Consider the following 56018-nt stretch of genomic DNA (forward strand, 5'->3'; position numbering starts at 1 on the left):
CATCAGATGCCGATGCCGGACGTCCCGATGCCCGAGGACTTGCCGGATCGCGAGGAGATGGCGAAGACCGTGCTGCCGCATATGCCGGATGCGGTGCAGGCCTATTACCAGCGCAAGCGGCCGATCGAGATCCGCCCCGTCGAGCTCGAGCGCTACCGCACCGGCGGCAAGATGGAGCCGAAGTTCAACGTTTGGATCCGGGCGATGGAGACCCTGCCCGACGAGCCAGCCCTGCATCGCAGCGTTCTCGCCTACGCCTCGGACCTCATGCTGCTCGATTCCAGCCTCATCGCGCATGGCACGACCGTTTTCGACCAGAAGATCCAGGGCGCGAGCCTCGACCACGCTCTCTGGTTCCACCGCCCCTTCCGCGCCGATGAGTGGCTGCTCTATGCACAGGACAGCCCCTCGACCTCGGGCGCGCGCGGCTTCTCGCGCGGCCTCGTCTTCGACCGCGAGGGGCGGCTGGTGGCCTCCGTGGCGCAGGAAGGCCTGATCCGCCCACGGCCGGATCGCGCCTGACGCCTTTTCAGGCAATTGCATAACAAGAAAGCAAACGCCTATCGAATAGGCATACCGGATTCGATTTTCGGCTGATCTGCGCCCGATTCCCCCGCCCGGAGGCTGACGCCGGCCCGCGGAGCGCTTTGGCACGTCCCTTGAATTATGCGCTGCGTCGCACTGCGCATCGCAGGGCGGGCGAGGCGCAACGAGTTCGCCGGGGCTGACGACCAGGCGGCGTAAAGGGGAAACCCAGCAGATGAAAATCGTGATGGCGATCATCAAGCCGTTCAAGCTGGAGGAGGTGCGCGACGGGCTCACCGCCATCGGCGTGCACGGCCTGACAGTGACTGAAGTGAAGGGCTATGGCCGGCAGAAGGGTCATACCGAGATCTACCGCGGCGCCGAATACGCCGTGAGCTTCCTGCCCAAGATCAAGATCGAGGTGGCTGTCGCCGACGAGCTCGTCGGCAAGGTGATCGAGGCGATCACCGCCGCCGCCCGTACCGGCCAGATCGGTGACGGCAAGATCTTCGTCTCCTCGATCGAGAAGGCGGTGCGCATCCGCACCGGCGAGACCGACGGCGACGCCCTCTGAGCCCCCGACCCTTCAGGAGTTTCAAGCAATGAATTTCAGGACTTCCCTGCGGGCCGGGCTGACCGGCCTCACGCTCGCCGCGCTCTGCGCCGGCGCGGCCCTGGCCCAGACGGCGGCTCCCGAGGCGCCGGCGGCCGCCGCCGCGGCCGTGCCCAACAAGGGCGACACCGCCTGGATGCTGGTGTCCTCGCTCCTCGTCCTCTTCATGACGCTGCCGGGGCTGGCGCTGTTCTATGGCGGCCTCTCTCGGACCAAGAACATGCTCTCGGTGATGACGCAGATCACGGCGATCGCCGCGATCATGTGCATCGTCTGGGTGATCTACGGCTACAGCCTCGCCTTCACCTCGGGCGGCTCGCTGACGAGCTTCATCGGCTCCTTCTCCAAGGCCTTCCTCGCCGGCGTGACGCCGGATTCCACCTCCGACACCTTCACCAAGGGCGTCGTGATCCCTGAATACGTCTTCATCTGCTTCCAGATGACCTTCGCGATGATCACGCCCGCCCTGATCGTCGGCGGGTTGGTCGAGCGCATGAAGTTCTCCGCGATGATCCTCTTCGTCATCCTCTGGGGCACCTTCGTCTACTTCCCGATGGCCCATATGGTCTGGTTCTCGGAGGGTTACCTCTTCACCCTCGGCGCACTCGACTTCGCCGGCGGCACGGTCGTCCACATCAATGCCGGTATCGCGGCGCTGGTGGGCGCGCTCCTGGTCGGCAAGCGCATCGGCTACGGCAAGGAGCTGATGTCGCCGCACTCGCTGACGATGACCTTCATCGGCACCGCAGTCCTGTGGGTCGGCTGGTTCGGCTTCAATGCCGGCTCCAATCTCGAGGCCACCGGCGGCGCCGCGCTCGCCATGATCAACACCTTCACGGCCACGGCCGGAGCGGGCCTCGGCTGGCTCTTCATCGAGTGGATCGTCAAGGGCAAGCCCTCGCTGCTCGGCATGCTCTCGGGCATCGTCGCCGGCCTCGTCGCCGTCACCCCGGCCGCCGGCCTCATCGGGCCGATGGGCGCGATCGTGCTCGGCGCCGTCGCGGGCATCGTCTGCTTCTTCTTCTGCACCACGGTGAAGAACGCGCTCGGCTATGACGACTCGCTCGATGTCTTCGGCGTCCACGGCGTCGGCGGCATCATCGGCTCGATCGGCACCGGCATCTTCGTCGCCCCGGCACTCGGCGGCGTCGGCGTCGCCGACTACGCCATGGGCGCGCAGGTCTGGAAGCAGTTCGTCGCGGTCGCCGTCGCCGTCGTCTGGTGCGGCGTCGGCTCCTTCATCCTCTACAAGATCGTCGATGTCGTCGTCGGCCTGCGCGTCACGCCCGATCAGGAGCGCGAGGGCCTCGACATCGCCGAGCACGGCGAGCGCGCCTACAACATGTGATCATCGCTCAGCGATTCACGTGAAACCGACCCCGGCGGGAAACCGCCGGGGTTTTTTCATGTCTGTGCACTGCCGCAAGATCGACGTGCTTCAAGGTTAAGCGGGCCTTAACCACAGCTTCCTAACGTGGAGCATATGGCCGGCATGATGCGGCCCAAAGCCCGGAATACGACTCGAAGCCGCATGCGCACCATCCGCCGCTCCCGATCGCTTATGGACCGCCTGCCCGATCCGGTGCGGGAGTTCCTGTCGCGCCGCGCCGCCGAGCTGACCGGGCTGGGGCTGCTCGCGCTGATGGCGGTCGTCGCCTTGGCCCTCGCGAGCTGGTCGGCCAACGATCCGAGCCTCAACAACGCCACCAATGGCGCGGTCCGCAACTGGCTCGGCCGTCCGGGCGCCATGATCGCCGACCTGCTGATGCAGCTCGTCGGGCTCGGCGTCATCGCCCTGCTCTTCCCGCCAATGATCTGGGCATTGCGGCTGGTCCGCTTCCACCTCTTCGACCGCGGCGCGCTCAAGCTCGGCCTCTGGGTCGTTGGCGTCGCCGCCGCTGCCGCCGTCGCCAGCGCCCTGCCGGCGACGCCGCGCTGGCCGCTGCCGACCGGCATGGGCGGCGTCATCGGCGACGGGCTGCTCTTCGGCACCCGCAACATCGCCGGCATCGCCGGGGGCGCCGTCGCGAGCCTCGTCGGCTTCCTTTATGCCGGCATCGCCATTCTCGCTGTCACCGCCGCCGCCGGCTTCGGCTTCGTCCATGACGAGGATCCGGCCCTTGACGACGAGGCCGATGACGGCCTCTCCGATGGCGAGGAGCGCGGCGACGAGGAGCCCGGCATCGCCGTCATCCTGATCGGCTGGCTCGCCCATGGCGCGATGGCGCTGCGCGCGGCGATTCTGCGCCGCCTGCCCCACCCGCCCGAGCCCGCCGTCGACACCGGCCCCGCGCCGCAGGCCGGTGCAGGCCGCGTCCGCCGCGAGCCGCAATTCGGCGCCGGTCCCGCGCCGCGTCAGCCCCTGCCGAATTTCGATCCGGCCCCGCTGCCGGGCACGCGCGCGGCGGCCTCCCATGACATCGACGACGATCCGCCCTTCGACATCGACGATGCACAGGACCTGCGCGACCTCAACGCTCCGCGCGTCGCCGCCCCCGCTCCCGCGCCCAAGCCGGGCAAGCGCATGCAGCGCGAGGCGCAGCCCTCCTTCCTCGAGCGCGATTCCTTCGAGTTGCCGCCGCTGACCTATCTGGCCGAGCCGAAGAAATCCCTCGCCAACACTGTCTCGACGGACGCGCTGGAACAGAACGCGACCCTGCTCGAAGGCGTGCTGGAGGATTTCGGCGTGCGCGGCGAGATCACGCAGGTCCGCCCCGGCCCTGTGGTGACGCTTTACGAGCTTGAGCCTGCGCCTGGCACGAAGTCGTCGCGGGTGATTTCGCTGGCGGACGACATCGCGCGTTCGATGAGCGCGGTCTCGGCGCGCGTGGCGGTGGTGCAGGGCAAGAACGCCATCGGCATCGAACTGCCCAACGCCAAGCGCGAGACCGTCTTCCTGCGCGAGCTTCTGGCCAGCCAGGATTTCGAAGCGACCAAGCACAAGCTCGCGCTCTGCCTCGGCAAGACCATCGGCGGCGAGCCGGTGATCGCCGATCTCGCCCGCATGCCCCACCTGCTCGTCGCCGGCACCACCGGCTCGGGCAAGTCGGTCGCGATCAACACCATGATCCTGTCGATCCTCTACCGGCTGAAGCCGGAGGAATGCCGCCTGATCATGGTCGATCCCAAGATGCTCGAGCTCTCCGTCTATGACGGCATCCCGCATCTGCTCACCCCGGTCGTCACCGACCCCAAGAAGGCGGTCGTCGCCCTCAAATGGGCGGTGCGCGAGATGGAGGAGCGCTACAAGAAGATGTCGAAGCTCTCGGTGCGCAACATCGACGGCTTCAATGCCAGGGTCGGCGAGGCCAAGGCGGCCGGCGAGGTCATCACCCGCACCGTCCAGACCGGCTTCGACAAGCATTCCGGCGAGGCGATCTACGAGGAGGAGGTCATGGACCTCGAGCCTCTGCCCTATATCGTCGTCATCGTCGACGAGATGGCCGATCTGATGATGGTCGCCGGCAAGGAGATCGAGGGCACGATCCAGCGCCTCGCCCAGATGGCCCGCGCCGCCGGCATCCATGTCGTGCTCGCGACACAGCGCCCCTCGGTCGACGTCATCACCGGCACGATCAAGGCGAATTTCCCGACCCGGATCTCCTTCCAGGTCACCAGCAAGATCGACTCGCGCACGATCCTGGGCGAGATGGGCGCCGAGCAGCTTCTGGGCCAGGGCGACATGCTCTACATGGCCGGCGGCGGGCGCATCACCCGCGTCCACGGCCCCTTCGTCTCGGACAACGAGGTCGAGAAGGTCGTCGCCCATCTCAAGACCCAAGGCCGGCCGCAATATCTCGACGCCGTCACCTCCGAGGAGGAGGAAGCGGCCGAGGACGAGGACGGCGCCGTCTTCGACAAGACCGGCATGGGTTCGCTCGACTCCGACGACCCCTACGAGCAGGCGGTGGCGGTCGTGCTGCGCGACAAGAAGGCCTCGACCTCCTACATCCAGCGCCGCCTCCAGATCGGCTACAACCGCGCCGCATCCATCATGGAGCGCATGGAGAACGAGGGCATCGTCGGACCCGCCAATCACGCCGGGAAACGCGAGATCCTCGTCGAGACGCAGGGCCACGGCGAGGACGAATAGCCGCATCATTCGGTCGGAGGACTTGCACGGGCAGGCGCCGGTCCTCAAATAGCCATCACGATGCTGCAACCTCGGCGGCATGGAGAGCGTTGAGGCCCCGAAGACACGAGCGCTCCGCAACAACCGGAGCCACGACGTATCTCGTCCGGCATGAGGATCGCCGTGGCACAGGGAATGGAGCAGACTTGCTCATGAGAGTGATCCCGATTCTTCGGGTTTCGGTTCTGACGGCGGCGTTTGGCTACGGCCTGGCGGCAGCGCCGCTCGGGGCACAACCCCTGCAGTTGCAGCCGCCTGCCGCGGCCAAGCCCGCGCTCGCCAGACCGGCCGCGCCGCGCGCGATCCCGCTCCCGCCGGTCCGCCCGGCCAATCTCGGCCTGCCGCGCACGGCGATGAACGATGCGCCGGCTGCGCAGGCGGCGGGTTCCCCACAGGCTGCACCTGTCGCGCAGACGGCGAAGCCCGAAGCGTCCAAGACGACGCCGGCCAAGACCAAGCTCGCCGCGCCCGCGACGCGCGAGGAAGCGATCGAGCGGCTCAATACCTATCTCAACAGCTTCACGACGCTGCAGGGCAACTTCATCCAGTTCAATCCCAACGGGAAGCGGCTCGAGGGTCGGATCTACATCCAGCGCCCGGGCAAGATGCGTTTCGAATACGAGCCGCCCGCGACCACCGAGGTTATCGCCGACGGCACCTCCGTGGCCGTACGCGACAAGCGCCTCGGCACGCAGGACGTCTATTCGATCGGCCAGACGCCGCTGAAATTCCTCGTGCGCGAGAAGATGGATCTCAACCGCGAAGGCACCATCACCGGTGCCAGCGTCGACGGCGATATCCTCTCCGTCCGGATCGAGGATCGCTCGACGCTCGGCGGAACCTCGAAGATCACGCTGAAGTTCGACCTCGTCGCCAACGAGCTCAGGCAATGGGTGGTCGTCGATCCGCAGGGTTATGAAACGGCCGTGTCGCTCTACAATCTCAGCCTGCAGCGCCAGACCGACCCGAAGAACTTCGTGATCGATCACCAGCGCACGCTGTGATCGCCGGCCAAGGCTAGTTCGGCGCGGATAGTCGGGCGCCGAAACGGCTTGCCTTTTGGCACGCAACGACCCAGTTTCCGGCCACCTCTCCTTGCCGGAATCTCCGCGTGCAACTGACTGTCACGAGCTGGAACATCAATTCCGTCCGCCTGCGTATCGGGATGGTCGGCGAGTTTCTCACCCGCTACGCACCCGACATCCTCTGCCTGCAGGAAACCAAGACGCCGGACGAGCAATTCCCGGCCAAGGCCTTCCACCAGCTCGGCTATGTCCATCAGGCCTTCATCGGCCAGAAGGGCTATAACGGCGTCGCCATCGTCTCGAAGCTGCCCTTCAGCGAGAAGGAAGCGATGTCGATGTGCGGCCGCAACGATGCCCGGCACATGACGGTGACGCTCGACAAGGCGGCGGGCGCGGCGGCCGGCATCGCCATCCATAATTTCTACATCCCGGCCGGCGGCGACATTCCCGATCCGGCCAAGAACGACAAATTCGCCCACAAGCTCGCCTTCCTCGACGAGATCGGCGCCTGGGGCGTGACGAAGAAGCCGACGGACCGGCCCGCGATCCTGCTCGGCGACCTCAATATCGCGCCCTATGAGCACGATGTCTGGAGCCACAAGCAGCTCCTCGACGTGGTCAGCCACACACCGATCGAGACGACCACGCTGGAAAAGCTGCGCTCCGAGCTCGGCTGGACCGACGCCGCCCGCACGCTGCGCCCCGAGCCGGAAAAACTCTATTCCTGGTGGAGCTATCGCGCGCAGGATTGGGAGGCCTCCAATCGCGGCCGCCGGCTCGACCATATCTGGCTTTCCGACGCGCTGAAGCCGACGCTGCGCGACCTCTCCTTCCTGCGCGAGGCACGCGGCTGGGAGCGTCCCTCCGACCACGTCCCCGTCACGGTGACGCTGGAGCTTTGAGGCCCGGCGCCGGCGCCTTCAGAGACGGACCGGCCCATGCCCCGGCTGCGCTTCGGCCATGCCAGGCCCCTCCGCCCGGCCATTTCATGATCGTGCTATAGCGCGCGGCAACATCGGCACGGCCCGTTCACCGGAAGGCCAGATCATTGCAGCGCGCGCTCTCGACTTCGCTCTCGCCGCGGGATGCGCTGCTGACCCTGGCCGTGATGGTGGTCTGGGGCACGAATTTCGTCGTCATCCACATCGGCGTCGAACATTTCCCGCCGCTGTTCTTCGCCTGCCTGCGCTTCGCCTTCACGCTGCTGCCGGCGGTGTTCTTCCTCAAGCGGCCGGCCGTGCCCTGGGGTAATCTTGCCGCCTACGGCCTGCTGATCGGGGCCGGCCAGTTCGGCCTGCTCTACATCGCGATCAAGGGCTTCATCACGCCGGGCCTGGCCTCGCTGGTGGTGCAGTCGCAGGTCTTCTTCACGATCCTGCTGGCCGCGGCGATCACGCGCGAACGCGTCCAGCCCTTCCAGTTCGTCGGCCTCGTCCTGGCCTGCATCGGCATCGCCGTGATCCTCTGGCACACCGACGGCACCACGACGCCGCTGGGCGTCGTCCTGATCCTTGGCGCCGCGCTCTGCTGGTCCGGTGGCAATATCGTGGTTCGCGGAGCACCCGGCATCGACATGCTCGCTTATGTCGTCTGGACGAGCCTGTTCGCGGTGCCGCCGCTTTTCGTGCTGTCGTGGTTCGTCGAGGGCTGGCCAGCCATTCGCGACAGCCTGACCGCCGCGCCACCCAGCGCCTGGGCGGCCGCGATCTGGCAGGCCGTCGGCAATGTGATGTTCGGCTATGCCGTCTGGGGCTGGCTGCTCTCGCGCTATACCGCCGCCACCGTGGCGCCGACCGCAATGCTGGTCCCGGTCTTCGGCATGGGCGCCGCCGCCATCTGGCTGGGCGAACCCTTGCCGGGCTGGAAGTTCCTGGCCGGCGGGCTCGTGCTGGCGGGCCTGTGCATCAACATCCTCTGGCCGAAATTCGCCGCGATCCGCGCCGCAAGACATCCGCCGGCCGCCTGATTCGGCGCGGCAAACTTATTTCCGGTCGATCGCGCCGAGCGCAGCCCGCACGGAGACGAGCTCTTCCACGAAACCGCGCAAACGATCCCCGATCGCCTGGGCGATCGCTTCGGCCGAATCCGGCGATTCGCCGAGCACACGCCGCATCACGCTGCGTGGCAACCGCATGATCTGCGTCGGCTCGCGCGCGATCGCCGTGACCTGCCGCGGCACCGAAGTGAACAGCGCGAGCTCGCCGATCATCGCGCCAGGCCCGGCGATCTCGCTTGCGGGCTGGCCATCATCCTGCGCCGTCAGCGCCACCGCGCCCGAGACGACCAGGAAAGCGCCGTCCGAAGGCTCGCCGGCACGGAACAGCACATCGCCGGCGCGCAGGATGCGGCTCTCCGCCGCGAAGGCGAGCAGCCTCAACGCATCGCGTTCCATCAGGCTCAGCAGCGGCTGCCGGGCCAGCAGGGCCATGTCGTCGTCGAGGGCCATCCGTCAGGGATTCAGCCGGTAGCCGCCGGCATCGGTCACGAGCAGGCGGGCATTGCCGGGATCGGGCTCGATCTTCTGGCGCAGCCGGTAAATGTGGGTTTCGAGCGTATGCGTCGTCACCTGGCTGTTATAGCCCCAGACCTCCTGCAGCAGCACCTCGCGCGCGATCGGCTTGCGCCCCGCGCGGTAGAGGAAGCGCAGGATCGCGGTTTCCTTCTCGGTCAGCTTGGTCTTCGAGCCTTTCTCGCTGACGAGCAGCTTGGAGCCGGGGTGGAACGTGTAAGGGCCAACCTGAAAGATCGCGTCCTCGCTCGCCTCATACTGACGCAAATGCGCCCGGATGCGCGCCAGCAGCACGGCGAATTTGAACGGCTTGACCACATAGTCGTTGGCGCCGGCCTCGAGCCCCAGCACCGTGTCGGCATCCGAGCTCTGCGCCGTCAGCATCACCACCGGGCTCTTGAAGCCGTTCTTGCGCATCACCTTGACGGCCTCGCGGCCGTCCATATCCGGCAGGCCGACATCCATCACCACGAGGTCGATCCGCTCGTTCTGTGCGGCCTTCACCGCAGCCGTGGCGTTGCCCGCGGTCGTCAGCCGGAACTCGTCATAAAGAGCCAATTGCTCTGCCAGGGCATCGCGCAGGGTCTGGTCGTCATCGACCAGGAGAATATGATGGACGACGGACATGGGCTGTTCGCTCGGACGCAATGAGTAGGGCAACATGAGCCCGCTGAGTCGTCATCGCAAGTCACGCATTCTGGAATCCCCGTGAGAAACCGTGAAATCGCCCTCGCGCGCCCCGGCTTTCGCCCGCGCAACCTCACCTCACTGCGGGTCTTCGCCTCGGTACGTGACCGCCGCAAGGGCTTCCTCATCGCGGGCGGCGCGGTCTTTCCCTGCGCGCTCGGCCGCTCCGGCATCCGCACGATCAAGCGCGAGGGCGACGGCGGCACGCCGCGGACGCATTTGCCGCTGCGCAGCGTGTTCTACCGGGCCGACCGCCTCGCCCGGCCTCGCAGCCTGCTGCCGCTGAAACAGATCGGCCCGCGCGACGCCTGGTGCGACGACCAGACCGACCGCCGCTACAACCGCCTGATCGACCGCCCGCCGGGTGAGGCCGAGGAGCGGCTGCAGCGTGAGGACCATCTCTACGACGTCATCGTCGAGCTCGGCTGGAACGACCGGCCGGTGATTCGCGGGCGCGGCAGTGCGATCTTCTGGCATCTGGCGCGACCGGGCTTCACGCCGACTGCCGGCTGCGTCGCCGTCGAGGGGCACGTCTTCGCCAAGGTGCTGCCGCGGCTCGCGCGCCATTGCCGGATTCTGGTCAGGTGAGCTAGGACTGGCGCCGAGCACCGTCTCGATCATCCTCTTCGGAACCGATCGGCGCGTGCAGGCACTGTCCTGCATCGCTGTATCGCTCCCAGCCTTGAGACTCTGCGATGATTGATTCGGTTTCCTCCTTCCGCTTCGGGCGGATCGCCGCCACGTTGCCCGTCGCCGATATGGCCCGCGCCTGCGATTTCTACATCGAGGCGCTTGGCTTCCGGAAAGCCTTCCAGAACGGCGATCCCGTCGGCTTCATGATCCTGAAGCGCGACGCCGCCGAATTGCACCTGACACTCCAGCCCGGGCACAAGCCGGCGCCCTTCAACGTCGCGCATATGCTGGTCGAAGATATCGACGCGGTGCACGCCCTCGTCCGCGAACGCGGCCTGCGCATCGTCAAGGGCCTGCACGACAAGGATTACGGCCTGCGCGCCTTCGTCTTCGAGGACCCGGACGGCAACCGCATCGATGTCGGGGAGCCGTTGACATAAGGCGCAGAGACGCAACCTGCCCCTCTCCCCTTGCGGGAGAGGGTCGGGGTGAGGAGTCGCGCCAATCAATGGCGTTCAAACCGCAGGCGATTCCCGCCAGAGAGACCCCCTCATCCGTCTCGGCTTCATCGAGCGCCTTCTCCCGCAAGGGGAGAAGGCGAGTCTCACCCCCGCGCGCCGAAAATGGCGCTGCCGATGCGCACATGCGTCGCACCGAGCTGGATCGCCGCCTCGTAATCGGCGCTCATGCCCATGGACAGGCCCTTGAGCCCGTTGCGCGCCGCGATCTTGGCGAGCAGCGCGAAGTGCGGCGAGGGCGGCTCCGCTTCCGGCGGGATGCACATCAGACCCTCGATCGCGAGGCCGTGGACATCGCGACAGCGCGCGAGGAAGGCGTCCGTCTCGCCCGGCGCGATGCCGCCCTTCTGCGGCTCCTCGCCGGTATTGACCTGCACGAAGAGCCGCGGCGCCCGGCCGGACCTGGCGATCTCGCGCGCCAGCTCTTTCGCCAGGCTCTCGCGGTCGAGCGAATGGATCGCGTCGAAGAGTTCCACAGCCTCGCGGGCCTTGTTCGATTGCAGCGGGCCGATCATGTGGAGTTCGGCATCGGGAAAGCGCGCCTTCAGCGCCGGCCACTTGGCCTTGGCCTCCTGGACGTAATTCTCGCCGAAGACGCGCTGCCCCGCTTCGAGCACCTCGGCGATCTGCTCCGCCGGCTTCGTCTTCGACACAGCGATGAGCGTCACGCTCTGCGGCTTGCGTCCGAAATCACGCGCCGCACGCGCGACCGAGGCGCGAATCGCCTCCAGACGCGTAACCGTATCGCTCATATCGCAGCCTCTCATGCCGAGCGCGCCGTTGACCGCGTGCGCGCAATGGTGTCCTAGAACAGGATGTGGAAAACCTCACCCGGTTTTTCGCAATAGACCCCTGCGCCGGCCGCGTCCCGACCGGCAAATCCCGCAAGAATGCTTGCTGACGTGATTGCTCGCTGACATGGCCGTCGAACGCTACAACCCGAAAGAATCCGAGCCGAAATGGCGCGCCGTCTGGGATGAGCGCAAGCTCTTCGAGACGAGGAACGACGACACACGGCCGAGCTACTATGTCCTCGAGATGTTCCCCTATCCGTCGGGGCGCATCCATATGGGCCATGTCCGCAACTATGCGATGGGCGACGTCGTTGCGCGCTACAAGCGGGCCAAGGGCTTCGCGGTGCTGCATCCGATGGGCTGGGACGCCTTCGGCCTGCCGGCCGAGAACGCAGCCAAGCAGAAGAAGGTCCACCCGCGCGAATGGACCTACGCCAATATCGCGGCGATGCGCAGCCAGCTCAAATCGATGGGCCTCTCCCTGGATTGGAGCCGCGAGCTCGCGACCTGCGACCCCAGCTATTATCGCCACCAGCAGAAGATGTTCCTGGACTTCCTGAAGGCCGGGCTGGTCGACCGCAAGACGGCCAAGGTCAACTGGGACCCGGTGGACGAGACCGTTCTGGCGAACGAGCAGGTCATCGACGGCCGTGGCTGGCGCTCCGGCGCCCCGGTCGAGATTCGCGAGCTGACCCAGTGGTTCTTCAAGATCACGGAATACGGCCAGGAGCTGAACGACGCGCTCGACGGCTTGACCCGCTGGCCCGACAAGGTCCGGCTGATGCAGAAGAACTGGATCGGCCGTTCCGAGGGCCTGCTGGTTCGTTTCGCTCTCGAATCGAATGCGGCGAAGCAGGATGAGGTCGAGGTCTATACGACCCGCCCGGACACGCTGTTCGGCGCGAAATTCGTCGCCGTCGCCCCGGATCACCCAATCGCCAAGGCGATTGCCGCCGGTAACCCGGAACTGCAGGCCTTCATCGAGGAGTGCAAGCGCACCGGCACGGCGCAGGAGGCGATCGACAAGGCCGAGAAGCTCGGCTTCGACACGGGCCTGCGCGCCGTTCATCCGCTCGATCCGAACTGGACGCTGCCGGTCTATGTCGCGAACTTCGTCCTGATGGAGTACGGCACCGGCGCCATCTTCGGCTGCCCGGCTCATGACCAGCGCGACCTCGACTTCGTCAACAAATATGGCCTGGGCAATATTCCAGTCGTGGCGCCGGAAGGCACCGATCCCGCCGGCTTCGTGATCACCGACATCGCCTATGACGGTGATGGCCGCATGATCAATTCGCGCTTCCTCGACGGCAAGACCATTGCCGAGGCGAAGGAAGAGGTTGCCCGCCGTCTCGAGAGCGAGATCCGCGGCAATCGCCCCGTCGGCCAGCGCAAGGTCAATTTCCGCCTGCGCGACTGGGGCATCTCGCGCCAGCGCTATTGGGGCTGCCCGATCCCGATCATCCATTGTTCCGACTGCGGAACGATTCCCGTGCCGGATGCCGACCTGCCGGTGAAGCTGCCCGACGACGTCTCCTTCGACAAACCGGGCAACCCGCTCGATCATCACCCGAGCTGGAAGCACGTCGCCTGCCCGCAATGCGGCAAGCCGGCGCGCCGCGAGACGGACACGATGGACACCTTCGTCGATTCGTCCTGGTATTTCGCCCGCTTCACGGATCCTTGGCGCACCGACAGCCCGACCGACCGCAAGGCGGTCGACCGCTTCCTGCCGGTCGACCAATATATCGGCGGCGTCGAGCACGCGATCCTGCACCTGCTCTATTCACGCTTCTTCACCCGCGCCATGAAGAAGACCGGCCATGCCGGGCTGGATGAGCCCTTCGCCGGCATGTTCACGCAAGGCATGGTCGTGCACGAGACCTATCGCGCCGCGAATGGCGACTGGGTCGAACCCGGCAATGTCCGCATCGAGGTCTCCGGCACTGACCGGCGCGGCTTCGACGTCGAGACCGGTGCGCCGATCGAGATCGGCCCGATCGAGAAGATGTCGAAGTCCAAGAAGAACGTGGTGGACCCCGACGACATCATCGCCTCCTACGGCGCCGACACGGCTCGCTGGTTCATGCTCTCCGACTCGCCGCCGGATCGCGACGTGATCTGGACTGATGAGGGCGTGCAGGGCGCCGCCCGCTTCGTCCAGCGCCTCTGGCGCCTGATCGGCGAAATCGCCGAGCGGACCCACGGCAAGGCCGGGAAACCGGCTCAGATCGGTGACGTGGCGCTGGCGCTGCGCAAGGCGAGCCATCGCGCGCTCGATGCCGTCGGCGCCGATATCGAGCGCCTCGCCTTCAACCGCTGCATCGCCCATATCTACACGCTGACCAACGCCATCGGCAAAGCGCTCGATGCGGCGGCCGAAAAGCCTGAGCTCGGCGCGGATATGGCCTATGCGCTCCTTGAGGCCGCCACGATCATCACCCAGCTTGTCGCGCCGATGATGCCTCATCTGGCCGAGGAATGCTGGCACGCGCTCGGCCAGTCCGGCCTCGTCGGCGAGGCATCCTGGCCCGAGGCCGAGGCTGCCTTGCTGAAGGACGACAGCATCACGCTGCCCGTCCAGCTCAACGGCAAGAAGCGGGCGGAGGTGACTGTTCCAGCCGATGCCGATACCATGGCGGTGGAAGCTGCTGTTCATGCCAACGAGGCGGTTCAGCGGGCCCTCGAAGGCCGTTCCATCCGCAAGATCATCGTGGTTCCCGGGAGAATCGTGAATGTCGTCGTCTGAGACTGCGGCGCGAATCATCAAGCCGAGCCGCCGCGGCCTGGCTCTGGCCGCAGTGCTGGGCATGGCCGCGCTCGCCGGGGGCTGCTTCCAGCCGCTCTATTCGGAGTATACCGCAAGCACGGTCGGCGGCAGCGTCAAGGGCGCGCTGCGCAGCATCGAGTTTGCCGAGCTCAAGGGCCTGATCGGGCATTATCTGCGCAACGAACTGGTCTTCGAGTTCGACGGCGGCAATGAGCCGGATGCGCAGAAGACACTGAAATTCGACTCCGCCCTGGCCGAGTCGGTCGAGGTCGTCACCGTCGATTACGCCAACGGCCGCGCTGATTCGGCTGTGCTCGTCGCCACCGCGACCTGGAAGGTGACGCGGATCGGCACGGGCGAGGTCGTCTCCTCCGGCACCAACTCCGTGCGCGAGCCCTATGAGCGTTCCTCGCAGCGCTTCGCCACGGTCCGCGCCGCCCGCGACGCCCAGATTCGCGCCGCCAAGAACCTCGCCGGGCTGATTCGCGGGCAGATCTCGGCCGATCTCACCTCCTGATCCGCCATGGTCGCGATCAAGGCGCATGAAGCCGACCGAACGCTTGCGCGCCTCGACCCCGCCTGGCGGTTGATCCTGTTCTACGGCCCGGATGCCGGCCTCGTTTCCGAGCGCGCCGGCCATCTCGCCCGCAAAAGCGTCGACGACCCCAACGACGCCTTCCAGCTCATCCGCATGGATGGCGACGCCGTCGCGGCCGACCCGCTGAAACTCGTCGACGAGGCCAACACGATCGGCCTGTTCGGTGGCCGCCGCGCCATCCGCGTCTCGTCGACGTCGAAGCCGCTTCTTGCAGCCGTCGAGCCGCTGCTGGCCACGCCTTCGCAGGACGCGCTCGTCATCATCGAGGCCGGCGACCTGCAGCGCTCCAACCCCTTGCGCACTGCCTGCGAGAAGGCCAAAAGCGCGCTCGCAGTGCCCTGCTACGGCGACGCAGCCCGCGATCTGGGCTCGATCATCGACGAGATGATTCGCACCGCCGGCAAGAACATCGACCGCGGCAGCCGCGACCACCTCGCCGGCCTGCTCGGCGGTGACCGCCAGACGTCGCGGCGCGAGATCGAGAAGCTCCTGCTCTATGTCGGCAACGATCCCTCCGTCACGGAGGCCCATATCGACGCCATCGTCGGCGACACCGCCCAGCGCGAGCAAGCCATGCTGGTCGACGCCGTCTTCGCCGGGAAGCTGCCGGTGCTCGATCTGGCGCAGGCCAAGCTTTTCAGCGAGGGGCTCGATCCCGGCGTGATGCTCGGCGCCGTGCTGCGGCAGGCCCTGGCTCTGCTCAAGGCCCGGCAGAGCGTCGATGCCGGACGCGGCGTCAAGGATGTGGTCGGCACCATGCGGCTACCCTATCCGCGCATCGCCACCACCGAGGCCGCGCTCAACGCCTGGACCAGCGCCAGATTGACCGAGGCTGTTGCCCTGCTCGGCAACGCGGTCCTTGCGACCCGCCAGAACAGCGAAACGGGCCGCGCGACCGCGACCCGTGCATTGTGGACACTCGCCCGCCTCGGCCGCAATGGCCGGGCCGATTGATCAGGCCTTCAGCCGGCGGCAGAGCGCGTCGAGCTGCTCCAGCGTCCTGTAGGCGATCTTGACCTCGCCCGCGCCGCTGGGGCGATGGCTGATGACGACGGAAAGGCCGAGGGCCTCCTCCAGCGCCTTTTCCAGGGCGCGCGTATCCGGATCCTTCTCGGGCTTCGGCTTTGCGGCAACCGCGCTCTTGGTCTCGCCGCGCGCCTCATCCTGGGCGATGCGTTCGATATCGCGGACGCTAAGCCCCTGTTCGACAATCCGTTTCGCCATCAGTTCCGGGTCCGAAACAGATAGCAGCGCACGGGCATGGCCGGCCGAGACGGCGCCTCCGCTGACCAAGGCGCGCACCGGCTCCGGCAGCTTCGACAGCCGCAGCGTATTGGCGACATGGCTGCGGCTCTTGCCGATGACCCGCGCCAGATCGTTCTGGGTATAACTGAATTCGGCGATCAGGCGCTCATAGCCCGCCGCCTCTTCCATCGGGTTGAGGTCGGAGCGCTGCACGTTCTCGACGATGGCGATCTCGAGCGCCTCACGATCATCGGCTTCGACCAGGATCACCGGCACATCGTGTAGCTCGGCCCGCTGCGCCGCCCGCCAACGCCGTTCTCCGGCGATGATCTCATAGGCATCGAGCATCCCCGGGATCGAACGCACGATGATCGGCTGCAGGATACCGCGCTCGCGGACCGAAGCCGTGAGATCGTCGAGCTCCTCTTCCGCGAAGTTGCGGCGTGGATTGCGCGCGCTCGGCCGCAGGAACTCGACCGGCACGCGGCGCTGGCCACGGGCCCGCTCGATCGCGCCGATTTCCTCGCCGACATCGCCGATCAGCGCCGCCAAGCCGCGGCCAAGGCGGGAACGCCCCTGTTCTTCGGCCATCGCCATTCCTGTCAACCTCTGCGTTCTTGACTGTTAGGCCGCGGCGCGCAGGGTGCGCTCGCGCTTGATCACTTCCGAAGCCAGGCGCAGATAGGCCTGCGACCCCGAGCAGCGCAGATCGTAGAGCAGCGCCGGCTTGCCATAGGACGGCGCCTCCGAAATCCTCACATTGCGCGGAATCACGGTCTCATAGACCTTGTCGCCGAGGAAGCTCCTCACATCGGCCATGACCTGTCCGGACAGGTTGTTGCGCGGATCGAACATCGTCAGCACCACGCCCTGGATGATCAGCCGCGGATTGAGCCCGGCCTTGACCTGCTCCACCGTCTTCAGGAGCTGACTGAGGCCTTCGAGCGCGAAGAACTCACATTGCAGCGGCACCAGCACCGCATCGGCCGCAGTCATCGCATTGATCGTGATCAGGCTAAGCGAAGGCGGGCAATCGATCAGGACATAGGTCAGGTCCTGACAGCGCTGATCATAGACCAGCTCGTCGATCGCCTTCTTGAGGCGATGCGCGCGGTCCTTGGCCGAGGCGATCTCGAGCTCGACGCCGAGGAGGTCGAGCGTCGAGGGTGCCAGCGACAGCCCCGGCACCGCCGTCGGCTGCAAGGCCTGCCCGAGGCCGACATCCCCGCAGAGCACGTCATAGGTCGAGGATTTGCGGCTGCGCCGGTCGACGCCAAGACCCGTAGAGGCATTGCCCTGCGGGTCGAGGTCGACGATCAGCACCTTCTCCCCGATGGCTGCCAGCGCCGTGCCCAGATTGATCGCGGTCGTCGTCTTGCCGACGCCACCCTTCTGGTTTGCGAGCGCGATCACGCGCGGACGGCGCTGCGGGATCACGGATATGACGTCTGTCATGGATCGGCTCGTCTCTCGGCCGAGCGAATCATCAGGATTCGCGCAGCGTCGTCGGTCACGGAAGAAACGGTTGTTGCTTGAATCTTCCAATATCTGGCCGAGTCGGTCAATTCCGTATCTAGATGTTGTCCCTTGGGAAAGAGACCGAGCGCACCGGTTCTCAACAGCTCTTCGCACCAGTCGAGCAGTTGAACAAGCGGCGCGAGCGCGCGAGCCGTCACGACATCGACCTTGCCGGCGAAGCCGCCGACCGCATCCTCGATCCGCGCATTGTGAACTTTGACCCGTGCCCCGGTGACCCGCGCCGCATGACGCAGGAAGGCGCATTTGCGGGCATTGCTTTCGACGAGGTCGATCTGGCCGATGCCACGTTCGGCCAGGCAAATGCCGATGACGAGGCCCGGAAAGCCACCGCCCGAGCCGAGATCGAGCCAATGCTCCCGCTCGGAGGCCAGATTGAAGAGCTGGAGCGAGTCGGCGATGTGCCGTGTCCAGACGTCCCCCAGAGTGGCCGAGGAGACCAGATTCTTGGCGGCCTGCCAGCGCTCCAGCTCCGCCACCAGCGCGGCGAGGCGCTCCTCTGTTTCACGTGAAACAGGCGTCAAGCGCAAAGCGCGCTGCCTGTCGCTCTTATCAACAGTCACGATAGGCCTGTGGATAAATTCGCCGCGCGGCTTTTGCGGGCATGCGCCGCCAGCAAGGTCAGGGCCGCCGGCGTCATGCCCTCGATTTTTCCGGCCTGTGCCAAATCGGCGGGCCGCACCGCAGCGAGCTTCGCCTTGAGCTCGTTCGACAGGCCCGAAATCGTATCGAGATCGAGATCCGTCGGGACTTTCAGTGCCTGGTCGCGGCGATAGGCCTGGATCTCCGCCGCCTGCCGATCGAGATAGACCGCATAGACGGCATCGGCCGTCACGCGGTCAGTCACGGACGCGGAATGGGCCTGAAGCTGCGGCCAGATCGCGGCCAGCTGCTCAAAGGTAACGTCCGGATAGGACAGGATCTGATAGGCGCTGCGCCGCAAGCCGTCGCGGTTGAGCTGTATCCCCCCGATCTGCGCCTGCTGCGGCGTGAGCTGCAGCCCCTGAAGTTCAGAACGCAGAGCTTCGATCGCGCCGTTGCGTGCCTCGAAAGCCGCCAGCCTGGCCGAACCGACGATGCCGAGCTCCGTCCCGAGCATCGTCAAGCGCTCATCCGCATTGTCTACCCGCAGCGACAGGCGGAATTCCGCGCGCGAAGTGAACATTCGATACGGTTCCGTAACGCCATGCGTCACCAGATCATCCACCAGAACGCCGATATAGGATTGCGCCCGGTCGAAGACTGCCGGCTCCCGCCCGCTCGCGCGGCGTGCCGCATTCAGGCCAGCCAGCAATCCCTGGGCCCCGGCCTCCTCATACCCCGTCGTACCGTTGATTTGCCCGGCCAGGAAGAGCCCGCCAATGGCGCGTGTCTCCAGGGTGTTGTTCAATGCGCGCGGATCGATGAAATCATACTCGATCGCGTAGCCCGGCCGCAGCATCGCTGCTCGTTCCAGACCCGGAATGGTCTTGAGCAGGTCGCGCTGAACATCCTCCGGCAACGAGGTCGAGATACCGTTGGGATAGACGGTGTCGTCGTCGAGACCTTCCGGCTCGAGAAAGATCTGATGGCCGTCGCGGTCGCCGAAGCGGCCGACCTTGTCCTCGATCGAGGGACAATAGCGCGGACCGCGCCCCTCGATCTGCCCCGAGAACATCGGCGCGCGATGGAGATTGGCGCGGATCAGGTCGTGACCGGCCATGGTCGTGCGGGTGATGCCGCATGAAATCTGCGGATTGGTGATCTTCTCGGTCAGCGCCGAGAACGGCTCGGGCAATTCGTCGCCGGGCTGCATCTCCAGCGCCGCCCAGTCGATCGTGCGACCATCGAGGCGGGGAGGGGTGCCGGTCTTGAGCCGGCCCAGCGGAAAGCCATGGCGCTCCAGCGTCGCGGAGAGGCCGAGTGACGGCGCCTCCCCGACGCGCCCCGCCGGAATCTTGGTTTCCCCGATATGAATCAGACCGCGCAAAAACGTCCCGGTCGTCAACACGACCGTTCCGGCAGCGAATCGACGTCCATCGGCGAGCAGAACTGCCGAGACACGCCCGTTCTGAACCTCGATATCGAACGCGTCACCGGCAATGACATCGAGATTCGGCTGCTCCGCCAGCAGATCCTGCACCGCCAATCGGTAGAGCTTGCGGTCGGCCTGAGCCCGGGGACCGCGTACCGCCGGCCCCTTGCGGCGGTTAAGCATGCGGAACTGGATACCGCCGCGATCGGCAGCGCGCCCCATGATGCCGTCGAGCGCGTCGATCTCGCGCACGAGATGCCCTTTGCCGAGCCCGCCGATCGCCGGGTTGCAGGACATCACGCCGATCGTTTCGGGCTTGTGCGTCACCAGCGCGGTCCGCGCGCCGAACCGCGCCGCGGCCGCAGCGGCTTCCGTCCCGGCATGGCCGCCGCCGACGACGATGACATCGTAGGTTTGCGCGAGGGATGACATGGGTTTTCGCTAGCGAAGCAAAGGGTACCGGTCAATCGCCGATTGTACCACCGGACCCAGGACGGCCCTCACTTGCCGATGCAGAACCCGGCAAAGAGATGATCCAGCACATCCTCGACGCCAATGCGTCCCACCAGCCGCTCCAGCGCCATCACCGCAAGGCGGATATCCTCGGCCAGCAATTCGCTCGGTGCACCCACGGATTTGGTCGCGCGCTCCAGCGCGGCGATGGCGTCGGCGACTGCGATGCGGTGGCGCTCCCGCGTCAACAACGCGGGCTCACCTTGCCCGAGCCCGCGCAGATACTCCCCGATGGCCGCAAGAAGCTCCGGCAGCCCTTCGCCATTCTTCACCGAAATGGCGCGCTCGCCAGGCAGAACGGTTCCGCCAAGATCGGCCTTCGTCGCGACAGGGATCTGCGGAACCTCTTCCGCCGTCCGGTACGGCTCCGAATCGATCCCGCGCAGGCTGAGGACGAGGTCGGCGCGCTCCAGCAGCGCGCGAGCGCGCCTGACACCCTCCACCTCGATCGGATCGAGGCTCTCCCGCAGACCGGCCGTGTCGATCAGGATGACCGGCAAGCCATCGAGGTCGAGCCTGACCTCGAGCGCATCCCGCGTCGTTCCGGCAACGGGCGAGACGATGGCCACATCGCGACGCGCCAGCGCATTCAGCAGGCTCGACTTGCCGGCATTGGGTGGGCCCGCCAGGACGACGACGAAGCCTTCGCGCACGCGCTCGCCCATCGCGAAACTGCCGAGTGCCCTGCGCAGTGATCCCAGGACGCTAGCTGCGATCCGCATGGCCTCGTCATGCAGGGGCCCCTCGACATCGCCTTCATCGGAGAAGTCGATCTCGGCGGCTAGGAGCGTCATGGCTTCCAGCAGTTGCGTGTGCCATTGCCCCGCCAGAACGCCGAGCGCGCCGTCCATCTGGCGCAAGGCCTGCCGCCGCTGCCATTCCGTTTCCGAATCGATCAGATCGGCGAGACCCTCCACCGCCGCCAGATCGAGCTTGCCGGCCTCGAAGGCGCGACGGGTGAATTCGCCGGCTTCCGCCAGCCGCAAACCCGGTAGTGCCGTGAGATGTCGCAGTAGTGCCGCAAGCACCGCACGCGAGCCATGTATATGAAATTCAACGATATCTTCGCCGGTAAAGCTGGTAGGGCCAGGGAAGAACAGAACGAGTCCCCGGTCGATCACCTGGCCCTCGGCATCGCGCAGAACCCGCAAGGTCGCCAGCCTCGGCTGCGGTATGATTCCGGCCGTCGTTTCGAGAGCGAATCGAACACGTGGCCCCGATACGCGCAGCACGGCGACACCGGCCCGACCGGGTGCCGAGGACAGCGCGACAATGGTAGATTGCGGGTCGTGACCGCTCATGGCGCCCACCCCGCGCCAGGAAGGACTGCCGCATGAACCGCCTCTCCGGCGCTGCCAGCCCCTATCTGCTCCAGCATCGCGACAACCCCGTCGAGTGGTGGGAATGGAGCCCGGAGGCCTTCGCCGAAGCCCGGCGCAGCAACCGCCCCGTGCTGCTCTCGATCGGCTATGCCGCCTGCCATTGGTGCCATGTCATGGCGCATGAGAGCTTCGAGAATGCGGCGACCGCCGCCGTCATGAACGAGCTCTTCGTGAACATCAAGGTCGATCGCGAGGAGCGCCCGGACATCGACCATGTCTACATGACCGCGCTGCACAGCCTCGGCGAACACGGCGGCTGGCCACTGACCATGTTCCTGACGCCGGATGGCGACGCCTTTTGGGGGGGCACCTATTTCCCGCCGGAGCCCCGCCACGGCCGGCCGTCCTTCACGGCCGTGCTGCGACAGCTTTCCGCAATCTTCCAGCGCGAGCCGGAGCGAATCGCGAGCAATGCCGCGGCGATCCGTGAAGCGTTGCAGCGGGCCGAAACCGTGACGCTCGCCGCTATCGGGGAGCCGGATCTCGACCATCTCGCCGCGCAGATCGCGAGCGCTTTCGACCCGATCGATGGCGGCTTCAAGGGTGCGCCGAAATTCCCGAATGCCGGACTGGTCGAATCACTCTGGCGCGCGGGAACCCGGCAGCCGGCTTCCGAAGCCGCCTTGCAGGCGGGCGTTCTGACGCTGGATCGGATGGCCCGTGGCGGCATCCGCGATCATCTCGGCGGTGGCTTCGCCCGCTATGCCGTCGATGGGCGCTGGCTCGTGCCCCATTTCGAGAAGATGCTCTACGACAACGCGCAGCTCCTGCCGCTCTATGCCCTCGAGGCGAAGCGCAGCGGAAGCACGCTGGCGCGGGATGCGGCGGCCGGAATCGTCAACTGGCTCGAGCGCGAGATGCTTCTGCCGGAAGGCGCCTTCGCCGCCAGCCTCGATGCCGATTCCGAAGGCGTCGAAGGCAAGTTCTATGTCTGGTCCCTGGCCGAGATCACCGCGCTTCTCGGGCCGGACGATGCCGCGTTGTTCGCCCGGCATTACAATGTCACCGCCCATGGCAATTGGGAGGAAACCAACATCCTCAACCGGCTCGATACGCCGGACCCTGATGCCAAAACCGCGCTACGCCTCACCGCAATGAAGGAGCGGCTGCTCGCGGAGCGGGCTCTGCGCATACCTCCGGCGCGGGACGACAAGATCCTCGCCGATTGGAACGGGTTGATGATCGCCGCGCTCGCCCGCGCTTCCGGCTTGCTGGATCAGCCGCATTGGCTTGACCTCGCCAGAAGCGCTTACCGTTTCGTGGCCGAATCGATGGCGGATGGCGATGGCCTCGCCCATTCCTACCGCCTCGGACGGCTGATCAGGCCCGGCTTCGCCCTGGATCACGCCGCCATGATCGATGCAGCCCTTGCTTTGCACGATTCGATGCTGGAGCAGCACTACCTCGAAGACGCGCGGCGCTGGTCACGGCATCTCGATCGGCACTACCGGGATGCAGACACCGGCCTCCTCGGAATGACTCGGCCTGAATCGGGAGAGCTGCCAGTCCTACCGAGGCCGACTCACGACGACGCGGTACCCAATGCGCTCGGTGTCCATGCCGCCAATCTCGTGCGGCTCGCGGCCAAGACCGGCGCTCCGACGGACAGGGAGCAAGCCCAGGCCTTGATGAAAGCGGCCTTGCAGGCCGCCGGCCGCGCACCGATGGCTCATGGCTCGGTCCTCAACGCCTACGACCTAGCGCGCAACGGCGTCGAGATCGTCCTCGCCGGGCCCGACCGCGCAGCCTTCCATGCCGCGGCGCGCAGCCTGCCCTACACGACGACGATCCTGGTCGATTGCCCGGATGGCGAGGCCTTGCTGCCGGATCATCCGGCTTCCGCCATGCTGCGACAGGCCGGGCGTGGCGCTGCCTTCATCTGTTTCGAGGGCCGTTGCCTGCCGCCCGTCACGGATCCGAATCGATTGGCCGAAGCCATCGCCGCCGGCCGATAGCTCCTGCGGAGTCCAATGGCGGCCAAACGAAAACGCCGCCGCTCCTCGCAGAGCGGCGGCGTCGGATCGAACGGGTCTGAGTGGCCGGAACCAGCCGGTCAGGTGTTCATGGAATCGAAGAATTCCGAGTTCTGCTTGGTCTGGCGCAGCTTGTCCAACAGGAACTCGATCGCGTCCTGCGGGCCCATCGGGTTGAGGATGCGGCGCAGCACATAGGTCTTCTGCAGGTCCGAACGCGGCGTGATGAGCTCTTCCTTGCGGGTGCCGGACTTGATGATGTCGATCGCCGGGAAGATGCGCTTGTCGGCCACCTTGCGGTCGAGAATGATTTCCGAGTTGCCGGTGCCCTTGAACTCTTCGAAGATCACCTCGTCCATGCGCGATCCCGTATCGATCAGCGCGGTGGCCACGATGGTCAGCGAGCCGCCTTCCTCGATGTTGCGGGCCGCGCCGAAGAAGCGCTTCGGGCGCTGCAGCGCATTGGCGTCGACACCGCCGGTCAGCACCTTGCCGGAGGACGGAACGACGGTGTTGTAGGCGCGGCCGAGACGCGTGATCGAATCCAGCAGGATCACCACGTCACGGCCATGCTCGACCAGGCGCTTGGCCTTCTCGATCACCATTTCCGCAACCTGGACGTGGCGCGACGCCGGCTCGTCGAAGGTCGAGGACACGACCTCGCCCTTCACCGAACGCTGCATGTCCGTGACCTCCTCCGGCCGCTCGTCGATCAGCAGCACGATCAGATAGCACTCGGGATGATTGGTCGTGATCGACTGCGCGATGTTCTGCAGCAGCACGGTCTTGCCGGTGCGCGGCGGCGCCACGATCAGGGCGCGCTGGCCCTTGCCGATCGGCGCCACGATGTCGATGACGCGCGGCGAGAAATCCTTCTTGGTCGGATCCTGCACCTCGAGCTTGAGCCGCTGATCCGGATAGAGCGGCGTCAGGTTGTCGAAGTGGATCTTGTGCTTGATCTTCTCCGGGTCTTCGAAATTGACCGTATTCACCTTGAGCAGGGCGAAATAGCGTTCGCCATCCTTCGGCCCGCGGATCGGCCCCTCGACCGTATCGCCGGTGCGCAGGCCGAACTTCCGAATCTGCGAAGGCGAGACATAGATGTCGTCCGGGCCGGGCAGGTAGTTCGAATCGGGCGAACGCAGGAAGCCGAAGCCGTCCTGCAACACCTCGACGACGCCCTCGCCCAGGATTTCCGTCTCACGCGCGGCGAGCTGCTTGAGGATGGCGAACATCAGCTCCTGCTTGCGCATGGTGCTGGCGTTCTCGACCTCCACCTCCTCGGCAAAGGTCAGCAGTTCGGTCGGAGACTTGCTCTTGAGCTCTTGGAGCTTGATTTCCCGCATGGGGCACCCGGATCTAACGCCCCGCTAAGGCGGGGTGGGGATGGTACTGGAGTGATCGACTTGGGTTCGAACCGAACCTGCGCGGGGGGATTGTGCGCCATGAGCTGCTGCGGGGCAGCGGGCTCACGTACAGTCGACAACAGGGAGGACGCTGGAGAAGCGTGGCATTCTGATAACGGGAAATGTCGCTGGGCTCAAGCGGGAAACGACGGCTCCCGTCAGAACGGCTTCACGATGACGAGAATGACGATGAAGACCATGAGCAACGCCGGCACTTCGTTGAGAATGCGATAGTAGCGCGCCGACTTGGTGTTTCGGTCCGCAGCGAAGTCCTTCACCCGCCGGGACAGGACGCCATGGATCCCGGAGAGAAGGATGACGAGCAGGAACTTGGCGTGGAGCCAGCCGCCTTTGAAGGCGAAAGCGTACCAGGCGAGGTAGAGCCCGAGCACCCAGGTCGCGATCATCGCCGGATTGATGATGCCCTTGAGCAGCCGTCGCTCCATGACCTTGAAGGTCTCGGACTGGATCGAGCCGATCTGCGCTTCGGCGTGATAGACCATCAATCGCGGCAGATAGAGCATTCCGGCCATCCAGGAGATGACCGCCATGACGTGGAAAGCCTTGATCCATTCATACATGGCTTGAGCCTTTCAGCCGCGCACTGCCCTGAGCAGACGTTCGACATGGGAAATCGGCGTGTCCGGCAGGATGCCGTGGCCGAGATTGAACACGAAGGGAGCCGAACCGAAAGCGGCCAGGATCGCCTCCGTCTCCCGCTCTAGCTCTGGCCCGCCAGCGCGAAGGATCTGCGGATCGAGGTGCCCCTGCACCGGCACGAGCGACTGGATCTCGTCACGCACGAAATCCCGGTCGATCGCGCTTTCGAGGCCGACGGCATCGACGCCGGTTCCCCGGACATAATCCGGAATCAGCCGGCCGGCCCCTCGGGGGAAACCGATAATGCGGACCTGCGAATGCACCGCCCGAACCCCGTCGACGATCCGTTTCGTCGGCGCGACGCACCAGCGCTGGAAATCCTCGGGAGCGAGCACGCCGGCCCAGCTATCGAAAATCTGCACCGCGTCGACCCCGGCGGCGATCTGGGCGTTGAGATAGGTGATCGATGCCGCGACAATCCGGTCGATGATCTCCTGGAACAACGCCGGGTTCCTGCCAAAGAGCGCGCGCGCCGGCCCCTGGTCCGGCGTACCGCGGCCGGCGACCATATAGGTCGCCACCGTCCAGGGCGCGCCACAGAAGCCGATGAAGCCGGTCTGCCTGGGCAGGGTACCGCGGACGCGCTGCACGGTCTCGATGATCGGCGTGAGCTTGCCGTCATCCGCCAACTCATCGATGGCTGCGAGCCTCTCCTGCGTATCGACGGGTTCGAGACGCGGCCCCTCGCCCTCCGCGAACCAGAGCTTCTGGCCCAGCGCCTGAGGCACCACGAGAATGTCGGAAAAGAGGATGGCCGCGTCGAAACCAAATCGGCGAATCGGCTGGAGCGTCACCTCGGCGGCCAGCTCAGGATTGTAGCACAGCGACAGGAAGCTGCCGGCACGCGCCCGAACCTCGCGGTACTCCGGCAGAAAACGCCCGGCTTGCCGCATCAACCAGATTGGCGGCTTCGACAGAACCTCGCCTGAAAGTGCCCGCAGGATAGCAGGTGTCTCGGTCGTCACAGAGCCTGCCGGGCGATCCATCTCACATCCTCTATTAAAGCAAAGAGATTCTTAGAAAGACTCTTTTTCTTTGACTCTTGGGCAGGGGAGATAGCCCGCCGCAATTCTGTCCACAACCGTTCCACAGGCGGTGGGACAGCAGGTCGCGGTCGGTTCACTCGGACCAAAGCCGTTAAGGCTTTCTTAACGAATGGAATCCGGCGGTTCACTCCGACCCGTCGGAATGATTCACGTGAAACACTTTCTTTACCATGCACAGCCGCCGGCCTGTTGATCGTTGGGCCGAGTTGTACAGGGGCAGCGCCCGGGCCCGTCGCTTGCGAGTCTTATCCACATCACTCCCGATGCCATGGGATAACCCATCGGCTCTCCGGATCGGCGAGGCCGATTTGCCAAAGCCGTATCTCGCGTTAGAGGTGAAACGAGCTTCACCGCGAGGGCTGCCGTGGTTCGCAATTACTTCCACCTTCATCTCGTCTCCGACGCGACCGGCGAGACGCTGATCGCGGTCAGCCGCGCCGCGGCCGCGCAATATGAAACCGTCTCGGCGATCGAGCATGTCTATCCGCTGGTGCGTTCAGAAGCGCAGCTCGCCCGCGTCCTTGCCGAGATCGAATCCTCGCCCGGCGTGGTGCTCTACACCCTGGTCGAGCCGGAGTGGCAGGAGAAGCTGGAGAATTTCTGCCGGGAGCTCGGCTGTCCCTGCCTGTCGGTTCTCCAGCCGGTGCTGTCCTTGTTCCAGTCCTATCTGGGCCAGACCTCGGCGACGAAACCGGGCGCGCAACACGTGCTCAACACCGAATATTTCCGCCGCATCGACGCGATGAACTACACGCTGTTGCACGATGACGGCCAGATGGGCGGGGACCTCGAGAGCGCCGACGTGATCCTTGTCGGCATCAGCCGCACCTCGAAGACGCCCACGAGCATCTACCTCGCCAATCGCGGCATCAAGACCGCGAACATCCCCCTCGTGCCGAACGTGCCCCTGCCGGTCGAGCTGGACGGGGCGCGGAAACCCTTGATCGTCGGGCTCGTCGCGAGCCCCGACCGCATCGTGCAGATCCGGCAGAACCGCCTGCTCTCGCTGCGCGCCGATGACGAGACGCCCTATGTCGACCCGGCGGCGGTTGCCGACGAGGTCGCCCAGTCGCGCCGCCTCTGCGCCCGCAAGGGCTGGCCGGTGATCGACGTGACGCGCCGCTCGATCGAGGAGACGGCCGCCTCGATCCTCGATCTGCTGCGCGACCACCGTATGAAGTTCATCGCGACATGACGCGGCTGTGGCTATCGCCGGCGCCACTTATCCTCGCCTCGGGCAGCGTCACCCGCCGCGACATGCTGGTCGCCGCCGGGCTTCCGGTCGAGACCGTCAAGCCGGGTATCGACGAGCGTGCCGTCGAAAAACCGCTGGCCGCGCAAGGGGTGACGGCGGACCGGATTGCCGCGGCTCTGGCGGAAGCCAAGGCGCTCTCCGTCTCGCAGGAACGGACCGGCCGGATCGTGCTCGCCGCCGACCAGACCCTGACCTGCGAGGGCGTGGCCTTCCACAAACCGGAGGACGCGACGTCGGGAAGCAGCCAGATCGCGTCTCTCGCAGGGCGGAGGCATGAGCTGCATTCCGCCTTCGCGCTGGCGCGGGACGGGGAGGTCCTGGCGCGTGGCTGCGAAACTGCACGGCTGACGATGCGGCCGTTGGATTCCGCTTTCATCGCTCGCTATGTCGAAGCCGCCGGCCCGGCCATCCTCTCCAGCGTCGGCGGCTATCAGCTCGAAGGGCTCGGCGCGCAGCTCTTCGAGCGGATCGAGGGCGATCACTTCACTATCCTCGGCTTGCCGCTGCTGCCCGTCCTCTCGGCCCTGCGCGATCTCGGCCATCTCGCCCGCTAACTGGATTTTGCGATGTCTCCTCAGTGCTTCGTCATCGGCCACCCCATCGCGCATTCGCGCTCGCCGCTGATCCATCGCGAATGGCTCAGGCAATACGGGATCGCCGGCTCCTATGAACGCATCGACGTGGCGCCGGTCGATCTGCCGGCCTTCGTCGCGAGGCTGCGAGACGGCGAGTTCGCCGGCGGCAATGTCACGGCACCGCTCAAGGAAGCGATGATGGCGCTGGTCGACGAGGTCAGCGAGGCTGGCCGGGTGGTTGGAGCCGTCAACACGCTCTGGCGCGATGGCGGCCGGATCATCGCGGATAACACCGACGTGTCCGGCTTCCTCGCTCATCTCGACGCGACCGTCCCCCATTGGGAGAGCCGGGTGAACACGATCCTCGTTCTCGGTGCCGGCGGCGCTGCGCGTGGCGTCGCCTTCGGTCTCCAGTCGCGCGGGATCGGCCGCATCCTGATCGCCAATCGAAGCCGCGCCCGCGCCGACGAGCTCGCCGCAGCTTTCGGAGCGCCGCTGGAGGTGATCGATTGGGAGCGTCGGAGCGAGGCCGTCGGGCAGGTCGATCTCATCGTCAACACGACGCCGCTTGGCCTGCAGGGCAAGCCGCCGCTGGAGATGGACCTCTCGGCTCTGCGGCCGGGCACCATCGTCGACGACATCAACTACGTCCCGCTGAAGACGGCGCTGCTCGCCGAGGCGGAACGGCGCGGCGGTGTCATCGTCGACGGCCTCGGCATGTTGCTGCACCAGGCGACCCCGGGCTTCGCCCGCTGGTTCGGCGTCTCGCCGCAGGTGACGCCGACACTACGCGGCCTGATCGAAGCCGATATCCTGAAGGCCTGATTCGCGGGACGTGGACATGACCTTCGTACTGGGGCTGACGGGCTCGATCGGAATGGGCAAATCGACGACCGCCGGGCTCTTCGTGAAGCAGGGCGTGCCACTGCATGATGCCGATGCCGCTGTGCACCGCCTGCATCGCGGCCGGGCCGTGGCGCCGATCGCGGCAGCCTTTCCCGGCACGGTCGTCGATGGCGTGGTCGATCGCGCCAGGCTCGGGGCGGCGGTACTGGGCAAGCCCGAGGCGCTCAAGCAGCTCGAAGCGATCATCCATCCGCTCGTGCGCGAGGAGGAGGAGGCGTTCCTTGCACGGTGTCGTGCAGAGGGCGCCGGCCTCGCGGTCATCGATGTGCCGCTCCTGCTCGAGACGGGCGGCGAGGGGCGCTGTGACGCCGTGCTCGTTGTGACCGCCCCGGCCGAGGTTCAGCGCGAGCGCGTGCTGTCGCGCCCCGGCATGACGGCGGAGAAGTTCGCCGCGATCCTGTCACGCCAGATGCCGGATGCGGAGAAGCGTCGCCATGCCCATTTCCTTGTGGACACCTCGCGCGGTCTGATGGCGGCCGAACGGCAAGTCCGCTCTATCCTGACGGCATTGGCCGCGCGCCCCGGACGTAGGGGCGGCCCAGAGCTCCGGAACAAGGTCCCGACCGATGCGTGAGATCGTCCTGGACACCGAAACCACCGGCGTCGAGCCCCATAACGGCGACCGCATCGTCGAGATCGGCTGCGTCGAGCTGATCAACCACTGCCCGAGCGGGCGCAACTACCACGTCTACATCAATCCCGAACGCTCGATGCCGGTCGAGGCCTTCAACGTCCACGGGCTCTCGGAGCAGTTCCTCTCCGACAAGCAGGTCTTCGCCGAGATCGCCCAGGAGTTCCTGGACTTCATCGCCGATGCCCGGTTGGTGATCCATAACGCCGCCTTCGACGTCGGCTTCATCAACATGGAGTTCAAGCGCCTCGGCCTGCCGCCGATCGAGCCGGCCCGCGTGGTCGATTCGCTGTCGATGGCGCGCCGCAAGCATCCCGGCGCCTCCAACAGCCTCGACGCGCTCTGCTCGCGCTATGGCATCGACAACAGCCGCCGCACCAAGCACGGCGCGTTGCTCGACTCCGAGATCCTGGCCGAGGTCTATATCGAGCTGATCGGCGGCAAGCAGGCCTCGCTCGGCCTCGGTGTCGAGGCGGCGGCGGGGCGGCCGGGCCTCGCCGCGCCCGTGCTGGAGAAGCCGCAGCGCCAGCGCCCGCTGGCACCGCGCCTCGACGAGGCCGCCATCAAGGCGCATGAGGCCTTCATCCTCAGCTCGCTGAAGGCCCCGCTCTGGAAGGGCTATCTCGGCATCACCGACGAGGCGGCTCAGTAAGCCTTGGGCGTCATTCTCGGGCGGAGCGAAGCGCAGACCCGAGAATCTCGAGACCAGAAAGCTCCGGGACTCCGTCGGCAAGAGATGCTCGGGTCAAGCCCGAGCATGACGCCTGGCTACGAGATGGGAGCCTACGAAGCCCGCCGGCGCGACAGCATGTTGAGCGCCTCGACCAGCGCCGAGAAGGCCATCGCCGCGTAGACATAGCCCTTCGGCACATGGACGCCGAAACCCTCCGCGATCAGCATGCCGCCGATCATCAGCAGGAAGCCGAGCGCCAGCATCACGATGGTCGGGTTCTTCTCGATGAACCGCGCCAACGGATCGGCGGCGAGCAGCATCGTCAGCACCGCGACGATCACCGCGATCACCATCACCGGGACATGCTCGGTCATGCCGACCGCGGTGATGATCGAATCGATCGAGAAGACGAGGTCGAGCAGCAGGATCTGGACGATCACCCCGCCGAAGGTGACGCCGGCCGCGCGGCCGCCATCGAACATGTCCGGGCCCGGATCGGGATCGACCTTGTGATGGATCTCCTTCGTCGCCTTCCAGACCAGGAAGAGGCCACCGGCGATCAGGATGAGGTCGCGCCATGAGAAGGGCTGGCCGAGGACCGTGAAGAGCGGGGCGGTGAGCTTGACGATGATCGCGACCGTGCTGAGCAGTGCGAGCCGCAGGACGAGCGCAAGCCCGATGCCGATCTTGCGGCCTTTCGAGCGCTGATGCTCCGGCAGCTTGTTGGTCAGGATCGAGATGAAGATCAGGTTGTCGATGCCGAGCACGACCTCCATGGCGATCAATGCTCCGAGCGCGGCCCAAACGGCGGGGTCGGAAGCAAGCGTCATAAGGGCGTCCATCGGGTCTCCATCGGATAAGGAAAAGGCGGGCGTCCCGATTGGGGCGTCCGCCAGATGCGCATCCGACATGGCGAGGGGCCAGACCCTTCGCAAGGGCAACAATCATCCGCAACAAACGAAAAAGGGCCCGCGAGGGGCCCTTTCTGTTGGCGTGGGAAGTACCGGCGCTCAGGAATTGGCGGCGCTGGGCTGACCCTGAACCTGCTGCTGATAGAGCGCCGCGAAATCGATCGGCGGCACATAGAAGGCCGGGAAGCCGCCATTCTGCACCGCTTCGGCGATGATCTGGCGCGCGAAGGGGAAGAGCAGGCGCGCGCAGTCGATCACCAGCACGGGGTGGATGTGCTCCTCGGGGATGTTCTGCAGCCGGAAGACGCCGGCATAGCTCAGGTCGAAGGCGAACAGCGTCTCGCCGTTGAGCTCGGCCTTGCCCTCGAGCTTCAGCACGGTCTCGTAATCGATCCCGCCGATATTGCTCGTGCCGACATTGACCTGCAGCGACATCTGCGGGCCCGCCTGGGCGTCCTGCTGGGCGAGCGCGCGCGGCGCCTTCGGGTTCTCGAAGGAGAAATCCTTGGTGTACTGGATCAGGGCATTGAGGCTCGGAGCCGTATCAGCGGCGCCGGCGCCGTTGCCGTTGGGAAGTTCGTTGGCCATCGGTCCCATCTTGTTCTGGCAGGCTGTCTCGGGAAATCCCGCGCCTCCTTGGGCATTCGAGATTGCGCTCCGCCTCCGGGGCGACGCGCGCGTCGGCTATCATGGACACGAGAACGGCACAAGAAGTCGCCTTCACAAGCCGGGGGGTGGATGTTACGAGCCTGTCTCACCATATCACTGTGGTGACGGCCCGCCGCCGGCGATCTGGCAGCGGTTAGAACCATGACAATACGGGGAGCCGCGGGTCAGCCTTCAATGCAAAATTCCTTCGACATAACGACTCTGGTCTTCTTGGCTCTGGCCGTTTTCGTCGCCTGGAAGCTGCGCTCTGTCCTCGGTCAGAAGACCGGCAACGAGCAGCCGCCGAAGGATCCCTTCATTCGTCGCGAGGCGCCGCCGGTGCGGCCGGACCAGGCGCAATCGTCCGACAAGCGCGACAATGTCATCCGTCTGCCCGGCGCGGCCAACGACCCCGCCGCGGTTCCGGTCCCGGCGGCCGAGCGCTGGAAGGATATCGCCCCGCCGGATTCGCCGATCGGCCAGGGCATCGACGCGATCATCCGGCAAGAGCCGGATTTCGATCCGCGCGCCTTCGTCGAAGGTGCCAAATCCGCCTATGAGACCATCGTCACGGCCTTCGCCCGCGGCGATCGCAAGATGCTGAAGGGCTTGCTGGCGAAGGAGGTCTATGACGGCTTCGAGCAGGCCATCACCGAGCGCGAGAAGCGCAACGAGAAAGCGGAATCCAACTTCGTCTCGATCGACAAGGCCGATCTGACCGCGGTCGAGGTCAAGGGCAAGGCGGCCCAGGTGACGATCGCCTTCGTCTCGCAGCTCATCAGCGCGACGCGCGACGCGCAAGGCGCCGTCGTCGACGGCAGCGCCGATCAGGTTTCGGAGGTCAACGACATCTGGACCTTCTCGCGCCAGCTCGGCAGCAGGGACCCCAACTGGCTTCTCGTCGCCACCGAAGCCGGCGCGTGATCCGTGGCGCCGCGGCCGCGCTCGCGCTGCTGGCGGCCTCTTCTTTTCCTGTCATGACGGCTCTGGCTTCGCCTTTTCCTCTTCCGGGCGGCGCCCGCGCCGAACCGCTGTCGCCGGGCGAGATCGCCGGCTGGCGGCAGGACGATCAGGCCAGGGCTTTTGCCATCTTCGCACAGGGCTGCATGGCGGACCCGCCATTGCGCCAGGCGGTGCCCTTGCCGGATGGGCTGGATGCCGCTTGCGAGAAGGCGAAGGCGCTGGCTGCGGCCGGTCCCGTCAGCGCCGAGCAGGCGCGCGATTTCTTCGAGCGCAATTTCAGCTTCTGGCGCATCCGCCCGGCCGATGCGGAAACCGGCTTCATGACCGGGTATTTCGAGCCGGAATTCGAGGGCGCGCTGACGCGTTCCGACGCGTTCCCGACCCCGCTCTATGACCGCCCGAAGGATCTGGTGACGCGCCAGCCCGGCGACGACTGGCCCGGCCTCGACAAGGCTCTCTCGGCCGCCCGCCGCACCGGTGACGGCCTGGAGCCCTTCCCCGACCGCACCGCGATCGAGACCGGCGCACTCGACGGGCAAGGACTCGAAATCCTCTGGCTGCGCGATCCCGTCGATCGCTTCGTGCTGCAGGTCCAGGGCTCCGGCCGGGTGCGCCTGCCCGACGGCTCGGTGACGCGGCTCACCTATTCCGGTCGCAACGGCCTGCCCTATACCTCGCTCGGTCGCGTGCTCAGCCAGCGCGAGAATATCCCGCCAGAGCAGATGACCATGGACCGTCTCGTCGCCCGGCTGAAGGCCGATGCCGGTTTCGCGCGCGACCTCATCCGCCTCAACCGCTCCTTCGTCTTCTTCACCCGCCGCGACGACCTGCCGGCCGGGGCCGGGCCCGTCGGTGGCGCCGGGCTGCCGCTGACGCCGCTGCGCAGCATCGCCATCGATCGCAATATCTGGCCCTATGGCCTGCCGGTCTGGATCGATGCGACCATTCCCGATGGCGAGGGAGGCGACGCGCATCTCGCCCGGCTGGTGGTCGCGCAGGACACCGGCTCCGCCATCCTCGGTGCGGCCCGCATGGACCTCTTCGTCGGTTCCGGCGCTGCCGCCGGACACCGCGCCGGGCTGATCCGGCATCCCGTTTCCTTCACTGTGCTCTGGCCGCGCTGAGATGCGGTCGCGCCGGGGCAAGACGCTGACGGAGGCCGATATCGCGCTCTGGCGACAGGTGGCGCGCTCGGTCAAACCGCTGCCGGGTCGTGCGCCCGTGGAGCCCGAGTCCGCTCCGCCGCCCGCAGCGCCCGCGCCGACGGAGACCTCCGTTCTTGTCGTTGCAAGCATGTCCACGGCGAAGACGGCCCCGCCGGCCGCTCCGCCGCTCGCGCCGATCGAGCGCCGCCTGCGCACGCAGCTTCGGCGCGGCCAGCAAACTGTCGAGGCCTCGATCGATCTGCACGGCATGCGCCAGGGCGAGGCGCATCTGGCGCTCTGCGCCTTCCTGCGGCGCGAACAGGCGCGCGGCACGCGCATCTGCCTCGTCGTGACCGGCAAAGGCGGCCCGGCTCCGGCCTTGTTCGGTGACGAGCGCGGCGTCCTGCGTCGGATGGTGCCGCATTGGTTACGGCTCGCGGAGCTGCGCCCGCTGGTGCTGGGCTTCGAGGAGGCCGAGCAGCGCCATGGCGGCTCGGGCGCGCTCTATGTACGCCTGCGGCGGCTCAGGGAGTTCGGGCCGTGACGCCCTTCGGCCGGCGCGTGCGCGAGCTGCGGCAGCAGCGCGGCCTCACGCTGGCCCAGATGGCCGAGGGGCTCGGCGTGACGCCGGCCTATCTCTCGGCGCTGGAACACGGCAAGCGCGGCCGGCCGACCTTCACCCTGATCCAGGGCGCCATCCACCTCCTCGGCATCATCTGGGACGAGGCGGACGAGCTCGTGCGCCTCGCCGACCTCTCTCATCCGCGCGTCACCGTCGACACGGCGGGGCTCGATGCGGAAGCGACGCTCTTCGCCAATCGTCTCGCCCGCGAGATCGGCGGGCTCGATGCCGAGGATCTGCGCCGCATGGCCGGCATCCTCGACGAGGTCGCAGCGCGGCGCGATGCGGGCCATTGAAGCTCTCCCGGATGTCCCCGGCTTGACCCGCTGCCGGGCTGATGCGACACGGCGCCACCAACCTTTCGGCCTTTCCGGCCGACCCTAACCCGGACCCGACCGCTCATGACCAGCACCCGCACGGACGTCCTCGCCCTCGGCAACGCCATCGTCGATGTCCTCGCCTCGGCCGAGGAGGATTTCCTGATCGCGCAGAAGCTGACCAAGGGCGCGATGATGCTGATCGACGAGCCGCGCGCGGAATCGCTCTATGCGGCAATGGGTCCGGCGCGCGTCATCTCCGGCGGTTCGGCGGCGAACACCATTGCGGGCCTCGCTTCCTTCGGCGGCAAGGGCGCCTTCATCGGCAAGGTCAAGGCCGATGAGCTCGGCAAGCTCTACCGGCACGACCTGACTTCGCTCGGCGTCGCCTTCGGCACCGCCGACGCGGCGGACGGCCCCGCCACGGCCCGCTCCTTCATCATCGTGACGCCGGATGGCGAGCGCACGATGAACACCTATCTCGGCGCCTGCCAGGGTCTCTCGGTCGCCGATGTCGATGCAGCCGCCGTGGAGAGCGCCGACATCGTTTATCTCGAAGGCTATCTCTGGGATCCGCCGGCGGCGAAGGAGGCCTTCCGCAAGGCCTCGGAGATCGCGCATAAGGGTGACGGGCGCGTCGCCATCACCCTCTCCGATTCCTTCTGCGTCGACCGCTATCGCGACGAGTTCCTCGGCCTCGTCCGCAACCGCATGGTCGATCTCGTCTTCGCAAATGAGCACGAGCTGAAGAGCCTCTACCAGACCGCGGATTTCGACACGGCCCTGTCCTGGCTGCGTTCCGAGAACATTCTCGCCGTCGTGACCCGCTCGGAGAAGGGTGCGCTGGCGGTGACGCCGGACGGCATCGTCGAGGAGCCGGTCTTCCCGGTCGAGCGCGTTGTCGATGCGACCGGTGCCGGTGATCTCTTCGCCGCCGGCTTCCTCTATGGCCTGACCTCGAATCGTGAGACGCGCGATTGCCTGCGCCTCGGCGCGCTGGCCGCGGCCGAGATCATCTCGCATGTCGGCGCCCGGCCGGATGTCAGCCTGAAGACGCTGGCCGGGAACGAAGGGCTGCTGTGAGTTCTCCTTCTCCCCTCGGGGGAGAAGGTGTCTGCGGAGCAGACGGATGAGGGAAGGGTCGCGTCAGCGGCCCTTTCTTGTTTTCGGCAGGTGCGCCCTCATCCCTCAGCGCCGCACGCTGCCACCTGTTCCCCCGGAGGGGAGAAGGAAGCGCGGCCTCTTCAATACAGCGTCGCCTTGACCCGCGCCGGCAGCGCCGCGTCATAGGCCGCGCCGTCGAAGGTTTCGACCGCGGCATTGCGCGCGGTGATGTCGCGCAGGATCGTGCCGGGCGAGGGCAGGGTCCGCTTGTCGACCTGCCGCTCCGGGTTCCAGAGCTCGGCCCGCACCACCGCGCGCGAGCATTGGAAGTAGACCGCCTCGACGTGGACGATCATCACGCTCGCAGGCAGCTTTCCGGCCATCTCGAAGCGAGCGCACAACCCAGGATCGCAGGATAGCTCGGCGCGTCCGTTCACGCGCAATGTCTCCCCATAACCGGGGATCAGGAAGAGCATTCCGATTCGATCGTCGGACAGGATATTCTTCAATGAATCCAGCCGGTTATTGCCTTTTCGGTCGGGAATCAGGAGCGTTTTCGCGTCCCGGACCGTGACAAAGCCCGGCAGATCCCCGCGCGGCGAACAATCCAGGCCCTCCGGACCGACCGTCGCGAGCACGAAAAACGGCGAGGCGGCGATCAGCGCTGCATAATTCTCGTCGACATGATCGATCTCCTTGAATCCCGAAGCCGGCGCGACGGGAGCGGGATAGGCGCGGGCGAGATCGTCGAGCGAAGCGATGCGGTGGTCGGACATGCCGGTCTCCATGGAACGGCATATGTCTAGACTATTAAAGGTGACACCGCCACCGTCATTCCGGGCAAGCGAAGCGCAGATCCGGAATCCATCATAAGGTACCGCACCACTCTACGGTGGATTCCGGATCGTCGCCGCTTCGTGGGTTGTCCGGAATGACGGCGCACCGAAAAGCAAAACGCCCCGCATCCTGCGATGCGGGGCGTCTCGTTTCACGTGAATCGCGTGATGGGTCGGCTTACTCGGCCGCGCCCTGCTTCTCGCGGGACTTCTCGGCCTCGCGCTGCGCCTTGAGCTTCTCCGTGAGGTCCTCGCCAGTCGCCTGGTCGACGACCTTCATCGAGAGGCGGATCTTGCCGCGCTCGTCCTGGCCGAGGAACTTGACCTTGACCTTGTCGCCTTCCTTGACGACGTCCGAGACCTTCTGAACGCGCTGCGGAGCCAGCTCCGAGATGTGGACGAGGCCGTCCTTGGCGCCGAAGAAGTTCACGAAGGCGCCGAACTCCATGATCTTGACGACGGTGCCGTCATAGATCACGCCGACTTCGGCTTCCGAGACGATCGACTTGATCCACTTGATCGCCGCTTCGATCGACTTGCCGTCGGCCGAGGCGATCTTGATGGTGCCGTCGTCCTCGATGTTGACCTTGGCACCGGTCTTTTCGACGATCTCGCGGATGACCTTGCCGCCGGAGCCGATGACTTCGCGGATCTTGTCGACCGGGATCTTCATCGTCTCGATGCGCGGCGCGAACTCGCCGAGCTGGCTGCGCGAAGCCGAGAGCGCCTTGTTCATCTCGCCGAGGATGTGGTCGCGACCGCCCTTGGCCTGGTCGAGGGCGACCTTCATGATCTCCTCGGTGATGCCGGCGATCTTGATGTCCATCTGCAGCGAGGTGATGCCGTCCGCAGTGCCGGCCACCTTGAAGTCCATGTCGCCGAGATGGTCCTCGTCACCGAGGATGTCGGAGAGCACGGCGAAGCGCTCGCCCTCGAGGATGAGGCCCATGGCGATGCCCGCAACCGGCGCCTTCAGCGGCACGCCGGCATCCATCAGCGCCAGCGAGGTGCCGCAGACGGTGGCCATCGAGGAGGAGCCGTTCGACTCGGTGATCTCCGAGACGACGCGGATCGTGTAGGGGAACTCGCTCTTGGCGGGCAGCATCGGGCGGATGGCGCGCCAGGCGAGCTTGCCATGGCCGATTTCGCGGCGGCCGGGCGAGCCCATCCGGCCGGTCTCGCCGACGGAGTAGGGAGGGAAGTTGTAGTGCAGCAGGAAGGTTTCCTTGTAGGTGCCTTCCAGCGAGTCGATGAACTGCTCGTCATCGCCGGTGCCGAGCGTGGTCACGACCAGCGCCTGCGTCTCGCCGCGGGTGAACAGGGCCGAGCCGTGGGTGCGCGGCAGCATGCCGGCCTCGGCCACGATCTTGCGCACGGTCTTCAGGTCGCGGCCGTCGATGCGGGTGCCGTCGTCGAGGATGGTCCAGCGCACCACCTTGGCCTGGGCTTCCTTGAACTGGCCGTTGACCTGCTCCTTGGTGAAGGTGGTCTTGCCGTCCGGCTCGGCCGAGATCAGCGAGGCGACCTTGGCCTTGGCGGCGTCCAGCGCCTTGTAGCGCTCGGCCTTGGTGGTGATCTTGTAGGCGGCGCGCAGATCGGCGTCGACGAGCTTGAGGACGGCGTCCAGAACCACGGAGTTGTCGGCCGGGGTATAGTCGCGCGGCTCCTTGGCGGCCTTCTCGGCCAGGCGGATGATGGCGTCGATCACCGGCTGGAAATGCTTGTGGCCGAACATCACGGCGCCGAGCATCACGTCCTCGGGAAGCTCCTTGGCTTCCGACTCGACCATCAGCACGGCGTCCTGGGTGCCGGCGACGACGAGGTCGAGAACCGAGTCCTTCATCTCCTCGATGGTCGGGTTCAGCTTGTAGGCGCCGTCGATATAGCCGACGCGGGCACCGCCGATCGGGCCCATGAAGGGCACGCCGGAGAGCGTCAGAGCGGCGGAGGTCGCGACCATCGCCAGAATGTCGGGATCGTTCTCCAGATCATGCTGGAGCACGGTGACGACGACCTGCGTGTCGTTCTTGTAGCCTTCGACGAAGAGCGGGCGGATCGGGCGGTCGATCAGGCGGGAGACCAGCGTCTCCTTCTCGCTCGGACGGCCTTCGCGCTTGAAATAGCCGCCGGGAATGCGGCCGGCCGCGAAGGTCTTTTCCTGGTAGTTGACGGTCAGCGGGAAGAAGTCGAAGCCGGGCTTCGGCTCCTTGGCCGAGACGACGGTCGCGAGCACGACGGTCTCGCCATAGGTGGCCATCACGGCGCCGTCCGCCTGGCGGGCGACCTTGCCGGTCTCGAGGACGAGCTTGCGGCCGCCCCAGATCAGTTCTTCGGTTTGGATGTCGAACATGTGTTTTGTCTTTCGGTCGGGTTCGACCCGTCCGGTGCCTTCAGGCCCATGGGCAAGACGGCGGAACGCTCGGGTGGGAAAGGTTGTGCGCCCGAGCGCTCGGCGATCCTGCCATGGACGTCTGCGGCGCCCGGCGGGTCACGCGGGAAAGCCGCCCCATGCGGCCGCCGCGGCAGGCAGGCGCGCCGCCCCTGGCGGCCTCGCCCGAAAAGGAGCCGCCCGGAGCGCGATGCACCGGGCGGAAACGGTTTTCAGCCTTCGATCAGCGGCGGATGCCGAGCCGTTCGATCAGCGTCTTGTAGCGGCCTTCGTCCTTGCCCTTGAGATAGTCGAGCAGCGAACGACGCTGCGAGACCAGCTTGAGCAGGCCACGGCGCGAGTGGTTGTCCTTCGCGTGCGACTTGAAGTGGCCGGTCAGGTTGTTGATGCGCTCGGTCAGGATCGCGACCTGGACTTCCGGCGAGCCGGTGTCGTTCGGCTTGGTGGCGTATTCCTGAAGCAGCGCGGTCTTGCGCTCGGCAGTGATCGACATCGGGATATCCTCGTGTTCGGGTTGATCTGGCGGGCCAGGCCGGGATGTCGTCCAGCGAGGTCCGAAGCCCGCGAGCACCTCATCGTGGAAGCGTCGCGCAGCCGGCCTTTTCGGTCCGGATGGGGGGCATATACACGAAATCGGCGGAAACGCCAGCGCCTCGCGGAACACGACCGTCGGACCCAGGTTTCGCCACGGCACCCGCAGGAGATCGGGATGGAGCTGACGAACCCGACAAGCCGCTCTGGCTGCCGATGCGGCGCTTCGTCGTCGTTCGCCCGCTCAGCCTCCTGCGCGCGCCGAACGGCGTCGCGGGCTCGTGCTCACGGGAGGTTGAGCGGGAGCGGGACCCGGCCGCTTGCCGAGGGCGTCAGCCCGCGATCATAGCGCTGCTGCGCCTCCTCGATCTCGCCGATATGGGTTTCGGCCCAGAGCGTGAGCTGATGCACCGTCTGTGATAAGGTGCGGCCGAGTTCGGTCAGCGAGTACTCGACCGTGACCGGCACGGTCGCGAAGACCTCGCGCCGGACCAGCCCGTCGCGTTCGAGGCTCTTCAGCGTCTGCGACAGCATCTTCTGCGAGATGTTCTCGATCCGGCGTCTCAGCTCGTTGAAGCGCAGCGTGCCGTCGTCGAGCGCGATCAGGATCAATACTGCCCAGGTATCGCCGATGCGGTCGAGCACACGGCGCGTCGGGCAGAGGGCCTGGAAAGGGTCGGGACGTCTGAGCATGGCGGTTTCCGGCAGGTGACCATGTCGCGCGAAAGTGCCTTCTTTACGGAACGTCGCGGCGTGATCAGATAGGTTCCATTGGAATGCAGGTATCCAGAAGATACCGAAAAAAGGAACCCATGTCATGAAAATCGCATTGATCGGCGCCAGCGGATTCATCGGCTCGCGCCTGCTCGCCGAGCTCACCTCCCGCGGCCACAACGTGACCGCCATCGTCCGCAATCCTGAGAAGGTTGCGGCCAAGCCGGGCGTCACCGCCGTCAAGGGCGACGTCTTCGACAAGGATGGGCTCGCGAAGCTTCTCGCCGGCCATGATGCGGTGATCAGCGCCGTTCACTTCTCCGCCAGCGATCCGCAGACCCTGCTTGCGGCGGTGAAGCAGTCGGGCGTGAAGCGCTATCTCGTAGTCGGCGGCGCCGGCAGCCTCGAGGTGGCGCCGGGCGTCAAACTCTTCGACACGCCGGATTTCCCGGCCGCCTATCTCGACGAAGCCCGGAAGGGCGGCGCGTTCCTCGATCTCCTGAAGCCGGAGCAGGGCCTGGACTGGACCTTCCTGTCGCCCTCGGCCCTGATCCAGCCCGGCGAGCGCACGGGGAAGTTCCGTCTGGGAACGGACCAGCTCCTGGTCGATGCCGAGGGCAACAGCGCGATCTCGGCCGAGGATTATGCCGTGGCGCTGGTCGACGAATTGGAAAAGCCGGCTCATAGCCGTCGCCGCTTCACCGTCGGCTACTGAGCGATTCTCCGCACTGTTCCGAAAATGAAAAGGCCGCGCCCTCTTTCCAAGGCGCGGCCTTTTTAACCTGTCCGGCGTTGCCTCAAGCCTTGTGGAAGCGCTTCTCGCCGATGCTGAGCGTACCGCGCTTGAGCTTGCCGAGGGCGACCCAGCCGGATTCGCCTTCGAAATAGAGCTTCGAGCGATCGACGGCGTAGCGTCCGCTATGCCGGGCCCCGAGCTCGGGCTTCTGCTTGTGGAACTGCCCGTCCGGCCTCAGATCGATCAGGATGGCGCCGTCTTCCGTCTTCCAGGTGCCGATGGCGGCCTGCTCGAAGGGGGACGGGGCGTCGGTCTCGTGGAAATCGATCTCGAGCGGGCGAATGTCTCGGCTGCGCGGCGCAATGCCGGTGGCGAGCTGGCCGAGAGCCTGAAGAACCTGGCTGAGCTGCATCGGTCCGGTCTCCCTGAAAATGAGAAAACCCTGCGCCCGCTCTGGTGAGCGGAACAGGGATTCGACGACGAGCACGCGCTGGCGAAACCTGCGATGTCGAAGCCGTATGAAGAATGATTGTCGAAGGTGGCGCCTGCTGGGCATGATTGCGGCGGCACAAAGCTTAGATAGGCGCGAAGCGCCTCATTGCAAGAGCCGCGGTCGTCCGCGACCGGGCTCGGTCGATCCAAGCCATTGATGCCTAAAGGAAACGGCGCCTTTCGGCGCCGTTAGGATCTGTGGCGATGCTGGGTTCGCGGCGCGCGGGCTCCCTCAGAACTCTTCCCATCCGGTGTCGATGGCGCGTCCATTGGCGACCTTGCGGGGGGCTGGGGCGGTCCGGGACTGGACGAAGGCGGCCTCGGCGAGCTGGCGCAGCCGCGCCGGCTCGGGCGCGGTGGTGGCGGCAGCCGGAGTGGGCCGGGCCGGGACGGCAGGGGCCGCCTTCGCCGGGCGGGCGGGAGCCGCCGCATGGGCTTGCGGATAGGCGGACTGCCCAGCCGCCTCGCGGCCGGTGCGGAAGGTCGCGACGAGGTCGTTGAGCTGGCCGATGCGGCCCGACAGCGAGCCGGCCGAGGCCGCGCTCTGCTCGGCCAGCGCCGCATTCGCCTGCGTCATCTCGTCGAGATGCGCCACCGCCTGGCTCATCTCGTCGATGCCATTGGCCTGCTCGCCCGCCGCCGCCGAGATGTCGGCGATGGTGGCGGCGACCTTGCGCGAGGCTTCGAGGATGCGCGCCAGCTGGTCGCCGGCCTGGCGCACCAGCTTCACCCCAGCGCCGACCTCGTCATTGGAGGAGGAGATCAGCCCGGAGATGTCCTTGGCCGCCTCGCCCGAGCGCTGCGCCAGGGTGCGCACTTCCGAGGCGACGACGGCAAAGCCCTTGCCGGCCTCGCCGGCACGCGCCGCCTCGACCGCGGCGTTGAGCGCCAGCAGGTTGGTCTGGAAGGCGATGTCGTCGATGACGCGGATGATGTCGGAGATCTTCTGCGAGGCGCTCTCGATGCGGGCCATGGCCTCGACCGCCTGGCCGGCGATGGCGCCGCCCGACTGGGCGGCCTGCATCGCCTCGTCGGCGATGCGGGCGGCATCCTTCGAGGCCTGGGCCGAGGCCTTCACGGACGCGGCGAGCTCCTCGGTGGTGGCGGCGGTCTCCTCCAGCGAGGAGGCCTGTTCCTCGGTGCGCTTGGAGAGATCGTCGGCACCCATGTTGATCTCGCGGGCGGCGAGCCCGACATCGGCCGAGGTCGTCTGGATCGTCGCGACCGTGGCCGAGAGGCGCTCGACCGTCTCGTTGATCGCGCCCTTGAGATCGGCGAAGCGGCCGCGATAGCCGCCCTCGACCTGCCGCGTCAGGTCGCCGCCGGCCACCGCCTGCAGAACCCCAGCGAACTCCGTCGTCGCTCCGTCGACCACGCTGTTGATCTCGTTGATGCCGGCGACCAGCCGCTGCATCTGCTCGTCGGCATCGTCGATCTGGAGGCGGGCCGAGAAATCGCCGGCCGCCGCCGCCGCGACCACCTCGCCGACATCCGACACCACCGCCTCCATCGACTGCGCCCGCGCCAGCCGCGCGGCGGCGGCGGCACGCTCCTGCTCCTGCAGCAGCGCGACCTGCTCGGTGCTCTGGCGCAGCACGGACACCGCGCGGGCCATGGCGCCGATCTCGTCGGGGCGGCCGGTGTGAGGGACGTCGACATCGGTGCCGCCGGCCGTGAGCGTTTCCATGACCTTGCTGAGGTCGAGGATCGGACGGGTGATCGAACGCTGGGCGAAGACCAGCGCGAAGCCGATGGAGACCACCAGCGTCGCCAGCAGCATCAGCGGCAAGAGCCATTGGATCTGGCGGGTGAAGGCCGTCGCCTCGTCGCCGACGACAATGCCGGCCTGTTCGACGCGCTGGCTGAAGCTGATCAGCAGATCGTTCAAGGCCTTGCGATTGGCGCGATTGGCTTCGTTGTTGCCCTGGGCATTGGCGGCCTCCGCCGAAACCTGGCGTCCGAGCCGGGCGGTTTCGGTGCGGAAGGCGATGAACTCCTCGACGGATTTGGCGATTTGCGCGACCGTGCCCCGCTCTTCGGCCGGCGCGACCTTCTCCAGATCGGCGACGAATTTGCGCAGCGTCGGGATGCGGTCGTCGATCCCCTTGGCGTAGGTATCGGCCTCCTGCGGGGTCTTCGACATGTAGATGCCGCGCGACTCCATCACCACCGCGGTGACGACGCCGTTGATCCGCTGCGTCAGCAGCGCGACATTGCCCTGGATTTCGGCACGCGTATTGAGGTCATCCGCCTTGTGCAGACCGTAGAGACTGATGATCGCAGAGAAAATGGCCCCGCCCACAACGATAGCGAGCATGGCGAGAATTTTCAGGCGGATTGATTTCATGATGATGGCCCCGGGGCAGCTTCCCGAACGAGGAAACCGCTTCAACAAGCCGACCATCCGTCGCCAACGATAAAAAACTGATTAAGAGATTGATGCACTGCTGACCTAGAATATTGACGCGATTATCCCTGAATGCCGAAGAGTCATCCTGCTGGGAATAGGAAATTCGTACAGAGATCGGCAGGTTTACACTTGAACTATTCGACAGGCCGCGACCTTCGGGGAATCGCGGACCCTTCGGTCTCGACGCTCGCCGCCTGACCTCGTTGGCACACGGGCTCTGCGCCCTGCCGAAAAGCGCCCCCTCTTGATAGTGTGGCTCTGCCTGAACATGTTGCGTCTTCCGCAGTCCCATGTCCGGTCACAGTTCCTCATGTCCGAATCCAGCAATGCTCCCGTCATGCACGCCACCACCATCCTGATGGTGCGCAAGGGCGGCCGCGTCGTCATCGGCGGCGATGGCCAGGTCTCGCTCGGCCAGACCATCATGAAGGGCAATGCGAAGAAAGTTCGCCGTCTCGCCAAGGGCCAGGTGATCGCCGGCTTCGCCGGCGCCACCGCCGATGCCTTCACCCTGTTCGAGCGGCTGGAGAGCAAGCTCGAGCAATATCCGACGCAATTGCTGCGCGCCTGCGTCGAGCTCGCCAAGGATTGGCGTACCGACCGCTATCTGCGCCGGCTCGAGGCGATGCTGCTTGTCGCCGACAAGGAGGTCTCGCTGCTGATCTCCGGCACGGGCGACGTGCTCGAGCCCGAGGCGAGCGAGCACGGCGCGGTGATGGCGATCGGCTCCGGCGGCAACTATGCGCTTTCGGCCGCGCGCGCCCTGATCGATATCGAGCCCGATGCCGAGACGATCGTGCGCAAGGCGATGAAGATCGCCGGCGACATCTGCGTCTACACCAACCATTCCCTCGTCATCGAGACGCTCGAAGCAGCCTGATATGCGCCGATAACGCGCATCTCGGGTCAATTCATCCGGATACAACACCGCAATGACCAGCTTTTCCCCCCGTGAGATCGTCTCCGAGCTCGATCGTTTCATCGTCGGCCAGAAGGATGCCAAGCGCGCCGTCGCGATTGCGCTGCGCAACCGCTGGCGCCGCCAGCAGCTCGAAGGGCCGCTGCGCGAGGAGGTCTCGCCGAAGAACATCCTGATGATCGGGCCGACCGGCTGCGGCAAGACCGAGATCGCCCGCCGCCTCGCCAAGCTCGCCAATGCGCCCTTCCTCAAGGTCGAGGCAACCAAGTTCACCGAGGTCGGCTATGTCGGCCGCGACGTCGAATCGATCGTGCGCGACCTGCTCGAGATCGCGATCGCGCTGGTGCGCGAGAGCCGGCGAAAGGATGTCCAGGCCAAGGCCCATGTCGCGGCGGAGGAACGCGTGCTCGACGCGCTCGTCGGGGCGACCTCCAGCCAGGCGACGCGCGATTCCTTCCGCCGCAAGCTGCGCGACAACGAGCTCGACGACAAGGAGATCGAGGTCGAGGTCGCGGCGGGCGCCGGTTCCGCCACGCCGATGTTCGAATTGCCGGGCATGCCCGGCGCCTCGATCGGCGCGATCAATCTCTCCGACATGTTCGGCAAGGCTTTCGGCCAGAAGGGCAAGCCCCGGCGCATGCTGGTCAAGGATGCCTATGGCCCGCTGCTGGCCGAGGAGAGCGACAAGCTGATCGACCAGGAGGCCATCGTCCAGGCCGCGATCCGCGAAGTCGAGAACAACGGCATCGTCTTCCTCGACGAGATCGACAAGATCTGCGCCCGCGAGGGCAAGGGCGGCGCCGATGTCTCGCGCGAGGGCGTGCAGCGCGACCTGCTGCCGCTGATCGAGGGCACGACCGTCGCGACCAAGCACGGCGCGGTGAAGAGCGACCACATCCTCTTCATTGCCTCCGGCGCCTTCCATGTCTCGCGCCCCTCCGATCTGCTGCCGGAGCTGCAGGGGCGCCTGCCGATCCGCGTCGAGCTCAACCCGCTCGACGTCGAGGATTTCAAGCGCATCCTGACCGAGACCGAGGCGAGCCTGATCAAGCAATCGGTGGCGCTGATGGCGACCGAGGAGGTCGCGATCGAGTTCACGCCGGATGCGATCGACGCCATCGCCCGCATCGCCGTCGATGTGAATTCCACGGTCGAGAACATCGGCGCCCGCCGGCTCCAGACCGTGATCGAGCGCATCCTCGACGAGATCTCCTTCACCGCCCCGGACCGCTCGGGCGAGGCGGTGACGATCGACGCGGCCTATGTCGAGGCGCGCATTGGGGATCTCGCGAAGAATGCCGATCTGAGCCGGTTCATTCTCTGATGGCGGATTCGGGGGCGCCGGCGTCGAAACCGCCCTCCCGCCTCGCCCGCGATTCGGCCGTCGTCGGCGCGGCGACCGTCGCATCGCGCCTGCTCGGCTTCGCCCGCGACGTGCTGATCGCGCGCCTGCTCGGCGGCGGACCGGTGGCGGATGCCTATCTGGCGGCGCTGCGCCTGCCCAATCTGGTCCGCCGCGTGCTCGGCGAAGGCGGGCTCAACGCGCCCTTCGTGCCGCTTTATCTCGGTATCGCGCGCGAGCGCGGCCCGCAGGAGGCGCGCCGCTTCGCGTCGGAGGCCACCGGCAATCTCGCTTTCCTGCTCCTGGTTCTGGTCGCGGTGGGAGAGCTCTTCGCGCCCTGGCTGGTGCTCGGTCTCGCCGGCGGCTTTGCCGAGGAGCCGGCGACGCTGGCCTTTGCCGCCTATTACACCCGGCTGATGCTACCCTTTCTGCTGCTGACCACGTTGGCGGCGCTGCTGGCGGCGCTGCTCAACGCCGAAAAGCGTTTCACCGTCGCGGCACTGGCACCGGCGCTGATGAACGCGATTCTGCTTGGGTTGCTGCTGGTGCTGCATGTCTACGGCACGGCGCCGGAGCGCGCGGCGCAGTGGCTCGCCATCGGCGTCAGCCTCACCGGTCTGGCGCATCTGGCCATGATCCTGCTCGCGTCGCGCGGGCTTGGCCTGCCGCGCCCGGCGCTGCGCTGGTCCTCGGATATGACGCGCCTCCTGCGCACCGGCGGCGCGACCCTGCTTGCGGCCTCGGCGGCACAGCTCGTGCTGCTGGTCGCGACGCAGATCGCCTCGATCGAGCCCGGCGCCGTCGCAGCGCTCTACTATGCCGATCGCGTCTTCCAGCTGCCGCTCGGCTTCGTCGGCGTGGCGATGGGGACGGTCGTCCTCTCCGACATGGCGGATGCCGCCGGGCGGGACGGGCCGGATGCCATGCTGGGACGGTCCCTGGCGCTGGGCCTGGCGCTGGCGCTGCCGGCCGGTGCCGCGCTGGTCGCGCTGGCCGATCCGATCGTCTCGGTGCTATTCGAGCATGGCCGCTTCGAGGCCGCCGACCGCGCACGGACGGCCGGCGCGCTTGCCGCCTTCGGCTATGGCCTGCCCTTCGCCATCGCGGCGAAGGTCTTCGGCCAGGTCTATTTCGCCCGTCGCCGGCCGCGTCTGCCGCTGCTGTCGGGCTGCCTTGCGGTGCTGGTGGCGGCGCTCGTCGGCCTCGGGCTGGCCGATGGCGACAACGCGGCTCGGATGGCGGCTTTCGCCGCGACGCTCGCCTTCGCCGTGCAGGCCGTGATGCTGGGCGCCACGCTGATCCGGGACGGCATCTGGCGGCCGAGCGCGAGCAATCTGCGGCCCATCGCCGCCAGCCTCGCCGCGAGCGCGATCATGCTGGGAGCCCTGCCGCTGCTGCTGAAGGCGCTGGCGGCGCCGCTCGCCCTCGATCAGCCCGTCCTGTACCGCGCCGGGGCGCTGGTGCTGCTCTGCCTCGGCGGGGTCGTCGTCTATGGCGCGGTCGGCGGGCTGCTGGGTGCCTTCGGCGCTCTCCCCTTGCGCAAGCGGCGGGCTTGAGCCAGAAGCGCCGCTTCCTCCCTCCATCGTGACGACGGAGTGCCCCATGTCGGGTTTTCACCAGCGCGTATTCTCAGGCATGCAGCCGACCTCGACGCTGCATCTCGGCAATTATCTCGGCGCGCTGACCAACTGGGTGGCGATGCAGGAGACGCATGAGTGCATCTATTGCGTCGTCGACATGCACGCGATCACGATGTGGCAGGACCCCGCCGACCTGAAGCGCGCCATCCGCGAGGTCACGGCCGCCTATATCGCAGCCGGCGTCGATCCGCAGAAGAGCGTCATCTTCAACCAGAGCCAGGTCTCGGGCCATGCCGAGCTCGCCTGGATCTGCAACTGCATCGCGCGGCTGGGCTGGATGAACCGCATGACCCAGTTCAAGGAGAAGGCGGGCAAGGACCGCGAGAACGCCTCGCTGGGCCTCTACGCTTATCCGAGCCTGATGGCGGCCGACATCCTGCTCTACAAGGCGACGCATGTGCCTGTCGGCGAGGACCAGAAGCAGCATCTGGAGCTCACCCGCGACATTGCCCAGAAGTTCAACAACGACTTCGCCCCGCAGATCGCGGAACTCGGCCTCGCTACCGGCGATCTCGGCTTCTTCCCGCTGCCCGAGCCAATGATCATGGGCCCGGCGCAGCGGGTGATGAGCCTGCGCGACGGCACCAAGAAGATGTCGAAATCGGACGCTTCCGACTATTCGCGCATCAACCTGACGGATGATGCCGACGCCATCGCCCAGAAGATCCGCAAGGCCAAGACTGACCCCGAGCCGCTTCCCTCCGAGGAGAAGGGGCTGGAGGGTCGCGCGGAAGCCGAGAACCTCGTCGGCATCTATGCCGGCCTCTCGGGCGTGGCGAAGGGCGAGGTGCTGAGAGAGTTCGGCGGCAGTCAGTTCTCCGGCTTCAAGGCGGCGTTGGTCGACCTCGCGGTCGAGAAGCTCAGCCCGATCGCCGGCGAGATGCGCCGCCTGCTCGCGGATCCCAGGCATATCGACGCCATCCTCGGTGAGGGCGCGAAGCGGGCCGACGCCATCGCGGCGCCGATCCTGCGCGAGGTCAAGGACATCATCGGCTTCGTCCGGAGCTGAGCGCCGTCTGGAAAGCCCGGTTCCGGGCGAGGGGCTTGCGCCGGGCTGCCGGCGCGGGCCACCATGCCGCCTCCTGAGGCGGCGACAGGGATATCCATGGTCAAGAGACGCCGGTCCTACGAGACGGGCCATCGCCCGAAATTCCTCGCCGTGGTCGACGACACCGAGGAATGCGCCAAGGCGCTGCGTTTCGCGGCGCGCCGCTGCGCCCGCGTCGGCGCGTCCATCGTTCTGCTCGGCGTCGCCACGCCGCCCGAGCACGAGACCTGGCTCGGTGTCGGCGAGGCGATGCAGGCGGAGGCCGAGGCCGAGGCCGAGAAGCGTCTCGATACGGCTGCAGCCGCCGTGCGCGCGCTCGCCGGCCTGGAGCCCGAGAAGGTCGTGCGCACCGGCGACAAGGCCGATGAGCTCGTCAAGCTGATCGAGGAGGATGAGGACATCTCCCTTCTCGTGCTGGCTGCCGGCACCGGCCGCGAGGGGCCCGGACCGCTCGTCAGCGCGCTCGCCGGCAAGTCCTCCGCGAGCTTTCCGATCCCCGTCGCCATCGTCCCCGGCCATCTGGAGGACGAGGAGATCGACGCGTTGGCGTGAACCGACGTCGGCATCGACCGTCCCGGCTGGAATGATTCCATCCATCGGCCTATATCGGAGCCAGGAACGGCGACCTTGAATCGCCGGTACCGGAGGTATCCATGTTCATCCAGACCGAAGCGACGCCGAATCCGGCGACCCTTAAATTCCTGCCCGGCCGCATCGTCATGGGCGCCGGCACGCTCGATATGCGCGAACCCGCCGAGGCCGAGCGCTCGCCGCTGGCGCAGCGCCTGTTCGGCGTGTCCGGCGTGTCGGGTGTGTTCCTCGGCTCCGATTTCATCACCGTCACCAAATCGGACGGCGAGTGGCCGCATCTGAAGCCCGCGATTCTCGGCGCCATCATGGAGCATTTCATGTCGGGCGCCCCGGTGCTGTCGGAGGGCTCGGCCGCCGATGTGATCGAGGAGGGCGAGTTTTTCGCCGAAGAAGACGCGCAGACGGTCGAGACGATCAAGGACTTGCTCGAGACGCGCATCCGCCCGGCGGTGGCCGGCGATGGCGGCGACATCACCTTCCGCGGCTATCGCGACGGCACGGTCTATCTCGTCATGAAGGGCGCCTGCTCCGGCTGCCCCTCATCGACCGCGACGCTGAAGCACGGCATCCAGAACCTGCTGCACCACTTCCTGCCGGAAGTGCGCGGGGTCGAGGCGGTTTGATATCGGAGCGCAAGGCGTGGTCGTGCGAAGCCTGGTCGTGAACGAAGAAGCGCGGGATCGCCTCCCCGGATCGAGGCCCTGATGCGCATCCTCGCGATCGACACGGCGCTCGGCGCCTGCTCGGCTTGCGTGCTCGACGCCGGTGAGGCGCAGCCGCTGGCCAGCGAGCAGCTCGCCATGGATCGTGGCCATGCCGAGGCGCTGATGCCGCTGGTCGAGCGGGTGATGAACGCGGTCGAAGGGGGCTTCTCTTCGCTCGACCGTGTCGCCGTCACCGTTGGCCCCGGCAGCTATACCGGCCTGAGGGTCGGCGTCAGCGCCGCGCGTGCCATCGCCTTCGCGGCCGGCATCCCGTCGGTGGGCGTCACCACCGTCGCGGCCTGCGCGGCGCCATTGATCGGCCGCGAGCCCGGCCGCGTCATCGCCGCCGCGCTCGATGCCAGGCACGGGCAGGTCTGGTTTCAGGCGCTGAGCGCGGAAGGCAAGCCGCTGGTCTCGCTGCGGCAGGTCAGCTATCGCGATGCGGCGCGCGCCATCGGCGCCGGCCCGGTCAGCCTGGTCGGTTCCTCGGCGCTGGCGGTGGCGAACGAGGCCTGGGCGATCGGCCTCGATGCCGTCGTGGTCGACAGCGCCAGGGCGCCCGATATCGCCTGGGTGGCGCGGCTCGGCCTGATCGCCGATCCCGAGACGGCTCCGCCGCGCCCGCTCTATCTCAAGGCGCCGGAAACGACCCCGCAGGACAAGGCTCGGCTGCCGCGCCGGTGAGGCCATTCGCCAGATCGGGGTTGACCTTGGGGCAGGCTGTGCGAACAAGCGGCATGGATTGGTTGCGCAGGCTCCTTCATCCCGGTTCGGCTCCCGCGCGGACGGGGCGCCTCGATGTCGCCCATGCGCGGCAGGTCGCGTCGCTGCATCATCTGGGCGGCTTCGCACGCGGCTGGGAGCCTTCCGAATGCGCCGCGCTGATTGCCGATTCGGGTGTCGTGGCCGATGGCGTCTTCAGCGGCGGCGGCCATAGCCCGGATGGTTTCGTGATGTCGCGCAAGGCGGCGGACGAGGCCGAGATCCTCAGCATCGTCGTTTCTCCGGCACGGCGCCGGGACGGGCTCGGTCGCACCCTGCTCGCCGTCCATCTCGCCCATCTGGCGAGCGAGGGCATCACGCAGGTCTTCCTCGAGGTCGAGGAGGGCAACGAGCCGGCGGAGCGGCTCTATCGCCATTTCGGCTTCCGCGAGGTCGGCCGCCGCAAGGGCTACTACCCCAAGCCCGACGGCTCGCGCGCCACCGCGATCGCGATGCGGCTCGATCTCGCGTGACATCCGCCCGCAATCGGGCGATGAGAAGCCCTTGCATCCCATCAGGACCGACCCGACGCCGATGACCGGAACCGCTCGCGCATGAACGGACTATCCGCAGGCGCCCTGCTTCGCCTTGCGCTGCTCGGGCTCGGCACGCTCGCCTTGGTGCCGTTGCAGCTCGTCGTCCTCCGCGCATGGCCGGCGCGGGCCGGCGTCCTGCCGCTGCGCTTCCATCGGCTCGTCTGCTTCTGCCTCGGCGTGCGCCGCCGGGTCAGGGGCACGCCGCCATCGCCCGGAGCGGGCGCGCTGATCGTCGCCAACCATGTTTCCTGGCTCGATATCTGCGTGCTCGGGGCCGAGCAGAAACTCGCCTTCGTCGCCAAGAGCGAGGTCGCGAGCTGGCCCGTCATCGGCTTCCTGGCGAAGCTCCAGCACACGGTCTTCATCGACCGCCAGCGCCGCAGCGCCACGGCCGGCGTCGCCGCGGCGATGGGCGCGCGCATCGCGGCGGGGGAGGACATCGTCCTCTTCGCCGAGGGCACGACCGGGGACGGAACGCGCATCCTGCCTTTCCGCTCCTCGCTGCTCGGCGCCGCCCATCAGGCGATGGGCGACACGGAAAGCGACGTGACGGTCTATCCGCTGGCCGTCACCTATACCGGCCGGCAGGGCCTGCCCGGCGGGCGCATCGAGCGCGGCGCGCTCGCCTGGTATGGCGATACCGAGCTCGTGCCGCATCTCAGGCATGTGCTCGCCTGCGGAAAGGTCGATGTCGAACTGGTCTGGGGCGCGCCGATCGTGATGGGCCGGGCGACCTCGCGCAAGGAGGCGACGCGGCTGGCGGAGGCGACGGTGCGCGCCGCCCGGCGCGAAGCCGTGACCGGCCGTCCCGCCGGGTAAGGAAGCGCTGGCCCGCTGCTTGCTTTCCGTCCGTTGCGGCATGGCGGTGATTTTCAAGCCGCGCGAACCGGAGTAAGGAGACGGTTTGGAGATCCCGACCGCGACGATGAAGAAAGTCCACATCAAGTCCTTCGGCTGCCAGATGAACGTCTATGACGGGCAGCGCATGGCCGATATCCTGGGCGAGCAGGGCTATGAGGAGACGGCGACGCCGGAAGGCGCGGATCTGATCCTGCTCAACACCTGCCATATCCGCGACCGTGCCGTGCAGAAGGTCTATACCGAGCTCGGCAAGCTGCGCGATATCAAGACTGCCCAGAAGGCAGAGGGCCAGGAGACGAAGATCGTCGTCGCCGGCTGTGTCGCCCAGGCCGAGGGTGGCGAGATCCAGCGCCGCCAGCCGGCGGTCGACCTCGTCGTCGGCCCGCAGGCCTATCACCGCCTGCCCGAGCTTCTGGCCGAGGCGGCGGACAAGCGCGTCGTCGATACCGATCTCCCCATCGAGGACAAGTTCGGCTTCCTGCCGGCGCCCAGGCCCCAGGTCATTCGCGCGCGCGGCGTCTCCGCTTTCGTCACGGTGCAGGAGGGCTGCGACAAGTTCTGCGCCTTCTGCGTCGTGCCCTATACGCGCGGCGCCGAGTTCTCGCGGCCGGTTGCGCAGGTGGTGGCGGAGGTCGAGCGGCTGGCGGAAGCCGGCGTGCGCGACGTCACTTTGATCGGCCAGAACGTCAACGCCTATCACGGTGAAGGCCCGGACGGCGCCGTCTGGGGCCTCGCGCGGTTGATGCATCGCGTCGCCGAGGTGCCGGGCATCGCCCGCATCCGCTATACCACCAGCCACCCCCGGGACATGGACGACGATCTCATCGCCGCCCATCGCGACCTGCCCCAGGTGATGCCTTTCCTGCACCTGCCGGTGCAGGCGGGCTCGGACCGCATCCTCGCGGCGATGAACCGCAAGCACACCGGCGACGAGTATCGCCGCCTGATCGAGCGCATCCGCACGGCACGCCCGGACATCGCGCTCTCCTCCGACTTCATCGTCGGCTTTCCCGGTGAGACCGATGCCGATTTCGAGGACACGATCCGCCTCGTCGACGAGATCGGCTTTGCCTCGAGCTATTCCTTCAAATATTCGTCGCGTCCCGGCACGCCTGCCGCCGATCTCGACGGGCAGATTCCGCGCGCCGTCATGGACGAGCGGCTCTATCGATTGCAGGAACGCATCGAGCATCATCGCCAGGCCTTCAACGCCGCGATGGTCGGACGGGCTGTGGATGTGTTGCTGGAACGCGCCGGGCGCCACCCGGGACAGCTTGCCGGCAAGTCGCCCTATCTGCAGGCTGTGCAGATCGACAGCGAGACGAATCAGATCGGGGATATCGTGCGGGTGGTGATCGAGCGCACCAGCACCAATTCGCTCTTCGGCCGCAAATTTGAGGCCGGGGCAGGTTCGCGAAAGGAAATGGCCGCTTGAGCGCGCGCCCTCTCGCCCCCATCTGCGGGTTGAGCACACCCTGTCATCAGGCTGAAATTGTTGCGTTCGGATATGCTGTGAGACGACCGGGCCGGTCGTTCCTGTCCGGCCGGAATAACCGTCAGGGAGATGACGCATTTGGCACAGGCTGATTCGATGACGCCGAAACCCGACCGGACCCCGCGGCGCGAGATCGCGCCGGCGCGCGGGGAGAGCCTCGCCCGCGAGGGCCTGCCGGCGACCGAGGTGACGTTGAGTTTCGAAGACAATCGCCTCGCCAGCCTGGTCTTCGGCCAGTACGACCAGAACCTCGCTCATCTCGAGCGGCGGCTCGGCGTCGTCGTCAATCCCAATGGCAACCATGTCACGGCGAAGGGACCGCGCGAGACGGCCGAGCAGGCTGTCCGCGTGCTGAAGACGCTCTATGCCCGCGCCAAGGCCGGCGCGGCGGTGACGCTCGGCGATGTCGACGGTGCGATCGAGGAGAGCAACGTCCAGCGCTCGCTCTTCCCGACGGCGGACACCGGCAAGGCCTCCTTCGACGCGATCGTCACGCGCAAGCGCGGTCCCGTCAGGGCTCGCAACGCGGCGCAGGACGCCTATCTGCGCCAGCTCAAGCGCCATGAGCTCGTTCTCGCCGAGGGGCCGGCCGGCACCGGCAAGACCTGGCTCGCGGTCGGGCATGCCGTCTCGCTGATCGAGCAGGGCGTGGTCGAACGGATGATCCTGTCGCGCCCGGCCGTCGAGGCGGGTGAACGCCTCGGCTTCCTGCCCGGCGACATGCGCGAGAAGGTCGATCCCTATCTGCGGCCGATCTACGACGCGCTCAACGACTTCATGGAGGCGCGCCATGTCGAACGCGGTCTGCAGACCGGCATGATCGAGATCGCGCCGCTCGCCTTCATGCGCGGCCGGACCCTGACCAATGCCGTCGTGCTGCTCGACGAGGCGCAGAACGCCACCTCGATGCAGATGAAGATGTTCCTCACCCGCCTGGGCGAGGGCTCGCGCATGATCATCACCGGCGATCCCTCGCAGATCGACCTGCCGCCCGGCCAGCGCTCCGGCCTCGTCGAGGCGGCGAAGCTGCTCAAGGACGTCGAAGGCATCGGCTATGCCCGCTTCGAGGAGGGCGATGTCGTCCGCCACGATCTGGTGCGCCGCATCGTGATGGCCTATGAGGCGTCGGCGAGGCGCGAACGCGAGGAGCGCGAGGAGGCGATGCGCAATTCCGCAGCGGCTCCCGAGGCGCATCGCGAGGGCGACAGTGAGGGATTGAAGCGGATGTTGGCGCGGGAGCGGCCGCGATGAAGGATCGACCTCGCGCGCGGCGTTCGGCGCCGCCCGCGGAGAGCCTTCCGGCTCTGGTTCTCGATATCCGTGCCGAGTCGCGCCGCTGGCGCGAGCTGGGTAATCTCGCAGCCTTGCGCGCCATCGCCGGTGAGGCGCTTCGTGCGGGGCTGGCCGTTGCGCCGCGCCGGCCCCTGGACGGGGCCGAGCTCAGCCTGCTCCTGACCGATGACCGGCGCATCCGCCTCGTCAACCGCGACTGGCGCGGCTTTGACAAGGCGACCAACGTGCTCTCCTTCCCGGCCGCGCCGCCGGAGCGCATCGCGACCAGCCCGCTGCTCGGCGACATCGTCGTCGCCTACGAGACCGTGGCGCGCGAGGCCGAAGCCGAGGGCAAGAGCTTTCCCGACCATTTCCGCCATCTCGTCATCCACGGGCTGCTGCACCTGCTCG

General features: G+C 66.8%; 55 protein-coding genes (2 of these 55 running past the window's edge). 36 read left to right on the forward strand and 19 right to left on the reverse strand.

What is annotated here, in order from left to right:
• From tesB to AB6806_RS24635, 7 genes are all read left to right on the forward strand, one after another.
• A protein-coding gene (gene tesB / locus AB6806_RS24605; protein ID WP_038358177.1) for an acyl-CoA thioesterase II crosses the window boundary here: on the forward strand, positions 1-522 show its 3' portion. Its footprint begins 348 nt before the window's first position; the window shows 522 of its 870 coding nt (coding positions 349-870); its start codon lies beyond the left edge, outside the window; its stop codon occupies positions 520-522.
• Between the two features lie 238 nt (positions 523-760).
• Complete coding sequence (locus AB6806_RS24610) at positions 761-1099, forward strand: P-II family nitrogen regulator (RefSeq protein ID WP_038358178.1); 339 nt, start codon at positions 761-763, stop codon at positions 1097-1099.
• A 28-nt stretch (positions 1100-1127) separates the two neighbouring features.
• Positions 1128-2486 (forward strand): ammonium transporter, encoded by a 1359-nt coding sequence (locus AB6806_RS24615; protein WP_112765107.1) that lies wholly within the window; start codon positions 1128-1130, stop codon positions 2484-2486.
• A gap of 183 nt (positions 2487-2669) precedes the next feature.
• Positions 2670-5231, forward strand: a complete 2562-nt coding sequence (locus AB6806_RS24620) for a DNA translocase FtsK (RefSeq protein WP_370955744.1) — start codon at positions 2670-2672, stop codon at positions 5229-5231.
• Positions 5232-5422: 191 nt separating this feature from the next.
• The gene (locus AB6806_RS24625) at positions 5423-6274 is read left to right on the forward strand and encodes a LolA family protein (RefSeq protein ID WP_370955745.1); all 852 of its coding nucleotides are present in this window, start codon (positions 5423-5425) and stop codon (positions 6272-6274) included.
• A gap of 107 nt (positions 6275-6381) precedes the next feature.
• Positions 6382-7197, forward strand: a complete 816-nt coding sequence (xth, locus tag AB6806_RS24630; RefSeq protein ID WP_133561170.1) for an exodeoxyribonuclease III — start codon at positions 6382-6384, stop codon at positions 7195-7197.
• A gap of 146 nt (positions 7198-7343) precedes the next feature.
• On the forward strand, positions 7344-8261 hold the full coding sequence (locus AB6806_RS24635) for an EamA family transporter (protein WP_370955746.1): 918 nt from the start codon (positions 7344-7346) through the stop codon (positions 8259-8261).
• Positions 8262-8276: 15 nt separating this feature from the next.
• On the opposite strand, the gene AB6806_RS24640 is transcribed toward AB6806_RS24635, so the two are convergent.
• On the reverse strand, positions 8277-8741 hold the full coding sequence (locus tag AB6806_RS24640) for a cyclic nucleotide-binding domain-containing protein (RefSeq protein WP_038359529.1): 465 nt from the start codon (positions 8739-8741) through the stop codon (positions 8277-8279).
• Between the two features lie 3 nt (positions 8742-8744).
• Positions 8745-9431: a response regulator transcription factor gene (locus tag AB6806_RS24645; protein WP_038359526.1), complete on the reverse strand. Its 687-nt coding sequence runs from the start codon at positions 9429-9431 to the stop codon at positions 8745-8747.
• An 81-nt stretch (positions 9432-9512) separates the two neighbouring features.
• On the opposite strand from AB6806_RS24645, the gene AB6806_RS24650 reads away from it, so the two are divergent.
• On the forward strand, positions 9513-10079 hold the full coding sequence (locus tag AB6806_RS24650) for a L,D-transpeptidase family protein (RefSeq protein WP_370955747.1): 567 nt from the start codon (positions 9513-9515) through the stop codon (positions 10077-10079).
• 107 nt (positions 10080-10186) lie between these two features.
• Positions 10187-10564: a VOC family protein gene (locus tag AB6806_RS24655; RefSeq protein WP_185748083.1), complete on the forward strand. Its 378-nt coding sequence runs from the start codon at positions 10187-10189 to the stop codon at positions 10562-10564.
• A 164-nt stretch (positions 10565-10728) separates the two neighbouring features.
• On the opposite strand, the gene AB6806_RS24660 is transcribed toward AB6806_RS24655, so the two are convergent.
• Positions 10729-11394 (reverse strand): YggS family pyridoxal phosphate-dependent enzyme, encoded by a 666-nt coding sequence (locus tag AB6806_RS24660; RefSeq protein WP_142023468.1) that lies wholly within the window; start codon positions 11392-11394, stop codon positions 10729-10731.
• A 166-nt stretch (positions 11395-11560) separates the two neighbouring features.
• On the opposite strand from AB6806_RS24660, the gene leuS reads away from it, so the two are divergent.
• Genes leuS through holA form a run of 3 tightly spaced genes read left to right on the forward strand, consistent with a single transcriptional unit; the run spans position 11561 to position 15758 of the window.
• Positions 11561-14185 (forward strand): leucine--tRNA ligase, encoded by a 2625-nt coding sequence (gene leuS, locus AB6806_RS24665; protein WP_142023469.1) that lies wholly within the window; start codon positions 11561-11563, stop codon positions 14183-14185.
• The gene (locus AB6806_RS24670; protein ID WP_112765099.1) at positions 14172-14723 is read left to right on the forward strand and encodes an LPS assembly lipoprotein LptE; all 552 of its coding nucleotides are present in this window, start codon (positions 14172-14174) and stop codon (positions 14721-14723) included. The genes leuS and AB6806_RS24670 overlap by 14 nt, the downstream gene beginning before the upstream one ends.
• A 6-nt stretch (positions 14724-14729) precedes the next feature.
• Positions 14730-15758 (forward strand): DNA polymerase III subunit delta, encoded by a 1029-nt coding sequence (gene holA / locus AB6806_RS24675; RefSeq protein ID WP_142023470.1) that lies wholly within the window; start codon positions 14730-14732, stop codon positions 15756-15758.
• Here the strand turns inward: holA and AB6806_RS24680 are convergent, their stop codons facing one another.
• The 5 genes from AB6806_RS24680 to mnmE form a co-directional block, all read right to left on the reverse strand.
• Positions 15759-16640, reverse strand: a complete 882-nt coding sequence (locus tag AB6806_RS24680; protein WP_133561182.1) for a ParB/RepB/Spo0J family partition protein — start codon at positions 16638-16640, stop codon at positions 15759-15761. It abuts the gene before it with no gap.
• 33 nt (positions 16641-16673) lie between these two features.
• On the reverse strand, positions 16674-17504 hold the full coding sequence (locus AB6806_RS24685) for a ParA family protein (RefSeq protein ID WP_038359513.1): 831 nt from the start codon (positions 17502-17504) through the stop codon (positions 16674-16676).
• Positions 17501-18148 carry a 16S rRNA (guanine(527)-N(7))-methyltransferase RsmG gene (rsmG, locus tag AB6806_RS24690; protein WP_370955748.1) on the reverse strand — a complete coding sequence of 216 codons (648 nt, stop codon included), beginning with the start codon at positions 18146-18148 and terminating at the stop codon, positions 17501-17503. The genes AB6806_RS24685 and rsmG overlap by 4 nt, the downstream gene beginning before the upstream one ends.
• On the reverse strand, positions 18145-20031 hold the full coding sequence (gene mnmG / locus AB6806_RS24695; RefSeq protein ID WP_142023472.1) for a tRNA uridine-5-carboxymethylaminomethyl(34) synthesis enzyme MnmG: 1887 nt from the start codon (positions 20029-20031) through the stop codon (positions 18145-18147). Before mnmG ends, rsmG begins: the two co-directional genes overlap by 4 nt.
• 68 nt (positions 20032-20099) lie before the next feature.
• Positions 20100-21413 carry a tRNA uridine-5-carboxymethylaminomethyl(34) synthesis GTPase MnmE gene (gene mnmE, locus AB6806_RS24700; protein ID WP_142023473.1) on the reverse strand — a complete coding sequence of 438 codons (1314 nt, stop codon included), beginning with the start codon at positions 21411-21413 and terminating at the stop codon, positions 20100-20102.
• A 32-nt stretch (positions 21414-21445) separates the two neighbouring features.
• On the opposite strand from mnmE, the gene AB6806_RS24705 reads away from it, so the two are divergent.
• Positions 21446-23449, forward strand: a complete 2004-nt coding sequence (locus AB6806_RS24705; protein ID WP_142023474.1) for a thioredoxin domain-containing protein — start codon at positions 21446-21448, stop codon at positions 23447-23449.
• Between the two features lie 98 nt (positions 23450-23547).
• On the opposite strand, the gene rho is transcribed toward AB6806_RS24705, so the two are convergent.
• The 3 genes from rho to hemE form a co-directional block, all read right to left on the reverse strand.
• Positions 23548-24813: a transcription termination factor Rho gene (rho, locus tag AB6806_RS24710; protein WP_038359505.1), complete on the reverse strand. Its 1266-nt coding sequence runs from the start codon at positions 24811-24813 to the stop codon at positions 23548-23550.
• Between the two features lie 218 nt (positions 24814-25031).
• On the reverse strand, positions 25032-25454 hold the full coding sequence (gene hemJ / locus AB6806_RS24715; RefSeq protein WP_113254747.1) for a protoporphyrinogen oxidase HemJ: 423 nt from the start codon (positions 25452-25454) through the stop codon (positions 25032-25034).
• 12 nt (positions 25455-25466) lie between these two features.
• A complete protein-coding gene (gene hemE, locus AB6806_RS24720; protein ID WP_142023475.1) occupies positions 25467-26519 on the reverse strand; it encodes a uroporphyrinogen decarboxylase in 1053 nt (350 codons plus the stop codon).
• A gap of 424 nt (positions 26520-26943) precedes the next feature.
• Between hemE and AB6806_RS24725 the strand changes: the two genes are divergently transcribed.
• From AB6806_RS24725 to dnaQ, 5 genes are read left to right on the forward strand one after another with little or no spacing between them, the layout of a single operon-like run.
• A complete protein-coding gene (locus tag AB6806_RS24725; RefSeq protein ID WP_038359499.1) occupies positions 26944-27774 on the forward strand; it encodes a pyruvate, water dikinase regulatory protein in 831 nt (276 codons plus the stop codon).
• Positions 27771-28388, forward strand: coding sequence for a Maf family protein (locus AB6806_RS24730; protein WP_370955749.1), 618 nt, complete (start codon positions 27771-27773; stop codon positions 28386-28388). The genes AB6806_RS24725 and AB6806_RS24730 overlap by 4 nt, the downstream gene beginning before the upstream one ends.
• Positions 28389-28400: 12 nt before the next feature.
• Complete coding sequence (locus tag AB6806_RS24735) at positions 28401-29234, forward strand: shikimate dehydrogenase (protein ID WP_142023477.1); 834 nt, start codon at positions 28401-28403, stop codon at positions 29232-29234.
• 16 nt (positions 29235-29250) lie between these two features.
• Positions 29251-29889 (forward strand): dephospho-CoA kinase, encoded by a 639-nt coding sequence (gene coaE, locus AB6806_RS24740; protein ID WP_051987562.1) that lies wholly within the window; start codon positions 29251-29253, stop codon positions 29887-29889.
• Complete coding sequence (dnaQ, locus tag AB6806_RS24745; protein WP_038359491.1) at positions 29882-30598, forward strand: DNA polymerase III subunit epsilon; 717 nt, start codon at positions 29882-29884, stop codon at positions 30596-30598. Before coaE ends, dnaQ begins: the two co-directional genes overlap by 8 nt.
• A 131-nt stretch (positions 30599-30729) precedes the next feature.
• Here the strand turns inward: dnaQ and AB6806_RS24750 are convergent, their stop codons facing one another.
• Together AB6806_RS24750 and secB are read right to left on the reverse strand one after the other, a co-directional pair.
• Positions 30730-31461 (reverse strand): TerC family protein, encoded by a 732-nt coding sequence (locus tag AB6806_RS24750; RefSeq protein WP_370955750.1) that lies wholly within the window; start codon positions 31459-31461, stop codon positions 30730-30732.
• Positions 31462-31629: 168 nt separating this feature from the next.
• Positions 31630-32118 (reverse strand): protein-export chaperone SecB, encoded by a 489-nt coding sequence (gene secB, locus AB6806_RS24755; RefSeq protein WP_038359486.1) that lies wholly within the window; start codon positions 32116-32118, stop codon positions 31630-31632.
• Positions 32119-32373: 255 nt separating this feature from the next.
• On the opposite strand from secB, the gene AB6806_RS24760 reads away from it, so the two are divergent.
• The 5 genes from AB6806_RS24760 to AB6806_RS24780 all read left to right on the forward strand — a co-directional run bounded on the left by AB6806_RS24760 (position 32374) and on the right by AB6806_RS24780 (position 36308).
• Positions 32374-33102: a Tim44/TimA family putative adaptor protein gene (locus AB6806_RS24760; protein WP_038359484.1), complete on the forward strand. Its 729-nt coding sequence runs from the start codon at positions 32374-32376 to the stop codon at positions 33100-33102.
• On the forward strand, positions 33099-34265 hold the full coding sequence (mltA, locus tag AB6806_RS24765) for a murein transglycosylase A (RefSeq protein WP_370955751.1): 1167 nt from the start codon (positions 33099-33101) through the stop codon (positions 34263-34265). The genes AB6806_RS24760 and mltA overlap by 4 nt, the downstream gene beginning before the upstream one ends.
• Positions 34266-34434: 169 nt before the next feature.
• The gene (locus AB6806_RS24770; RefSeq protein WP_370955752.1) at positions 34435-34830 is read left to right on the forward strand and encodes a Smr/MutS family protein; all 396 of its coding nucleotides are present in this window, start codon (positions 34435-34437) and stop codon (positions 34828-34830) included.
• Entirely contained in the window at positions 34827-35204 is a 378-nt protein-coding gene (locus AB6806_RS24775; protein ID WP_038359477.1) for a helix-turn-helix domain-containing protein, read from the forward strand. Before AB6806_RS24770 ends, AB6806_RS24775 begins: the two co-directional genes overlap by 4 nt.
• Before the next feature lie 105 nt (positions 35205-35309).
• Positions 35310-36308, forward strand: coding sequence for an adenosine kinase (locus AB6806_RS24780; protein WP_112765086.1), 999 nt, complete (start codon positions 35310-35312; stop codon positions 36306-36308).
• 161 nt (positions 36309-36469) lie between these two features.
• Here AB6806_RS24780 and AB6806_RS24785 read toward each other — a convergent pair whose 3' ends face one another.
• The 4 genes from AB6806_RS24785 to AB6806_RS24800 form a co-directional block, all read right to left on the reverse strand.
• The gene (locus AB6806_RS24785) at positions 36470-37105 is read right to left on the reverse strand and encodes a pyridoxamine 5'-phosphate oxidase family protein (protein WP_038359471.1); all 636 of its coding nucleotides are present in this window, start codon (positions 37103-37105) and stop codon (positions 36470-36472) included.
• Between the two features lie 238 nt (positions 37106-37343).
• Positions 37344-39515, reverse strand: coding sequence for a polyribonucleotide nucleotidyltransferase (gene pnp / locus AB6806_RS24790; RefSeq protein WP_370955753.1), 2172 nt, complete (start codon positions 39513-39515; stop codon positions 37344-37346).
• Between the two features lie 262 nt (positions 39516-39777).
• Positions 39778-40047, reverse strand: a complete 270-nt coding sequence (gene rpsO, locus AB6806_RS24795; RefSeq protein ID WP_038359463.1) for a 30S ribosomal protein S15 — start codon at positions 40045-40047, stop codon at positions 39778-39780.
• Positions 40048-40370: 323 nt separating this feature from the next.
• Complete coding sequence (locus AB6806_RS24800) at positions 40371-40778, reverse strand: winged helix-turn-helix transcriptional regulator (protein WP_051987561.1); 408 nt, start codon at positions 40776-40778, stop codon at positions 40371-40373.
• 124 nt (positions 40779-40902) lie between these two features.
• Between AB6806_RS24800 and AB6806_RS24805 the strand changes: the two genes are divergently transcribed.
• Complete coding sequence (locus AB6806_RS24805) at positions 40903-41514, forward strand: NAD(P)-dependent oxidoreductase (protein ID WP_370955754.1); 612 nt, start codon at positions 40903-40905, stop codon at positions 41512-41514.
• Between the two features lie 82 nt (positions 41515-41596).
• On the opposite strand, the gene AB6806_RS24810 is transcribed toward AB6806_RS24805, so the two are convergent.
• Positions 41597-41947 (reverse strand): Atu4866 domain-containing protein, encoded by a 351-nt coding sequence (locus AB6806_RS24810; protein ID WP_038359458.1) that lies wholly within the window; start codon positions 41945-41947, stop codon positions 41597-41599.
• Positions 41948-42259: 312 nt separating this feature from the next.
• Positions 42260-44374, reverse strand: coding sequence for a methyl-accepting chemotaxis protein (locus tag AB6806_RS24815; protein WP_370955755.1), 2115 nt, complete (start codon positions 44372-44374; stop codon positions 42260-42262).
• Positions 44375-44747: 373 nt separating this feature from the next.
• Here AB6806_RS24815 and hslV point away from each other — a divergent pair, with 373 nt between their 5' ends.
• The 12 genes from hslV to ybeY all read left to right on the forward strand — a co-directional run.
• Positions 44748-45317 carry an ATP-dependent protease subunit HslV gene (gene hslV / locus AB6806_RS24820; protein ID WP_282568291.1) on the forward strand — a complete coding sequence of 190 codons (570 nt, stop codon included), beginning with the start codon at positions 44748-44750 and terminating at the stop codon, positions 45315-45317.
• Between the two features lie 52 nt (positions 45318-45369).
• Positions 45370-46680 (forward strand): ATP-dependent protease ATPase subunit HslU, encoded by a 1311-nt coding sequence (hslU, locus tag AB6806_RS24825; RefSeq protein ID WP_142023428.1) that lies wholly within the window; start codon positions 45370-45372, stop codon positions 46678-46680.
• Positions 46680-48254: a murein biosynthesis integral membrane protein MurJ gene (gene murJ, locus AB6806_RS24830; protein WP_370955756.1), complete on the forward strand. Its 1575-nt coding sequence runs from the start codon at positions 46680-46682 to the stop codon at positions 48252-48254. The genes hslU and murJ overlap by 1 nt, the downstream gene beginning before the upstream one ends.
• Before the next feature lie 46 nt (positions 48255-48300).
• Positions 48301-49347 (forward strand): tryptophan--tRNA ligase, encoded by a 1047-nt coding sequence (trpS, locus tag AB6806_RS24835; protein ID WP_113252839.1) that lies wholly within the window; start codon positions 48301-48303, stop codon positions 49345-49347.
• Positions 49348-49443: 96 nt separating this feature from the next.
• Positions 49444-49938, forward strand: a complete 495-nt coding sequence (locus tag AB6806_RS24840) for a universal stress protein (protein ID WP_038365098.1) — start codon at positions 49444-49446, stop codon at positions 49936-49938.
• A 101-nt stretch (positions 49939-50039) separates the two neighbouring features.
• Positions 50040-50600 carry a NifU family protein gene (locus tag AB6806_RS24845; protein WP_038365097.1) on the forward strand — a complete coding sequence of 187 codons (561 nt, stop codon included), beginning with the start codon at positions 50040-50042 and terminating at the stop codon, positions 50598-50600.
• 81 nt (positions 50601-50681) lie between these two features.
• Complete coding sequence (tsaB, locus tag AB6806_RS24850; RefSeq protein WP_038365095.1) at positions 50682-51365, forward strand: tRNA (adenosine(37)-N6)-threonylcarbamoyltransferase complex dimerization subunit type 1 TsaB; 684 nt, start codon at positions 50682-50684, stop codon at positions 51363-51365.
• A 53-nt stretch (positions 51366-51418) separates the two neighbouring features.
• Positions 51419-51916, forward strand: coding sequence for a GNAT family N-acetyltransferase (locus AB6806_RS24855; RefSeq protein WP_038365093.1), 498 nt, complete (start codon positions 51419-51421; stop codon positions 51914-51916).
• An 81-nt stretch (positions 51917-51997) separates the two neighbouring features.
• Positions 51998-52798 carry a lysophospholipid acyltransferase family protein gene (locus AB6806_RS24860; protein ID WP_370955757.1) on the forward strand — a complete coding sequence of 267 codons (801 nt, stop codon included), beginning with the start codon at positions 51998-52000 and terminating at the stop codon, positions 52796-52798.
• A gap of 106 nt (positions 52799-52904) precedes the next feature.
• On the forward strand, positions 52905-54275 hold the full coding sequence (gene miaB / locus AB6806_RS24865; RefSeq protein WP_370955758.1) for a tRNA (N6-isopentenyl adenosine(37)-C2)-methylthiotransferase MiaB: 1371 nt from the start codon (positions 52905-52907) through the stop codon (positions 54273-54275).
• 156 nt (positions 54276-54431) lie between these two features.
• Positions 54432-55586, forward strand: coding sequence for a PhoH family protein (locus AB6806_RS24870; RefSeq protein WP_081925517.1), 1155 nt, complete (start codon positions 54432-54434; stop codon positions 55584-55586).
• Positions 55583-56018 carry the 5' portion of an rRNA maturation RNase YbeY gene (gene ybeY / locus AB6806_RS24875; protein ID WP_370955759.1) on the forward strand. It continues 149 nt past the right edge of the window, so the window shows 436 of its 585 coding nt (coding positions 1-436); it begins with the start codon at positions 55583-55585; its stop codon lies beyond the right edge, outside the window. The genes AB6806_RS24870 and ybeY overlap by 4 nt, the downstream gene beginning before the upstream one ends.

This window comes from Allobosea sp. RCC_152_1 (assembly GCF_041360765.1).
GTDB classification, from domain to species: Bacteria; Pseudomonadota; Alphaproteobacteria; order Rhizobiales; family Beijerinckiaceae; genus Allobosea; species Allobosea spartocytisi.

Bases quoted from the DNA above. Each gene is read 5' to 3' on its own strand.
- AB6806_RS24780 (WP_112765086.1), top strand. From the start codon at position 35,310: ATGACCAGCACCCGCACGGACGTCCTCGCCCTCGGCAACGCCATCGTC.
- AB6806_RS24750 (WP_370955750.1), bottom strand. From the start codon at position 31,461: ATGGACGCCCTTATGACGCTTGCTTCCGACCCCGCCGTTTGGGCCGCG.
- rpsO (WP_038359463.1), bottom strand. From the start codon at position 40,047: ATGTCGATCACTGCCGAGCGCAAGACCGCGCTGCTTCAGGAATACGCC.
- coaE (WP_051987562.1), top strand. From the start codon at position 29,251: ATGACCTTCGTACTGGGGCTGACGGGCTCGATCGGAATGGGCAAATCG.
- AB6806_RS24855 (WP_038365093.1), top strand. From the start codon at position 51,419: ATGGATTGGTTGCGCAGGCTCCTTCATCCCGGTTCGGCTCCCGCGCGG.
- AB6806_RS24670 (WP_112765099.1), top strand. From the start codon at position 14,172: ATGTCGTCGTCTGAGACTGCGGCGCGAATCATCAAGCCGAGCCGCCGC.
- hslV (WP_282568291.1), top strand. From the start codon at position 44,748: ATGTCCGAATCCAGCAATGCTCCCGTCATGCACGCCACCACCATCCTG.
- pnp (WP_370955753.1), bottom strand. From the start codon at position 39,515: ATGTTCGACATCCAAACCGAAGAACTGATCTGGGGCGGCCGCAAGCTC.
- AB6806_RS24730 (WP_370955749.1), top strand. From the start codon at position 27,771: ATGACGCGGCTGTGGCTATCGCCGGCGCCACTTATCCTCGCCTCGGGC.
- mnmE (WP_142023473.1), bottom strand. From the start codon at position 21,413: ATGAGCGGTCACGACCCGCAATCTACCATTGTCGCGCTGTCCTCGGCA.
- AB6806_RS24610 (WP_038358178.1), top strand. From the start codon at position 761: ATGAAAATCGTGATGGCGATCATCAAGCCGTTCAAGCTGGAGGAGGTG.
- AB6806_RS24805 (WP_370955754.1), top strand. From the start codon at position 40,903: ATGAAAATCGCATTGATCGGCGCCAGCGGATTCATCGGCTCGCGCCTG.
- miaB (WP_370955758.1), top strand. From the start codon at position 52,905: ATGAAGAAAGTCCACATCAAGTCCTTCGGCTGCCAGATGAACGTCTAT.
- AB6806_RS24645 (WP_038359526.1), bottom strand. From the start codon at position 9,431: ATGTCCGTCGTCCATCATATTCTCCTGGTCGATGACGACCAGACCCTG.
- AB6806_RS24860 (WP_370955757.1), top strand. From the start codon at position 51,998: ATGAACGGACTATCCGCAGGCGCCCTGCTTCGCCTTGCGCTGCTCGGG.
- AB6806_RS24660 (WP_142023468.1), bottom strand. From the start codon at position 11,394: ATGAGCGATACGGTTACGCGTCTGGAGGCGATTCGCGCCTCGGTCGCG.
- AB6806_RS24735 (WP_142023477.1), top strand. From the start codon at position 28,401: ATGTCTCCTCAGTGCTTCGTCATCGGCCACCCCATCGCGCATTCGCGC.
- AB6806_RS24685 (WP_038359513.1), bottom strand. From the start codon at position 17,504: ATGACAGACGTCATATCCGTGATCCCGCAGCGCCGTCCGCGCGTGATC.
- hslU (WP_142023428.1), top strand. From the start codon at position 45,370: ATGACCAGCTTTTCCCCCCGTGAGATCGTCTCCGAGCTCGATCGTTTC.
- AB6806_RS24845 (WP_038365097.1), top strand. From the start codon at position 50,040: ATGTTCATCCAGACCGAAGCGACGCCGAATCCGGCGACCCTTAAATTC.
- dnaQ (WP_038359491.1), top strand. From the start codon at position 29,882: ATGCGTGAGATCGTCCTGGACACCGAAACCACCGGCGTCGAGCCCCAT.
- AB6806_RS24840 (WP_038365098.1), top strand. From the start codon at position 49,444: ATGGTCAAGAGACGCCGGTCCTACGAGACGGGCCATCGCCCGAAATTC.
- trpS (WP_113252839.1), top strand. From the start codon at position 48,301: ATGTCGGGTTTTCACCAGCGCGTATTCTCAGGCATGCAGCCGACCTCG.
- AB6806_RS24815 (WP_370955755.1), bottom strand. From the start codon at position 44,374: ATGAAATCAATCCGCCTGAAAATTCTCGCCATGCTCGCTATCGTTGTG.
- AB6806_RS24760 (WP_038359484.1), top strand. From the start codon at position 32,374: ATGCAAAATTCCTTCGACATAACGACTCTGGTCTTCTTGGCTCTGGCC.
- hemJ (WP_113254747.1), bottom strand. From the start codon at position 25,454: ATGTATGAATGGATCAAGGCTTTCCACGTCATGGCGGTCATCTCCTGG.
- AB6806_RS24870 (WP_081925517.1), top strand. From the start codon at position 54,432: ATGACGCCGAAACCCGACCGGACCCCGCGGCGCGAGATCGCGCCGGCG.
- tsaB (WP_038365095.1), top strand. From the start codon at position 50,682: ATGCGCATCCTCGCGATCGACACGGCGCTCGGCGCCTGCTCGGCTTGC.
- AB6806_RS24680 (WP_133561182.1), bottom strand. From the start codon at position 16,640: ATGGCCGAAGAACAGGGGCGTTCCCGCCTTGGCCGCGGCTTGGCGGCG.
- mnmG (WP_142023472.1), bottom strand. From the start codon at position 20,031: ATGTCATCCCTCGCGCAAACCTACGATGTCATCGTCGTCGGCGGCGGC.
- AB6806_RS24705 (WP_142023474.1), top strand. From the start codon at position 21,446: ATGAACCGCCTCTCCGGCGCTGCCAGCCCCTATCTGCTCCAGCATCGC.
- AB6806_RS24625 (WP_370955745.1), top strand. From the start codon at position 5,423: ATGAGAGTGATCCCGATTCTTCGGGTTTCGGTTCTGACGGCGGCGTTT.
- leuS (WP_142023469.1), top strand. From the start codon at position 11,561: ATGGCCGTCGAACGCTACAACCCGAAAGAATCCGAGCCGAAATGGCGC.
- AB6806_RS24800 (WP_051987561.1), bottom strand. From the start codon at position 40,778: ATGCTCAGACGTCCCGACCCTTTCCAGGCCCTCTGCCCGACGCGCCGT.
- AB6806_RS24615 (WP_112765107.1), top strand. From the start codon at position 1,128: ATGAATTTCAGGACTTCCCTGCGGGCCGGGCTGACCGGCCTCACGCTC.
- AB6806_RS24655 (WP_185748083.1), top strand. From the start codon at position 10,187: ATGATTGATTCGGTTTCCTCCTTCCGCTTCGGGCGGATCGCCGCCACG.
- AB6806_RS24785 (WP_038359471.1), bottom strand. From the start codon at position 37,105: ATGTCCGACCACCGCATCGCTTCGCTCGACGATCTCGCCCGCGCCTAT.
- holA (WP_142023470.1), top strand. From the start codon at position 14,730: ATGGTCGCGATCAAGGCGCATGAAGCCGACCGAACGCTTGCGCGCCTC.
- AB6806_RS24620 (WP_370955744.1), top strand. From the start codon at position 2,670: ATGCGCACCATCCGCCGCTCCCGATCGCTTATGGACCGCCTGCCCGAT.
- AB6806_RS24640 (WP_038359529.1), bottom strand. From the start codon at position 8,741: ATGGCCCTCGACGACGACATGGCCCTGCTGGCCCGGCAGCCGCTGCTG.
- hemE (WP_142023475.1), bottom strand. From the start codon at position 26,519: ATGGATCGCCCGGCAGGCTCTGTGACGACCGAGACACCTGCTATCCTG.
- AB6806_RS24770 (WP_370955752.1), top strand. From the start codon at position 34,435: ATGTCCACGGCGAAGACGGCCCCGCCGGCCGCTCCGCCGCTCGCGCCG.
- secB (WP_038359486.1), bottom strand. From the start codon at position 32,118: ATGGCCAACGAACTTCCCAACGGCAACGGCGCCGGCGCCGCTGATACG.
- rho (WP_038359505.1), bottom strand. From the start codon at position 24,813: ATGCGGGAAATCAAGCTCCAAGAGCTCAAGAGCAAGTCTCCGACCGAA.
- AB6806_RS24810 (WP_038359458.1), bottom strand. From the start codon at position 41,947: ATGCAGCTCAGCCAGGTTCTTCAGGCTCTCGGCCAGCTCGCCACCGGC.
- murJ (WP_370955756.1), top strand. From the start codon at position 46,680: ATGGCGGATTCGGGGGCGCCGGCGTCGAAACCGCCCTCCCGCCTCGCC.